The 49467-nt window shown below is 66.9% G+C and carries 35 protein-coding genes and 3 pseudogenes; 23 read left to right on the plus strand and 15 right to left on the minus strand.

The genetic code is table 11. The features are described from left to right. The 14 genes and pseudogenes from G3N98_RS16525 to G3N98_RS16590 form a co-directional block, all read left to right on the plus strand. On the plus strand, nucleotides 1-756 hold a 756-nt coding region (locus G3N98_RS16525; protein WP_206148685.1), incomplete at its 5' end, for a MotA/TolQ/ExbB proton channel family protein. Nucleotides 757-776: 20 nt separating this feature from the next. Then, nucleotides 777-1199: a biopolymer transporter ExbD gene (locus G3N98_RS16530; protein ID WP_089472862.1), complete on the plus strand. Its 423-nt coding sequence runs from the start codon at nucleotides 777-779 to the stop codon at nucleotides 1197-1199. 321 nt (nucleotides 1200-1520) lie between these two features. Beyond that, nucleotides 1521-1952, plus strand: a complete 432-nt coding sequence (locus tag G3N98_RS16535) for a biopolymer transporter ExbD (RefSeq protein WP_011352157.1) — start codon at nucleotides 1521-1523, stop codon at nucleotides 1950-1952. Between the two features lie 16 nt (nucleotides 1953-1968). Next, complete coding sequence (locus G3N98_RS16540; RefSeq protein ID WP_206148686.1) at nucleotides 1969-3159, plus strand: tetratricopeptide repeat protein; 1191 nt, start codon at nucleotides 1969-1971, stop codon at nucleotides 3157-3159. A gap of 294 nt (nucleotides 3160-3453) precedes the next feature. Next, nucleotides 3454-4029: a cupin domain-containing protein gene (locus tag G3N98_RS16545; protein ID WP_011352155.1), complete on the plus strand. Its 576-nt coding sequence runs from the start codon at nucleotides 3454-3456 to the stop codon at nucleotides 4027-4029. 336 nt (nucleotides 4030-4365) lie between these two features. Continuing rightward, nucleotides 4366-7158, plus strand: coding sequence for a TonB-dependent receptor (locus G3N98_RS16550; protein ID WP_206148687.1), 2793 nt, complete (start codon nucleotides 4366-4368; stop codon nucleotides 7156-7158). Between the two features lie 237 nt (nucleotides 7159-7395). Beyond that, entirely contained in the window at nucleotides 7396-9318 is a 1923-nt protein-coding gene (locus G3N98_RS16555; protein ID WP_206148688.1) for an extracellular solute-binding protein, read from the plus strand. A gap of 13 nt (nucleotides 9319-9331) precedes the next feature. Next, nucleotides 9332-10384, plus strand: coding sequence for an ABC transporter permease subunit (locus G3N98_RS16560; protein ID WP_089472858.1), 1053 nt, complete (start codon nucleotides 9332-9334; stop codon nucleotides 10382-10384). Next, a complete protein-coding gene (locus G3N98_RS16565) occupies nucleotides 10338-11450 on the plus strand; it encodes an ABC transporter permease (protein WP_206148689.1) in 1113 nt (370 codons plus the stop codon). The genes G3N98_RS16560 and G3N98_RS16565 overlap by 47 nt, the downstream gene beginning before the upstream one ends. Continuing rightward, complete coding sequence (locus G3N98_RS16570; RefSeq protein WP_206148690.1) at nucleotides 11450-13093, plus strand: dipeptide ABC transporter ATP-binding protein; 1644 nt, start codon at nucleotides 11450-11452, stop codon at nucleotides 13091-13093. The genes G3N98_RS16565 and G3N98_RS16570 overlap by 1 nt, the downstream gene beginning before the upstream one ends. Further along, the gene (locus tag G3N98_RS16575) at nucleotides 13086-14537 is read left to right on the plus strand and encodes a TldD/PmbA family protein (RefSeq protein WP_206148691.1); all 1452 of its coding nucleotides are present in this window, start codon (nucleotides 13086-13088) and stop codon (nucleotides 14535-14537) included. The genes G3N98_RS16570 and G3N98_RS16575 overlap by 8 nt, the downstream gene beginning before the upstream one ends. Next, nucleotides 14537-15898, plus strand: coding sequence for a metallopeptidase TldD-related protein (locus G3N98_RS16580; RefSeq protein WP_206148692.1), 1362 nt, complete (start codon nucleotides 14537-14539; stop codon nucleotides 15896-15898). The genes G3N98_RS16575 and G3N98_RS16580 overlap by 1 nt, the downstream gene beginning before the upstream one ends. A 21-nt stretch (nucleotides 15899-15919) precedes the next feature. After that, complete coding sequence (locus tag G3N98_RS16585; RefSeq protein WP_241025944.1) at nucleotides 15920-19108, plus strand: multidrug efflux RND transporter permease subunit; 3189 nt, start codon at nucleotides 15920-15922, stop codon at nucleotides 19106-19108. A gap of 621 nt (nucleotides 19109-19729) precedes the next feature. Next, nucleotides 19730-19894: pseudogene (locus G3N98_RS16590) on the plus strand (helix-turn-helix domain-containing protein); the annotation flags it as partial. Nucleotides 19895-20044: 150 nt separating this feature from the next. Here G3N98_RS16590 and G3N98_RS16595 read toward each other — a convergent pair. The 9 genes from G3N98_RS16595 to G3N98_RS16630 form a co-directional block, all read right to left on the minus strand. Next, nucleotides 20045-20761 carry a LuxR family transcriptional regulator gene (locus tag G3N98_RS16595; protein ID WP_206148693.1) on the minus strand — a complete coding sequence of 239 codons (717 nt, stop codon included), beginning with the start codon at nucleotides 20759-20761 and terminating at the stop codon, nucleotides 20045-20047. A 166-nt stretch (nucleotides 20762-20927) separates the two neighbouring features. After that, nucleotides 20928-21437, minus strand: a complete 510-nt coding sequence (locus tag G3N98_RS16600; RefSeq protein WP_089425478.1) for a helix-turn-helix domain-containing protein — start codon at nucleotides 21435-21437, stop codon at nucleotides 20928-20930. A gap of 106 nt (nucleotides 21438-21543) precedes the next feature. Beyond that, nucleotides 21544-22827, minus strand: a complete 1284-nt coding sequence (fabF, locus tag G3N98_RS16605) for a beta-ketoacyl-ACP synthase II (RefSeq protein ID WP_206148705.1) — start codon at nucleotides 22825-22827, stop codon at nucleotides 21544-21546. Nucleotides 22828-22903: 76 nt separating this feature from the next. Beyond that, nucleotides 22904-24142 (minus strand): MFS transporter, encoded by a 1239-nt coding sequence (locus G3N98_RS16610; protein ID WP_175240873.1) that lies wholly within the window; start codon nucleotides 24140-24142, stop codon nucleotides 22904-22906. A gap of 52 nt (nucleotides 24143-24194) precedes the next feature. Continuing rightward, the gene (locus tag G3N98_RS16615) at nucleotides 24195-33917 is read right to left on the minus strand and encodes a non-ribosomal peptide synthetase/type I polyketide synthase (protein ID WP_206148694.1); all 9723 of its coding nucleotides are present in this window, start codon (nucleotides 33915-33917) and stop codon (nucleotides 24195-24197) included. Further along, nucleotides 33904-35433 (minus strand): FAD-dependent oxidoreductase, encoded by a 1530-nt coding sequence (locus G3N98_RS16620; protein WP_241025945.1) that lies wholly within the window; start codon nucleotides 35431-35433, stop codon nucleotides 33904-33906. Before G3N98_RS16620 ends, G3N98_RS16615 begins: the two co-directional genes overlap by 14 nt. Before the next feature lie 65 nt (nucleotides 35434-35498). Then, nucleotides 35499-37328 (minus strand): amino acid adenylation domain-containing protein, encoded by a 1830-nt coding sequence (locus tag G3N98_RS16625; RefSeq protein ID WP_241025947.1) that lies wholly within the window; start codon nucleotides 37326-37328, stop codon nucleotides 35499-35501. After that, nucleotides 37321-38517, minus strand: a complete 1197-nt coding sequence (locus G3N98_RS39815; protein WP_241025946.1) for a thioesterase domain-containing protein — start codon at nucleotides 38515-38517, stop codon at nucleotides 37321-37323. The genes G3N98_RS16625 and G3N98_RS39815 overlap by 8 nt, the downstream gene beginning before the upstream one ends. 458 nt (nucleotides 38518-38975) lie before the next feature. After that, nucleotides 38976-39218: a hypothetical protein gene (locus tag G3N98_RS16630; protein ID WP_206148697.1), complete on the minus strand. Its 243-nt coding sequence runs from the start codon at nucleotides 39216-39218 to the stop codon at nucleotides 38976-38978. A gap of 36 nt (nucleotides 39219-39254) precedes the next feature. Between G3N98_RS16630 and G3N98_RS16635 the strand changes: the two genes are divergently transcribed. From G3N98_RS16635 to G3N98_RS16645, 3 genes are all read left to right on the plus strand, one after another. Continuing rightward, a complete protein-coding gene (locus G3N98_RS16635; protein WP_175240868.1) occupies nucleotides 39255-40445 on the plus strand; it encodes a hypothetical protein in 1191 nt (396 codons plus the stop codon). Next, nucleotides 40442-41167 (plus strand): SDR family oxidoreductase, encoded by a 726-nt coding sequence (locus tag G3N98_RS16640; protein ID WP_206148698.1) that lies wholly within the window; start codon nucleotides 40442-40444, stop codon nucleotides 41165-41167. The genes G3N98_RS16635 and G3N98_RS16640 overlap by 4 nt, the downstream gene beginning before the upstream one ends. A gap of 791 nt (nucleotides 41168-41958) precedes the next feature. Next, nucleotides 41959-42666: an SDR family oxidoreductase gene (locus G3N98_RS16645; protein ID WP_089425469.1), complete on the plus strand. Its 708-nt coding sequence runs from the start codon at nucleotides 41959-41961 to the stop codon at nucleotides 42664-42666. Between the two features lie 31 nt (nucleotides 42667-42697). Here the strand turns inward: G3N98_RS16645 and G3N98_RS16650 are convergent, their stop codons facing one another. Continuing rightward, nucleotides 42698-43663, minus strand: a complete 966-nt coding sequence (locus G3N98_RS16650) for a LysR family transcriptional regulator (protein WP_206148699.1) — start codon at nucleotides 43661-43663, stop codon at nucleotides 42698-42700. Between the two features lie 213 nt (nucleotides 43664-43876). On the opposite strand from G3N98_RS16650, the gene G3N98_RS16655 reads away from it, so the two are divergent. From G3N98_RS16655 to G3N98_RS16675, 5 genes are all read left to right on the plus strand, one after another. Further along, a complete protein-coding gene (locus tag G3N98_RS16655; RefSeq protein WP_206148700.1) occupies nucleotides 43877-44341 on the plus strand; it encodes a RidA family protein in 465 nt (154 codons plus the stop codon). Between the two features lie 264 nt (nucleotides 44342-44605). Then, nucleotides 44606-45025 (plus strand): organic hydroperoxide resistance protein, encoded by a 420-nt coding sequence (locus G3N98_RS16660; RefSeq protein ID WP_011352035.1) that lies wholly within the window; start codon nucleotides 44606-44608, stop codon nucleotides 45023-45025. 71 nt (nucleotides 45026-45096) lie between these two features. Next, complete coding sequence (locus tag G3N98_RS16665; RefSeq protein WP_206148701.1) at nucleotides 45097-45423, plus strand: DUF4148 domain-containing protein; 327 nt, start codon at nucleotides 45097-45099, stop codon at nucleotides 45421-45423. A 61-nt stretch (nucleotides 45424-45484) separates the two neighbouring features. Then, entirely contained in the window at nucleotides 45485-45814 is a 330-nt protein-coding gene (locus G3N98_RS16670) for a DUF4148 domain-containing protein (protein ID WP_206148702.1), read from the plus strand. Between the two features lie 73 nt (nucleotides 45815-45887). Continuing rightward, nucleotides 45888-46217, plus strand: a complete 330-nt coding sequence (locus G3N98_RS16675; protein WP_206148703.1) for a DUF4148 domain-containing protein — start codon at nucleotides 45888-45890, stop codon at nucleotides 46215-46217. A gap of 254 nt (nucleotides 46218-46471) precedes the next feature. On the opposite strand, the pseudogene G3N98_RS16680 reads toward G3N98_RS16675, so the two are convergent. Beyond that, nucleotides 46472-47020 (minus strand): annotated as a pseudogene (locus G3N98_RS16680) (phospholipid methyltransferase); the annotation flags it as partial. A 224-nt stretch (nucleotides 47021-47244) separates the two neighbouring features. On the opposite strand from G3N98_RS16680, the gene G3N98_RS16685 reads away from it, so the two are divergent. After that, on the plus strand, nucleotides 47245-47961 hold the full coding sequence (locus G3N98_RS16685) for a GNAT family N-acetyltransferase (RefSeq protein ID WP_206148704.1): 717 nt from the start codon (nucleotides 47245-47247) through the stop codon (nucleotides 47959-47961). Between the two features lie 48 nt (nucleotides 47962-48009). On the opposite strand, the gene G3N98_RS16690 is transcribed toward G3N98_RS16685, so the two are convergent. From G3N98_RS16690 to G3N98_RS16700, 4 genes and pseudogenes are all read right to left on the minus strand, one after another. Further along, nucleotides 48010-48465: a MarR family transcriptional regulator gene (locus G3N98_RS16690; RefSeq protein ID WP_089472822.1), complete on the minus strand. Its 456-nt coding sequence runs from the start codon at nucleotides 48463-48465 to the stop codon at nucleotides 48010-48012. A gap of 102 nt (nucleotides 48466-48567) precedes the next feature. Continuing rightward, complete coding sequence (locus tag G3N98_RS40195) at nucleotides 48568-48696, minus strand: hypothetical protein (protein WP_277396904.1); 129 nt, start codon at nucleotides 48694-48696, stop codon at nucleotides 48568-48570. Further along, a complete protein-coding gene (locus G3N98_RS16695; protein WP_089425458.1) occupies nucleotides 48693-49064 on the minus strand; it encodes a GFA family protein in 372 nt (123 codons plus the stop codon). Before G3N98_RS16695 ends, G3N98_RS40195 begins: the two co-directional genes overlap by 4 nt. Before the next feature lie 195 nt (nucleotides 49065-49259). Further along, nucleotides 49260-49467, minus strand: a pseudogene (locus tag G3N98_RS16700) (nitronate monooxygenase); the annotation flags it as partial.

Below are 49467 nucleotides of genomic sequence, written 5' to 3' on the forward strand. Positions count from 1 at the left end.
CCTGCCGCCGAGCCGGCTCCGCCGCCCGCGCCGGCCACGACGGAAGCGGTCGAGAATCCGTACGGGCTCGGTGCGCTATGGAAGAACGGCGATTTCGTCGCCCGTTTCGTGCTGATCCTGCTGGTGATCATGTCGATGGGCAGCTGGTACATCATGATCACGAAGTTCCTGGAGCAGTTGCGCGCGAATCGCCGCGCGAAGCTGGCGGATGCGCAGCTCTGGACCGCGCCGTCGCTCGCCGAGGGCGCCAAGCTGCTCGACGAGGCGTCGCCGTTCCGGTTCATCGCCGAAACGGCGATCGAGGCCGGCGAGCATCATGAAGACGCGCTGCTGGAAGCGGTGGACCGCAACACGTGGATCGACGTGTCGGTCGAGCGCTCGATCACGAACGTGTCGAACCGGATGCAGGACGGGCTCGCGTTCCTGGCCACGGTGGGCTCCACCGCGCCGTTCGTCGGGCTGTTCGGCACCGTCTGGGGGATCTATCACGCGCTGACGGCCATCGGCATCGCCGGGCAGGCGTCGATCGACAAGGTCGCGGGCCCGGTGGGCGAGGCGCTCATCATGACCGCGATCGGCCTCGCCGTCGCCGTGCCGGCGGTGCTCGGCTACAACTTCCTGGTCCGCCGAAACAAGTCGGTGATGGAGCGGGTGCGCAACTTCGGCGCGCAGCTGCATACCGTGCTGCTGGCCGGCAATCGGCGCCCGGTACGCGCGTCGTCGTCGTCGCCGGCCGCGGCGTCGCTCGCGAACTGATCGGCTGACGGAGACGCGCGATGGCCATGAACGTCGGGCAGGACGATAGCGACGAGGTGATCGCCAACATCAACACGACGCCGCTCGTCGACGTGATGCTGGTGTTGCTGATCATCTTCCTGATCACGATTCCGGTCGTGACGCACACGATCCAGCTTCAGTTGCCGAAGGAGACGGTGCAGCCGCTGCAGACGACGCCGAAGAGCATCGAGATCGCGGTGAACCGCGATGGCGATTTCTTCTGGGGCGAGCAGCTGGTGGATGCCACGACCCTGCTCGCGAAGCTGAAGAGCGTGTCGCAGCAGCAGCCGCAGCCGAGCGTCCACGTGCGGGGCGATCAGAACACGCGTTATGAGTTCATCGGCCGGGTGGTCACGATGTGCGAGCGCGCGGGGATTGCGAAGCTGTCGTTCATTACGGAGCCGCCGGCGCGCGGGGGATAGTCGCGCAGCGGAATCGGGGGAACGGGGGGCCGGCGGCAAGTGGTGGAGCGCTGACGCTGGTCGACCGGGAAGCTTGGGATCCAAGTAAGCGCTGAAGCGCTAACGTGGGTCGATCGCGAAGCATGGGATCCACGTAAGCGCTGAAGCGCTAACGTGGATCGACCGCGAAGCATGGGACCCACGTAAGCGCTAAAGCGCTAACGTGGGTCGACCGCAAAGCATGGGATCCACGTAAGCGCTAAAGCGCTAACGTGGATCGACCGCAAAGCATGGGATCCACGTAAGCGCTAAAGCGCTAACGTGGATCGACAGGAGTCGACGATGGGAATGAATGTGCCTTCGGGCGGAAGCAATGCCGAACCGGAAGTGATGGTCGATATCAACACCACGCCGCTGATCGACGTGATGCTGGTGTTGCTGATCATGCTGATCATCACGATCCCGATTCAGATGCATTCGGTAAAGATGGACCTGCCGGTGGGTAATCCGCCGCCGCCGGCCACGCCGCCGGAAATCGTGCAGATCGACATCGACTTCGACGGCACGACGACATGGAACGGCGCGCCGGTGCCGGACCGCGCGGCGCTCGAGTCGAAACTTACCCAGGTGGCGGCGGAACCCGTGCAGGCGGAGATTCATCTGCGTCCCAACAAGCTGGTGCCGTACAAGGACGTGGCCGCGGTGCTCGCCTCCGCGCAACGCGTGGGCGCGACCAAGATCGGCCTGATCGGTAACGAGCAGTTCATGCAATGACGACACGGACGAGCCGATGAACCAGCGACGATGGAAACGGATGATGGCGGTGACGGCGCTCGGCGCGGCGGCCCTGCTCGGACGCCCGGCGCTACCGGCGGACGCGCTGCGGCCGGACGTGGCGAAACCGCTGGCGGCCGCACAGGAGCTGTACCGCGCGCACAAGTATCGCGACGCGCTGGGCAAGATCGCGCAGGCGGCCGCCGTGCCGAACCGGACGCCGTACGAAACCACCGTCGTGGAGGAAATGCGCGGCGCGGCAGCGATGGCGGCCGGCGATTCGGGGACGGCCGCGCAGGCGTACGAGAGCGTGCTGAACTCCGGGCGGCTCTCGGGCGACGACGAGCAGCGGACCACGGCGGCGCTCGCCGGCATCTACTTCCAGCAGAAGAACTACCCGCTGGCGATCCGCGTCGCGCAGCGCTACCTGAAGGCGGGTGGCTCGGATCCGGAAATGCGCACGCTGCTCACGCAGTCTTACTACCTGTCGAACGATTGCGCACCGCTCGTGAACCAGTTGAAAGCGAGCACCGACGCGCAGGCGAATGGCGGACACGTACCGGATGAAGGGCAGTTGCAGATGCTGGCGACCTGCGCGCAGAAAGTGAAGGACGGCAACGCGTATCGCGGTGCGCTCGGGCTGCTGGTGGCTTATCACCCGAGCCCCGCGTACTGGGACGAAATGGTCACGGCCATTCGCGGCAACCCCGGGTATCTGCCGTCGCTCGACCTCGACATCTACCGGTTGCGGCGGGCGACGGGCTCGCTCACGACCGCCAACGCATACATGGAAATGACGCAGCTCGCGCTGGTGGCGGGCTCGCCCGCCGAGGGCAAGCAGGTGATCGACCAGGGGTTCGCATCCGGCGTACTCGGCAAGGACGCGCAGGCGGATCGCGAGAAGCGGCTGCAGACGCTCGCGGCGAAGCGCGCGCAATCGGGCGGAGACGCGACGACGCCGGCAGCGCCGATCGACGCAGGCATGAACCTCGTCTTCGAGGGCCATGCACAACAGGGGCTGCCGATGATGGAGCAGGCGATCGCGAAGGGCGGGCTCGAGCATCCCGACGCGGCGCGGCTGCGGCTCGGCGAGGCGTATTACGTGGCCGGCCAGAAAGCGCGTGCGCTCCAGGTGCTGCGCACGGTCAAGGGTACCGACGGTTCCGGTGATCTGGCACGGCTCTGGGCGGTGGTGGCCTCCCGGTAACGCAACGGACGTGCACGGCCGCGCGCAACGCTGGCGGTCGGCAAGCGGTGTGCCGCCGCGATCGCACGGATGCACGACGGGCAGGTCGACCGATGAAAAGAGGCAACCTTGTTAATTAGTAAACCGAATGAAATGGGCGAGGGCTGCGCGGCCGCACGACGCGAGTGCGCCGCCCGCGTGGCTTGCACGTCGCGACAGCGTGCGGCGGGGGATCGCGCCGGGCCGGCTGTGTCACGGCATCGGTCGAGGCTTGACGACATCAAACCGATTTCGACTGCGAGGGACCGTCTTTCCATGGTTTTGCCCCCTGATGAGTCGGTGCTCGTCGCCATGTCGCTTGGCAACAAGATCCGGGCGCTGCGCCAGCGCCTGAAACTCACGCTCGACGAAACGTCGACGATCGCCGGCATTTCGAAGCCGTTCCTGTCGCAGGTCGAGCGCGGGCGGGCGACGCCGTCGATCACGTCGCTGGTGCGGATCGCGAAGGCGCTGGGCGTGACGATGCAGTACTTCATCGACACGCCGACCGAAGCGCGCTCGGTATGCCGCGGCAACGCGCTGCAGTATTTCCAGTTCACGAACTCGGCCAGCCGGTTCGCCAGGCTGACGAACCTGGTGGACGGCCGCAAGCTCGACGCGATTCTCGTCCGGATGCCGGCGGGGCAGCTGTCGTCCGAGATGACGACACACGCGGGCGAGGAGTTCGTCTACGTGCTGCGCGGGCAGGTGGCGCTGACGCTCGAGGATTGCACGTTCACGCTGAACGAGGGCGACACCGCGCATTACGAATCGACGATGCCGCATGCGTGGCGCAATACGGCCGACGAAGAGGCGGTGATCGTCTGGGTCGGCACGCCGAGGCTGTTCTAGCGAAGGCGGCCGGGAGGAAGGAGAAGTACCTGGTCGACGGCAGAGGGTGCGCAGTGTGGCGCGCATACAGGTTCGCGTTTTATGGAACCAACCGCCCGTCGAGCCGGGAAGAAGCAGGCAATGCGCTCAATGTAGGTGTTTAGTATGACGAATCAAAACAGAAAAAGACGGTGATGCTGAATGGCGCTGGTGCTACGAGGCCGATCCGTTCGAGTCGTGGCAGTCGAAAGCGTGGCAATCGCGGGTTCCGGTACACGGGCACCCAGGACGCGCAAGGAATTCACAAGGTTCCGGCGCACAGCAGGTGGGGTCTTACTACGAGCGAGAGGGAACAAGATGAAGCAGAGAGTTTTGGCGTTGGCCATCAAGAGGATAGTCTGGGCGGAACTCGCGTTGACGGCCGTACTCGCGCCGCCGGCGTTCGCCCAGAGCCAGCCGGCGCCGGGCGCCGTCGCGATCGCGGATGCGGTCGCGAGCGGCGCGCCCGTGACCGTTGCACAGGCGGGCGGCACAACGGGCAGCGCCGCTGCACCGGACGCTGCGGCGCCCGATGCAGCACCCGGTGCAGCAGCCGACGCGACGCCTGCCGCACCCGCCGCGAACGGGCAGGGCAAGGTCGCGCAGATCAAGCGGTTCGAAGTGACGGGCTCGCTGATCCGGCAGGCCGACAAGACGGGTTTCCAGCAGGTGCAGACGATCACGCCGAAGGAAATCCAGGCCAGCGGCGCGGTGACCGTCGCCGACTTCCTGCGCGATGCGGCAGCCAACTCGGCGAACAGCTGGGGCGAAGGGCAATCGGGCAACTTCGCGGCCGGCGCGGCCGGCATTGCACTGCGCGGCCTCTCGGAGAAGTACACGCTCGTGTTGGTCGACGGCCAGCGCGTCGCGCCGTATGCATTCTTCTCGAACAGCGTCGATTCGTTCTTCGACCTCAACACGATCCCGCTCAACGACATCGAGCGGATCGAAATCGTGAAGACGGGCGCGGTGTCGCAGTACGGTTCGGACGCGATCGGCGGTGTCGTCAACATCATCACGAAACACAATTTCCGCGGCCTGCAGCTCGACGGCAGCCTCGGCAGCGCGATCAACGCCGGCAACGGTGACGGCACGATGAAATTCGGCGTGCTCGGCGGCTTCGGCGACCTGAACGCCGACCGCTTCAACGTGACGGCCGCGCTCAGCTACTACAAGTCGAACGGCTTCACGCTGGCCGACCGTGATTCCACGCGCAACCAGGACTTCACGGGCAAGCCGGGCGGCTTCTCGCTGCTCGCGCCGTCGTACTGGAACATGCCCGACGGCAGTGCGCAGGCGCTGACCGGCGGCTGCCCGTTCGGCGGCTCGGTTCATCAGGCCGCGACGAATTCGCTGTCGGCCGGGTTGCCGGGCACCATCTGCGGGTACAACACGGCGGAAAGCACGTCGATCCTGCCGATGACCGAGCGCCTGAACGCGAAGCTCCACGGTGACTTCAAGATCGACGACAAGACGACCGCGTTCGCCGACTTTATGGAGAGCTACAACACGACCACGACCAACGACGGCCTGTGGAACAACGTGATCGGCAACTCGCAGAACCCGGCGCTCGTCTGGAATCCGCAGACGAAGCTGCTGTCGCCGTTCAACTACACGGTGCCGGCCAGCAACCCGTACAACACGACGGGCGCGGCCACGCCGCTCACCTATGCGTTTCCGAACACGGTCGCGCAAAAGACCTGGGCCAACTACTGGCGGGCGGCCGCCGGCATCAAGGGGTCGTTTACGCTGCCGTACGGCGACTGGGACTGGGCGACGTCGGTCAGCCATTCGCAGAGCACGGTGTCGAACGTGTTCACGAACCAGTTGAACGTGAACGCGCTGAACAACATCTACCAGAACGGCACGCTGAATTTCGCGAACCCGGCCGCGACGCCAAACGCGTTCAACGGGCTGTTCCAGGATGCGAACAACCTCGGCATCTCGAAGCTCGACACGATCGATGCGACGCTGTCGACGCCGAACCTGTTCCATCTGCCGGCCGGCGATGTCGGCATCGGCTTCGGCGCGCAGTTCACGCACCAGAGCGAAACGCTGACGCCGGGTTCCGAGTACCTGAGCGGGGCCGTCATCACGCCGGACCTCGAGACGGTGGATGGCCAGCGCAACGTCGCGGCCATCTATTACCAGATCAACATACCGATCATCGAGAACCTGACGTTCAGCCAGGCAGGCCGCTACGATCACTACACCGACGTGGGCGGCGCCTTCTCGCCGCGCTTCGCGCTGCGGTACCAGCCGATCAAGGCGCTCACGTTGTATACGTCGTACAACCGCGGCTTCCGCGCGCCGACCTTCGTCGAGGACAGCAAGTCGCAGACGCTCGGCATCCAGGTCGATCCGGCCACCGGCCAGAACTATACGTCGATCACCGTCGGCAACCCGAACCTCGCGCCGGAACGCACGCGCAACCTCAATATCGGCTTCCAGGTCTCGCCGAGCCGTTACACCGACCTCGGCTTCGACTGGTACAAGATCCGCATCGACAACGTGATCGGCCAGGGCAAGCCATCGCAGGTCGTGACCGACCCGACGACCGGCCAGCTGCTGTACAAGGTGATTCCGTACCAGAACCTCGGCTACCTCGACACGAACGGCTTCGAAGGCACGTTCCGCCAGGGCCTGCCGCTGAAGGGCTGGGGCACGATTACGCTGTCGGGCGACTGGGCTTACGTCAACAGCTACAAGATCGGCTTCCCGGGCGCCGCGCCGGTCAACGGCGCGGGCAACAACTTCACGATCACGCAGCCGTTCGGCGGCAGCTTCCCGCGCTGGCGCGGCAACACGACGCTGGACTGGAACTACCGGAAGTTCGATGCGGCGCTGACGTGGCAGTTCACGGGCCCGTACGCGCAGAACCTGATGCCCGAGCCGAGCAAGGTCGGTTCGTACAGCCAGTTCAACCTGATGGTGACGTACACGGGCTTCAAGAACTGGACGATCTACGGCGGCATCGACAACCTCTTCAACCGCACGCCGCCGTACGACCCGATCTTCGCGAACGGCACGCTGAGCCAAAGCGGGTACGACACGTCGGTGTACTCGTACATCGGCCGGTTCGCGCAGGTCGGCGCGACGTACAAGTTCTGACGGCGATCGCGATGCACTGACAGGCTTTGGACAGGCCGCTCCACGTCCACTACCCCCATTTCGGGGCGGCCTTTTTTCGCCTGGCGCCACCACGGCCCGCAACCGGGACGCGCGGCGGTGCAGTTCATCCGATCGTGACAGCACGAACCATCCGCGGGACGCGGCCGTATGCGGCGTCCGGCACGGGCATCGATTGCGTGCAGGCTTCACACCCGCACGCTTCCGGACAGAACGACCATGAGACTGTTGAATGGGCGACGGGCACGCGTGCCGCGCCACTCGCACCTGACGCGCACGCACGGGCGGATGCGCACCGCCACGCGCGCCGCGCTGCTCGCGTGCGCCGTGTGGCTCGTGTCGGGCAGCGTCATGCCGCAGGCCGCGCTCGCGGTGCCGGCGATCTCGCAATACGACCATCCGAAGTATCCGCCGGGCTTCACGCATTTCGACTACGCGAATGCGGATGCGCCGGACAGCGGCACGCTCCAGTTCGAAAACTACGACGAGGCGCAGAGCTACGATTCGCTGAACCCGTTCCTCGTGCGCGGCGCGCCCGCACCGGACATCAAGAACCTGATGTTCGACACGCTGATGCAGCGCAGCTGGGACGAGCTCGCATCCGAATACGCGCTGATCGCCGACGACGTCGACATCGCGCCCGACGGGCTGTCGGCGACGTTTCACATCAATCCGGCCGCACGCTTCTCGAACGGTGACCCGATCACCGCGGCCGACGTCAAATATTCGTTCGACACGCTGACGAGCCCGCAGGCGTCGCCGCTGTACAACGCACAGTTTTCGATCATCAAGCGCGCGGTGGTGGTCGACGGCCACACGGTGCGCTTCGAGTTCAAGCACGCGGAGCGCGACGCCGCGCTGATCGCGGGCGACCTGCCGGTGTTCTCGCCGAAATGGGGGCAGCGCGCGGACGGCACGCGGCCGCCGTTCGACCAGATCGCGAACGTGCCGCCGATCGCGAGCGGCCCGTACCTGATCGACCAGCGCAAGAACGACAAGCAGATCAGCTACGTGCGCGACCCGCACTACTGGGCAGCGAACCTGCCGTCGCGACGCGGCATGTTCCGCTTCGCGCACGTGTCGTTCAAGCTGTACCTGGACCAGTACACGGCGCTCGAAGCGTTCAAGGCCGGCGACATCGACGCGCGCATGGAATACAGCGCGACGCAGTGGGCGCGCAAGTACGTCGGCAAGAATTTTCGCAACGGTATGCTGACGCGCGGCGAGTTTCCCGACGGCCCCGCGCAGATGCAGGGTTTCCTGATGAACATGCGCAAGCCGATGTTCCAGGACGTGCGGGTGCGGCATGCGCTCGCGCTCGCGTTCGATTTCGACTGGATGAGCCGGATGATGTTCTACGGGCAGTATCGCCGCACCAACAGCTTCTGGGAGGCGAGCCCGTTCGCGGCATCCGGCATGCCGAGCGCGAAGGAGCTTGCGCTGCTCGAACCGTTCCGTTCGACGCTGCCGCCCGAGGTGTTCGGCCCGATGGTCCGGCAGCCGTCGACGCTGCCGCCGAACTCGCTGCGCGCGAACCTGAAGGAGGCGCGCGATCTGCTCGCGCAGGCCGGCTGGCATTACCGCGACGGCGCGCTGCGCGACGCGAACGGCACGCCGATGACGATCGAGATCATCGACGACCAGCCCGGCATGGACCGTCTGATCCTGCCGTACACGCAGGCGCTCGCGATGCTCGGCATCCACGCGTATCTCCACGAGATCGACAGCGCGGTCTACCTGAAGCGCCTCGACAATTTCGAGTACGACATGACGACGTACATTTACCTGCCGGTGACGATTCCGGGTGCGGAGCTGACGCGCCGCTTCGGCAGTGCGGCCGCGTCGCAGCCGGGCTCCGAGAACTATCCGGGTGTGAAGTCGAAGGCCGTCGATGCGCTGATCCGCGCGGCGCTCGCAGCCGACACGCTCGACGATCTCGAGACGGCCACGCACGCGCTCGACCGCGTGCTGATCAACCTGTACGCGCTGATCCCGCAGTACTACCTGCCGAATGCGCGGATCGCCTACAAGGCGACGCTCGGCCACCCGGCGATCGTGCCGGACTCCTATCAATACGAGGACTGGATCATCGACTACTGGTACGTGAAGCAACCGGCGGCGAAACCTGTGCCGGCCACCTGACGGAGGAACGACGATGCTGGCATACATACTCAGGCGCTTGCTGCTGATGATCCCGACACTGATCGGGGTGGTGACGATCACGTTCGCGGTCACGCAGTTCGTGCCGGGCGGCCCGGTTGAACAGGTGCTCGCGCAGTTGCGCCACGGCAGTGCGCGCGGCGGGGAGGCGGGCGGAGGGGGCGGCGGCTACCACGGCAGCCAGGGCGTCGACCCGCAGCAGATCGAGCAGATCCGCAAGCAGTTCGGCTTCGACAGGCCGCCGCTCGAACGCTACGTGCTGATGCTGAAAAGCTATGCGACGTTCGACCTCGGCCAGTCCTATTTCGCGCATCGCAGCGTGTGGGCGGTGATCCGCTCGAAGCTGCCGGTGTCGATCACGCTGGGGATGTGGACGGTGATCCTCACGTACCTGGTGTCGGTGCCGCTCGGTATCGCGAAGGCGGTGCGCAACGGGTCGCGGTTCGACACCGTGACGAGCGTGCTGGTGCTGGCCGGCTACGCGGTGCCGGGCTTCGTGCTCGGCGTGCTGCTGCTGATGCTGTTCGGCGGCGGCACGTTCTGGCAGGTGTTCCCGATGCGCGGGCTCACGTCCGATAACTTCGACGACCTGACGCTGATCGGCAAGGCGCTCGACTATCTGTGGCACGTCGTGATGCCGGTGACGGCGTCGGTCGTCGGCAACTTCGCGATCGTCACGATCCTGACCAAGAACACGTTCCTCGAGGAAATCGGCCGGCAGTACGTGCTGACCGCACGCGCGAAGGGCGCGCCGGAGCGCGACGTGCTGTGGAAGCACGTGCTGCGCAACGCGGCGATCCCGTTGCTCACGGGGCTGCCGGCCGCGTTCGTCGGCGCCTTCCTGAACGGCAACCTGCTGATCGAGACGCTGTTCTCGCTCGACGGCATGGGGCAACTGTCGTACGACTCGGTGATCCGCCGCGACTATCCGGTCGTGCTCGGCTCGCTGTTCCTGTTCACGCTGATCGGCCTGCTGACCAAACTCATCGCGGATATCTGCTATGTCCTCGTCGACCCCCGTATCCAGTTCAACCGCCTGGACCACTGACCCGGCCTGCGCCGCGTGCGCGGCCTCGCCGTCGCCGTGGCGGCGCACGTGGCTGCGCTTTCGCGCGCAGCCGCTTGGCTACTGGAGCCTCGTGATTTTCGCGGTGCTGTTCGCGCTCAGCCTCGGTGCGGACCTGCTGTCGAACGACCGGCCGCTGATCGTGCGCTACGACGGGCACTATTACTTCCCGATCGTGAAGGACTATCCGGAGACGGCGTTCGGCGGCGACTTTCCCGCGATGACGAATTATCTCGATCCGTATATCCGCACGAAGATCGAGTCGCACGGCAATTTCGCGATCTATCCGCCGAACCGTTACCGCTACGACACGATCGACTATTTCGCGTCGCGGCCGTATCCGGCGCCGCCGTCGTCGAGCAACTGGCTCGGCACCGACCAGTTCGGCCGCGACGTGCTCGCGCGGCTGCTGTACGGGTTCCGGCTGTCGGTGCTGATGGCGTTCGCGCTGACCATATCGGGCGTGCTGGTCGGCGTGCTGACGGGCGCGCTGCAAGGTTTCTACGGCGGCCGCACCGACCTGGTCGGGCAGCGCCTGATCGAGATCTGGAGTGCGCTGCCGGACCTGTACCTGCTGATCATCTTCGCGTCGATCTTCACGCCGTCGCTGTGGCTGCTGTTCATCCTGCTGTCGATGTTCGGCTGGCTCGTGCTGTCCGACTACGTACGCGCCGAATTCCTGCGCAATCGCGCGCTCGACTATGTGAAAGCGGCGCGCACGATGGGGTTGACCAACGCACAGATCATGTGGCGCCACGTGCTGCCGAACAGCCTCACGCCGGTGATCACGTTCCTGCCGTTCCGGATGAGCGCGGCGATCCTGTCGCTGACGAGTCTCGATTTCCTCGGCCTCGGCGTGCCGCCGCCGACGCCGAGCCTCGGCGAACTGCTGCAGGAAGGCAAGAACAACCTGGATGCGTGGTGGATCTCGATCGCGGCGTTCGCAGCACTGGTGGTGACGCTGCTGCTGCTTACCTTCATGGGCGATGCGCTGCGCAATGCGCTCGACACGCGCACGCGCGGTTCGGCATTCGGCGGAGGGCGGTGATGACGAAACCGTTGCTGCAGATCGACGGGTTTTCCGCGCATTTCGGCGCGAGCGCGGCCGTACAGGACCTGAGCCTGTCGATCGGCCGCGGCGAGCGCGTGGCGCTCGTCGGCGAGTCGGGGTCGGGCAAGAGCGTGACCGCCTTGTCGATCCTGCGGCTTGCGCAGCAGGCGACGCTGTCGGGGCGGATGCTGTTCGACGGCGAGGATCTGCTCGCGAAGACCGAGCAGCAGATGCGCGGGATTCGGGGCGCCGATATCGCGATGGTGTTCCAGGAGCCGATGACGGCGCTCAATCCGCTGTATACGATCGGCAAGCAGATCGCCGAGAGCCTGCGGCTGCACGAGGGGCTGCGCCCGGGCGACGCGCGCGAGCGCGGGATCGCGCTGCTGCGGCGCACCGGGATTCCGGAGCCGGAGCGGCGCATCGACAGCTTCCCGCACCAGCTGTCGGGCGGGCAGCGGCAACGCGCGATGATCGCGATGGCGCTGGCGTGCCGACCGCGCCTGCTGCTCGCGGACGAGCCGACCACCGCGCTCGACGTGACGGTGCGCCAGCAGATCGTCGACCTGCTGATCGAGCTGCAGGAGCAGGAGGCCGCTTCGCGCGGGATGGCCGTGCTGCTGATCACGCACGACCTGAACCTCGTGCGGCGCTTCGCGCAGCGTGTGGCCGTGATGGAGAAGGGCGTACTGGTGGAGAGCAACACGACGGCCGACCTGTTCGCGGCGCCGCAGCATCCGTATACGCGCCGGTTGCTCGACAGCGCGCCGCAACGGACGGTCGAGCCGGTGGCCGCCGGCGCGCAGACGATTCTCGACGTGCAGCACCTCGCCGTCGACTACCGCATCGCGACAAAGGGCTGGCGCTCGGTGCTCGGCAAGACGACGTTCCGCGCCGTGCACGACGTGCAACTGAGCCTGAAGCGCGGTGAAACGCTCGGGATCGTCGGCGAGTCGGGCTCGGGGAAATCGACGCTCGCGTCGGCCGTGCTCGGGCTGCAGCGGCCGGCGTCGGGCGGGATCGAGATCGATGGCATGCCGCTGGCGTCGCTGCGCACGACGCAGGGCCGGCGCACGCTGTACGGGCGCATGCAGGTGGTGTTCCAGGATCCATTCGGTTCGCTGTCGCCGCGCATGACGGTCGAGCAGATCGTCGGCGAGGGGTTGGGCGTGCACCGGCCGCAGGTGGCCGGCGACGCGCGGCGGGCGCGAATCGCCGCGCTGTTGCAGGAGGTGGGCCTGCCGCCGGAAGCGATGCTGCGCTATCCGCACGAGTTTTCCGGCGGGCAGCGGCAGCGGATCGCGATCGCGCGGGCGCTGGCGGTGGAGCCGGAACTGCTGGTGCTCGACGAGCCGACGAGCGCGCTCGATGTGTCGATCCAGAAGCAGGTGCTGAATCTGCTGACGAATCTCCAAAAGAAGTACAAACTCAGCTACCTGTTCATCACGCACGATCTGGCGGTGATGCGCGCGATGGCCCACCGGGTCATCGTGATGAAGGCGGGACGCGTGGTCGAGGCGGGCGAGACGCTCGACGTACTGCACGCGCCATCCCATCCGTATACGCGGGCGCTGCTCGCGTCGTCCATGCTGGCGCCCGAGCGCGGCCCGCAGGAGCAGCAAGAGGGAACCGATGATTGACGAGAACCGGGCGCCGGGCGCCCGAGCCGTGCAGGCAGCGCAGGGGTTGCGCAGCGACGCCGATTTCTGGTCGCTGCGCATCGTCGACGAGACGATCGACGAACACGCGGTGCGCAACGACGTCGCGCAGCCGTTTTCGCGCACGCGCGAGCGCGGTGCGATGCTGACGGCCTGGGCCGGCACGGGCGCCGGCTATGCGGCGACGCCCGACCTGTCCCCGGCCGGGCTGCAGGCGGCGCTCGACATCGCGACCGCGCGGGCCCGGGCCAGCGCGCCGTGGGCGCTGGTCGATCATCGGCAGGCCGCGCGTCCGCAGGCGAGCGGCACCTATGCGTCGCCCGATGTCGATGCGGCGCTGCCGTCGCGCGCGGAATGGATCGAGCGTCTCGCGCACGAATGCGCGGCGGCAAACCTCGGCGCGCGCATCGTCGAGCGTTCGGCGAGCGTGATGATCGTGCACACCGAGCAGTATTACGTGACGAGCGACGGTGTACGGATCGACCAGCGCTTCCGCTTCCTGATGCCCGAGCTGCAGGCCGTCGCCCATGGCGACGGCGACACGCAGACGCGCTCGCTCGGCCAATCGGGCACGCTGGCGCAGGGCGGCATCGACGTGCTGGCGCGATACGGCTTCGATGGCGCCGGCGCGCGTGTTGCCGACGAGGCGCTGCAGTTGCTCGCCGCGCCGAACTGCCCGACCGGCAGGCGCGACCTGCTGCTGATGCCGGACCAGATGATGCTGCAGATCCACGAGTCGATCGGCCATCCGCTCGAACTCGACCGGATTCTCGGTGACGAGCGCAACTTCGCCGGATCGAGCTTCGTCAGGCCGGAGATGGTCGGCCACTATCAATATGGCTCGCCGCTGCTGAACGTCACGTTCGATCCGGAGCCGACGGCCGAAGCCGCGTCCTACGCATTCGACGACGACGGCACGCCGGCGCGCAAGCAGTACCTGATCCGCAACGGCGTGCTCGAACGGCTGCTCGGCGGGGCGCTGTCGCAGCAGCGCGCGGGCTTGCCGGGCGTCGCCAACTCGCGCGCGTCGAGCTGGAACCGCGCGCCGATCGACCGGATGGCGAACCTGAACGTCGAACCCGGCGACCAGTCGCTCGATGCGCTGATCGCGGGCACCGAGCACGGGATCCTGATGCGCACCAACACGTCCTGGTCGATCGACGACCACCGCAACAAATTCCAGTTCGGCTGCGAATTCGGGCAACTGATCGAGAACGGCCGGCTCACGCAGGTCGTCAAGCGTCCGAACTACCGCGGCATCTCCGCCCAGTTCTGGCGCAGCCTGCGCGCGGTCGGCGATGCGAGCACGTTCGGCATCTACGGCACGCCGTACTGCGGGAAGGGCGAGCCTGCGCAGATCATCCGTGTCGGCCACGCCGCGCCGGCCTGCGTGTTCGCCGGCGTCGACGTCTTCGGAGGCGCGTGATGACGGGATTCGATCCGATGGCACGCCGCGCCGGAATCGACTGGCACGCGTATTTCGCCCGGCTCGCCGACGACGCGCAACGGCTGACCGCGCCAACCGAAACCGTCCTGCTCGGCTTCTCCGGCGAAACGTCCGACTTCATCCGTTTCAACGGCGGCAGGATTCGCCAGACCGGGTGCGTCACGCAGGGGCGGCTGTCCGTGCGGCTCATCGACGGCGCGCGGCAGGCGCACTCGGCGCTGACCGTCTGCGGCGATCCGACAGCCGACCTGCGCGAACTGGCGGACGCGCTCGCCGTGCTGCGCGATGGCCTGCGCGATGCGCAGGACGACCCGCACCTGCTGTTCGATACCGCGTCGTGGGTGCATGAAACGCGCCGCACCGGGCGCTTGCCGAATGCGGACGGGCTTGCGCGAATCGTGGCCGAATGCGCGCGCGGGCTCGACTTCGTCGGCTTTTACGCGGGCGGCACGCTGGCGCGCGGCTTCGCGTCGTCGACCGGCAGCCGCGGGTGGTACGAGGTCGAGAATTTCAATTTCAGCTGGTCGCTGTACGACCCGAGCGGTCGCGCGATCAAGACCGTCTATGCGGGCGACGACTGGCGCGATGCGGTATTCGCGGCGAAGGTCGACGCGGCCGCCGCGCGGCTGCCCGTGCTCGGCCGCTCGCCGAAGGCGCTTGCGCCCGGGCGCTACCGCGCGTATTTCGCGCCGGACGCCATTCACGAGATGACGAGCCTGCTCGGCTGGAGCGGCTTTTCGGCGCGCGCGGTGGCGAGCGCCCGCAGCCCGCTGCATCGCCTGTACGCCGGCGAGGTCGCGCTCGATCCGCGCGTGTCGATCACCGAGGATTTCTCGCTGGGCATCGCGCCGGCGTTCAACGCGGACGGCTACCGGCGCGACAGCGTGCCGCTCGTCGTCGAAGGGCGGGGCGCCGGGCAGCTCGTGTGTGCACGCACCGCGCGCGAGCACGGGCGCACACCGAACGGCGCGGACAACGCCGAAGCGCCGCAGTCGCTGTCGATCGCGGGCGGCACGCTCGCCGATGCCGACGTGCTGGCCGCGCTCGACACGGGACTCTACGTCGGCAACCTCTGGTACCTGAACTTCTCGGACCCGATCGCGTGCCGGATGACGGGGATGACGCGGTTCGCGACGTTCTGGGTCGAAGGCGGGCGCATCGTCGCGCCGGTCGATGCGATGCGGTTCGACGACAGCTTCTACCGGCTGTTCGGGTCGGAGCTCGAGCAACTCGGCGCGGTGCCGGCGCTGCTCGCGAGCGACGACACGTACGGCGAGCGCGCCACCGGAGGCGCGCAGTTGCCGGGGCTGCTCGCGCGTTCATTCGAGCTCACGCTGTAGCGCGTTCGCCGACACTCGCCGATGCCGTCATTCTTCATCGACCGTCCCGTCTTTGCGTGGATCGTCGCGCTCGCGATCGTCGTCGCGGGCGTGCTGGCCATTCCGCAACTGCCGATCGCGCAGTATCCGCGCCTGGCGCCGCCACGGGTCGTGATCACCGCGTCCTATCCGGGCGCGTCGACCGAGACGGTCGATGCCGACGTCGGCAGCGTCATCGAGGAAAGCCTCGACGGCGCCGACGGGCTGCTGTACTACGAGACCAGCAGCGACGGCCACGGCAACCTCGAGATCGACGTGACGTTCGCGCCCAGCACCGATCCGGACATCGCGCTCGTCGACGTCAACAACCGGTTGAAGCAGGTCGAGCCGCGGCTGCCGCAGCAGGTCGTCCAGCAGGGGATCGGCGTGTTCAAGGCGGCGAACACGTTCCTGATGCTCGTCACGCTGACGTCGACCGACGGCACGCGCGATTCCGCGCAGCTCGGCGATTACCTGAACCGCTACGTGCTGCGCGAGCTGAAGCGCGCGCCGGGGGTGGGCGCGGCCGAGCTGTGGGATGCCGACGAGGCGCTGCGGGTCTGGCTCGATCCGGTCAAGTTGCGCGAATACGATCTCGGCGCCGACGACGTGATCACGGCGATCGGCGCGCAGAACGCGACGGTCACGGCCGGCGCGATCGGCGACGCGCCGTTCGTGCGCGGCCAGCAGCTCACCGCGACGGTCGTGGTCAAGGGCCAGCTCACGTCGCCCGAGGAGTTCGGCCGGATCGTGCTGAAGTCGAAACAGGACGGCTCGGTGGTGCGCGTGGCCGATGTCGCGCGCGTCGAGATCGGCCGCGACGACTATTCGTTCTATTCGCGGCTGAACGGCCGGCCGGCCGCGACGGTCGGCATCCAGTTGGGCCCGCGCGGCAACGCGCTCGAAACGTCGAATGCGATTCGCGCGCGGCTCGCGGAACTCTCGCGTACGCTGCCGCCGGGCGTCGCGGTCGAGATTCCGTTCGACGGCGCGCATTTCGTCAAGATCGCGATCCACGAAGTCGTGCTGACGCTCGTCGAGGCCGTCGTGCTGGTGTTCTGCGTGATGTGGCTGTTCCTGCGCGACCTGCGCTACACGCTGGTGCCGACCGTCGTGATTCCCGTCACGCTGATGGGTGCGTTCGTCGCGATGTGGGCGCTCGGGCTGTCGATCAACGTGTTCACGATGTTCGGCCTCGTGCTGGCGATCGGCATCCTGGTCGACGATGCGATCGTCGTCGTCGAGAGCGTGCACCGCGTGATGGAGGAGGGCGTGTCGCCGCGCGACGCCACGCGCCGGGCCATGAAGCGGATCGGCGGGGCGATCGTCGGCGTGACCGCGGTGCTGACCGCCGTATTCGTGCCGATGGCGTTTTTCCCGGGCAGCGTCGGCGGCATCTACCGGCAGTTCGCGGTGGCGATGATCGCGTCGATGCTGGTGTCGTCGTTCATGGCGCTGTCGCTCACGCCCGCGCTGTGCGCGAACCTGCTGAAGCCGGTCGCGCGGCACGATCGCGGCGCCGGCCGTGCGCGGCAACGCGGCATCGGCGCGCGTCTGGCCGACCGGTTCGGTACGGCTTTCGCGCGCGCCGAAACCGGTTATCGCCGCGTCGCCGTGTTTGCGGTGCGCCGCACCGGCATGGTCGTGGCCGTCTATGTGGTGCTCGTGATCGGGTGCGGGCTGCTGTACTGGATGATGCCGGGCGGTTTCCTGCCGACCGAGGACCAGGGGCAACTGCAGGTGATGATCCAGTTGCCGGCGGGCGCCACGCAGGCGCGCACGCTCGCGGTCGTCGAGCGGGTGGAGGCTATCCTGCACGGGGAGCCGGCGATTGCGAACGTGACGAGCGTGATCGGCTGGAGTTTCGTCGGCAGCGGGCAGAACGTCGGGATGGCGTTCGTGGAACTGAAGGACTGGGCGAAGCGCGACGTCGATGCGATCGCGTTGCGCGACCGGCTCAACGGGCGGTTCAGTGCGATCCTCGACGGCGACGTCGAGGCGGCGCTGCCGCCGTCGGTGCGCGGCATCGGGCATTCGGACGGCTTCACGTTCCGGCTCGAGGATCGTGGTGGAGTCGGGCTCGACGCGTTGAAGGCGGCCCGCGAGCAGCTTGCCGAGCGTGCGAAGGCGAGCCCATTGCTCTCGGCCGTGCATTTCGAAGACCTGCCGGATGCACCGCGTATCGAGCTCGATGTCGACCGCGCGAAGGCGTATGCGCTCGGCGTGCCGTTCGAGCGGATCGCGGGGCTCTTGGGCGGCACGTTCGGCTCGAACTACATCAACGACTTTCCGGCGTCGGGCCGGATGCGGCGGGTGATCATCGAGGCCGATCCGGTTGCACGCGCAACCGATACGCAGCTAATGGCGCTGACGGTGCCGAACCGCACCGGCGACATGGTGCCGCTGTCGGCCATTGCCGCGCCGCACTGGACGATCGGGCCGGTGATGCTGAACCGGTACAACGGCTATCCGTCGCTCGACATCAGCGGCCGGGCGGCGACCGGCACGAGTTCGGGCGCGGCGATGGCGGAGATGGAGCGGCTTGCCGCTGCGCTGCCGGCCGGGATCGGCTTCGACTGGGTCGATGCGGCGCGCGAGGAGCAGGTTGCCGCGCGGCAGACGCCGCTGCTCGTCGGGTTGTCGGTGCTCGCGGTTTTCATGGCGCTGGCCGCGCTGTACGAAAGCTGGACGATTCCGCTGTCCGTGCTGACGATCGTGCCGCTCGGCATGATGGGTGCGATCGCGGCGGCGCTCGCGCGCGGGATGCCGAACGACGTGTATTTCAAGGTCGGGATGATCACCGTGGTCGGGCTGGCGGCAAAGAACGCGATCCTGATCGTGCAATACGCGCGTGATCTGGTCGTGCATGGCGTGTCGTTGCGGCAGGCGGTGGTCGATGCGGCCGCCGCGCGATTCCGGCCGATCGTGATGACGTCGATGGCGTTCTTGCTGGGCGTCGTGCCGCTCGTGCTGGCAACGGGCGCGGGGGCGGAAAGCCGACGGTCGATCGGCACGGGCGCGTTCGGCGGTGTGCTGGCAGCGACGGTGTTCGGGCTCGTGTTCGCGCCGGTGGCGTTTCGGGTCGTGGCGTCGGTCGGGCGACGCGGCGGGCGTAGGGCGGTGACGAGATGGACCAAGACAGTACAAGACGATCTGCCTGCTGATCCGAGCCGAACGCATCGCTCGCCATGAAGCTGCAACCCGGCATCACGCCGCCAGTCTAGTCGGACACGGCGACAAGAAAAACCTGCCGAATCGGGACGCGAGGCAGGTCAAAATTCACGGGCCGATTGCTATGTCACTCGGCAAGCGAGCAATCGGAACAGCCCGAATTAGGAGATTTTGATGTCGTGCGAAAAGTGTAGAAACTTTGGCGGAACAAGCTCTAACTATGAATCCCTGGGTATAAATATTTCCAGGCATGCGGAGCTGTACCGGTGCAAGAATTGTGGTCAACTTCTCGAGATCGTTGCGGAAGCTCGAGTTCCGTACTTTCTTACGCTTGAGCAGGCTGAAGAGCACTTTCCGGATGCTCGCAAAGAGCTCCAGAAGATTGCGTCGGGGAAGTGAGAGGTCGAAGCCGCGGGAGCCGTGCTCGGGTCAGTTGCCTGGTGCGGGTGATGTATCTCGCGGTTTATCTACGCTGGCCACACGACGTCTGCAGGCGAAATATCGTATTTGACATAATCAACATTATCGACGGATTTGGTTGTAATGGCTAGATTGAAATGTCCGCTTTTGGCTACATAGAAATGTCCGCTTTCGGGCCGCGTAAGCTGACCGGCCGCCGGGTGTCCGGCGCCGGAGGCTGCAATGGCTGCAACGGAGCGGATCACGATGACGATGCGGGAGCTAGACAGGTTCAAGGTCATTCAGGACGTAGCGGACGGCAAGCTCAAGCCATGGCGTGCAGCGGAACGGCTGGAGTTGACGACACGCCAGGTTCGCCGACTGGTCGCCCGGCCACGTGAGCACGGCAAGCCGGACGCGATCGAAGTCGAGACACCGGGCGAAGGACGCTAACCGCTGTCAGGACCCGAGTGCCGCCGATTGATGACTGTTCCGTTCCCCTCCGCCAGCTTGACGGAACAATCAGACCCAAGCCGCAAGACAACCGATGCCTGCTTGTCAGACGCACAGCAGCCCGAGCGAGATGGCCTTCGTCACCGCATGACGACGGCCCTTGGCATTGAGTTTCCGAACGACATTGCCGATATGAAAATTCACGGTTCGCTCGGTGATGCCGAGAATCTCGCCGATCTCCCAGCTCGTCTTGCCGGCGGAACACCATTGCAGGCATTGCCGTTCGCGCGAACTCATGCCCGACATCCGCGTGGTGCCCTGCCCTTTGGTTTCCCGCGCGATCATGGTGACCTTTTCCTCGATGTACGCGCAAAGCAGACTGAGTTTCGCGGTCTGGCCGAGGTCGTGCGCCGGGATGCCTTCAGAGCCGTCGGAGGCAACGCTCAGCACGCCGATGTCGCCGCGATGGCCGCGCACCGGCAAGCTCAGGCCGTGAACGAGACCGAAGCGACGCGCGTCCGCTTCGAGGCACCGCTGCTCGCCGGAGCTGTACATCGCGCGCTCCCATCGCAGCGGCAGCGAGGACGTGCGTGCGTGGGCGAGTATCGGGTCGATGTTCGCGTAGCGGCGCTCGGTGTAGACATCCTGCCAGGCCGGGCAGTTCGAGATGATGTGACTGAAGGCCGTCTCGCCGGCGGACCCGGACGAGACAACCGAATACATATAAGTTTGGTATCCGGCCTCGCGGCAGAAACTTCCCACGTGGGCCCCGAGCTCCTCCATCGTCTGCGATTGAAGGATAGGCATGAATTCGTCTACCAATTCAAACTCCGTATTGACTCTTCACTGATCTCGAACGTAAGCACGCATCAACACCATCGGAAACGCCGCGCTCGCCCGCCGACAAGCGGCGCCCGCGCGGGTCGATCCGGTATTTCATGGCCGGTACTCGGGGCGAGTCCGGCTGGTGCCAACAGTACGGGAGCGGTTAGCTGCCCGACGCACTTTCGCGCAGCTCGCGCACCTGCTCGACACGTTCATGCACGGCGGCCGACGCGACCGGCCCTGCCTTGAGCAGGACGCGATCCACGGTAATCGGCTGCAGGTCATTCCTGTCGACGACCACGGACTCCAGCACCCGACCGCTCTCCCGATCGATCTGCTGAACCGCGACACCGTCGTTGACGAGGTACTTGCTCCCCCAATCGAACAGCACGACCAGCAGCGGGAACAGGTCGATGCCCATCTGCGTCAGCACGTACTCGTAACGCGTGGGTCGCGTCATGTAGCGCCGGCGTTCCAGCAGGCCCTGATCGACCAGGCGTTTCAATCTGCGCGTCAGCGTATTGGTTGCAATCCCGACACTGCGCTGGAATTCGTCGAAGCGTGTGCACCCCTGCAACGCATCCCGCAGGATCAGGAGCGTCCACGATTCGCCGATGCAGTCGAGTGCGCGCGCGGTCGGGCACTCCATCGATTTAAAGCTGGTCGTTCTCATGGCGTGAAGGCTAACATCGTGACTTCTAATATGCAAGTGACTATCCGGACGAATGCCCTGTGGCGTCAAGGGCATGCCGGACGGGCGTGTCCGGCACGCCCCTGGATCAGGCGTCTGCCGGCGGAGGGCCGAATATCAGCGCGGCGTTCGTTCCGCCGAAGCCGAAGGAATTCGACAGCGTGTAACGCACCGGCCGCGACTTGCTGCGGTTCGGCACCAGATCGAGGCCGTCGCATTCGGGGGCCGGGCGATCGAGGTTGATCGTCGGCGGTGCGACCTGGTCGCGGAGCGCCAGCAGCGCAAACACCGCTTCGACGCTGCCGGCGGCGCCGAGCAGGTGCCCGGTCGACGCCTTCGTGGCGGACACCGACGCACCACCGAACAGATGCTCGCCAAACACGCGTTTCAGCGCGGCGATCTCGGCCAGATCGCCGGCGGGCGTCGACGTCGAATGCGCATTGATGTAGTCGATGGCGTCCGGCTCGATGCGCGCACGCTTGAGGGCGGCCAGCATCGCGCGGGCCGCGCCGTCGCCATCATCCGGCGGAGCGACGATGTGATAAGCGTCGCCCGACATGCCGTAACCGATCACTTCCGCGTAGATCCGGGCGCCGCGCGCCAGCGCATGCCCGTATTCCTCGAGGACGACCATGCCGCTGCCCTCACCCATCACGAAGCCGTCGCGGTCGGCATCCCACGGCCGCGACGCACGCTCCGGCGTGTCGTTGAAGCCCGTGGACAGCGCTTTCGCCGCGGCAAAGCCGGCGATCCCGACCTCGCACACGGCGGCCTCCGCGCCCCCCGCGATCATCACGTCCGCGTCGTCGAGCGCGATCAGGCGCGCCGCATCGCCGATCGCATGGGCGCCGGATGCGCATGCCGTGACCGTTGCGTGCGTCGGGCCGCGAAAGCCGTACTTGATCGAAATCTGGCCGGCGGCCAGGTTGATCAGGTTCGACGGAATGAAGAACGGCGACAGCCGCTTGCCGGGCGCGCGCTCGATTTGTCGCGACCCAGCCTCGATGCCCGGCAGGCCGCCGATACCCGCACCGACCATGACGCCGGTGCGATTCTGCAGCGCCCGGTCGTCCGGATGCCATTGTGCGTCGTCGAGCGCTTCCGTGGCGGCCGCGATCGCATAGACGATGAACGGATCCATTTTCTTGACTTCCTTCGCCTCGACCCATTCGGTCGCATCGAAGCCGCCGTCGCGCGCATTGCCGGCGGGAATCAGCCCGGCGATCTTGCAAGGCAGATTCGACGTGTCGAAGCGATCGATGGTCGTGATACCGCTTCGACCGGCAAGCAGGTTCCGCCACGAGTGTTCGACACCGACGCCGAGCGGAGTCACGAGGCCGAGCCCCGTCACGACGACACGCCGCAATCCCAGCGGATGAGGCAGTTGGGGAGTGTTGGGATTCATTGAATTCTCCAGTTGGTTCGCGGTGAATGACCTTGACGCGGGCTCATCGGCTGACCTCGAGTTCGACCGCCTGGTTGCAGAAGCGGCCGCCCAGCACACACGCCGACACGAGCACCAGCGCGGACGTCGCGACCGGAAGGACGATCGAGTGCGGCTGCAGCAACGAGGTCACGATCGGGGCGACGCCCCAGGCAAGCGCATTGATCGACGAGACGACGCCCAGCACCTGCCCCTGATCGTCGGCAGTCGCGCGGTTCGACGCGATGCTGAGCAGCGTGACATAGCAGTTGGAGACGGCGAGCGCGAGCAGCGGCACGGCCGCCCAGAGGCTGACGGGGGCGTCGACCAGCATCACCAGTGCGATCAGGACCGGTTGCGCGATCAGGCTGCCCATGAGGTTCTGTCGCGGTGAAAACGCCTTCGCCAGTGCGGGAATGATGAACAGCAGCGACACGGCGAAGCACGCCGAGTAGAACGACAGCAGCATCGCCTCCCAGAACGCGTCGAATCCATACCGCAACAGGGAAAAGGCCGACATGTAGTTGAAGAAGATGTAGTAGCCGGTCAGGAACACCGCGAGGATGACGAGCGGCGTGCGGAGTACCGGCGATGCCGCATTCGCGACGATGCGCCGCCATGCGCCGGTGCGTCGCGCAGGCGTGGTGCCGTCGTGTGCGCGACGATCGGAGAAGAACGCGATCACGAACGCGAGCGTGAGCGCCGCCAGGGCGGCACCGATGACGAACGGCAGCGCGACGCCGAACGCACCGCCGCCCGTGCCGGAAAACACCCCACCGATGACCGGCCCGATCGCGAATCCCACGCCGTTCGCCGCCGTGATCATGCTGAGGTTGCCGGCTTTCGTGTCGGGCGTGCTGATGTCGATGACGGCCGCCTGCGCAACCGGCAGGCTCGCGGCGGTCAGGCCGCAGATCGCGCGGCCGACGAGCACCCCCCACAGACTGCCGGCGTACACGCCGGCAGCGGTGCCGAGCATGCCGAGCGCGTTGCCGCCCAGGCACAGCAGCAACACCCGTTTGCGGCCGTACCGATCGGACATGTCGCCGAGCAGCGGCGACGCGGCGAACATGGCCAGCGGATAAAGCGCCAGCACGATGCCGTAGATCTGATAGCGCGTGGCCTCGCTCACCGACGCGGCAAACAGGCCGGTTTCGTTGTTGAGCAGCATCGGCGTCAGCGCGGGAAACACGATGCCGATGCCGGCGGCATCGACGAAGATGGTCAGGAACAGCGAGGCAATGGCAAGTTTGGATGTCTTCATGGTCAGCGTGCGGACGGACGGGCAACCGTCCGTCCGGGTTCAGGAAAAGGGATCAAAGCGCCGCGAGCCGGTCCAGGCAAGCTGCGGTCGTGTCGAGCAGCCAGTTGCCCGAGTCGTCGGCGGCCGGCATTTCCAGCCGGCCGAGTTCGTCGAGATACGCGGCATGTTCGACGGGCCGCCCGCACCCCGCGCCGTCGCCGAGCGCGCTGTACAGCGGCAACATCCTGAAGAACGGATCGGATTCGGGCGTCTCGTCGCGGGCGCGGGCCACCCATTCGGCGGCCGGTATCCCGCGCAGCGTCGACCCGTCGCGCAGCCGCGCCACGATCGCGCGAAAATCCAGATCGTCGATATGGACGTTGCGCACGGCCGACATCATGGTGACCTTGCTGCGACGGACGATGTAGCGGGCCACGTGTTCCGTCGGCATGACCGGCACCGCAACGGGAAGATCCGGGTAAGCGCCCATCGCCACGCACTTATTGCTGAACGCGACGAAATGGTTCTGCCGTTGCAGGTTCGGATCGCGGTCGTCGATCAGCAGCGGCAGCCGATAGATCGACGTGGGATAGCCGTGCAGTACCGATTGCGCGAAGCAGGCTTCCGCCACGAACTTCGAGCGTTCGTAACCCGACGACAACGCGCGGATCGCCGCGTGGTCGAGCCATTGTTCCGGCAGCGATCCGAGCTCCGTGTACTGCGTCGAAATGTAGTGCACATGGGCGACTTTCGCGGCCGACGCAAACGCCAGGACGTGCCGGCTCGCGCCGACGTTGCCCTCGCGCATGAACGCGTAGTCGGCCGCGTGATTGACGTGCGCCGCGCAATGCACGACCTGCGTGACATGGGTCAGCAACTGCGCATGGCTGTCGTCGTCCATGCCGAACCGCGGCAAGGTTGCGTCGCCGCGGCAGATCCGGACACGCGCGACGGGCAGCGCGCCGCCGAACATGGCACGGTAGCGGGCGTCGAGACGCGCGCGCGCGTCGGCGTCGTCGTTGCCGCGCACCAGCACGTAGACGTCCGCGTGCGTTTCCTCGAGCAGCATCCGCAGCAGCCACGCGCCGAGGTGCCCGGTCGCGCCGGTCAGCAGATAGGCGTCCGCTGCCTTCGCCGCCGTCCCCGTGAATGCCGGCAGCGTCGCGGCGGCCGCCAGATCCGCCGCATACGGCGCATCCTCCTGACGGCTGACGGCGTCGTTCGTCGTCGTCGCCCCGTCGGGCCGGTGCGCACATGCGGCGAGGAAACCGTCGATCGTCGGGTTGGTCAGGAAGCGGCTGAAGTCGACCTTCAGCGCGAGCTCGCGTTCGGCGGCGAGGACCATGCGCGTCAACGACAGCGAATCGCCGCCGAGCTGGAAGAAGTTCTCGCGGGTCCCGATCGAGGCCAGGTCGAGCTGCGTCTTCCATAGCGCGCACAAGGCCGCCTGTTCCGGCGACAACGCCTCCGCCGCGTCGGCGGGACGCCGTGCATCGGCGTCCTGCTCGATCCGGGCCAGCACGCGTTCCGTGAGCGCCTTCCGGTCGACCTTGCCGCTGCTGTTCGACGGAAATGCGTCGAACTGCATCAGGCGCCACGGCACCATGTAATCCGGCAACCGCCCTTTCGCGCCGGCCAACACGGCAGGCTCGTCGAACCCGTCCGCAATGACGCAGCCGACGATCTGCCGTCCGACTGACGAGGCGGCGCCGACATCGACCACGAGTGCGCTCGCGTGACGGACGCCCGGCTGCGACATCAGCACGTGTTCGATCTCGCCCAGCTCGACCAGCAGCCCGCGCAGCTTCACGCGGAAATCGTTGCGACCGATGTAGTCGAGTTCGCCGTCGCGCCGCCATTTGACGATGTCGCCGGTGCGGTACATGCGCGTCGCACCGTCCTGATACGGATTGGCGGAGAACGCGTCGGGCGCCTTGAGCGTGCCGATGTAGCCGCGCGCCACGCCGCTGCCGCCGAGGTACAGCTCGCCGGGCACGCCAGGCGGCACCGGGCGGCCGCGTGCGTCCAGCACCCAGCAGCGCACGCCGTCGCAGGCGACGCCGATCGATGCGCCCGGCCCGTCGGGTACCCGGGTGCACGCATGATGCGTCGCATAGATCGTCACTTCCGTCGGCCCGTACAGGTTGTTGAGCGTCGTGGTCGTGCCCGATGCGAGCCACGCGCGCACCACGGGCTGCATCAAGGCCTCGCCGACCGAAATCACATGGCGCAGCGTCGGGCAGCGGGTGAGCGGCTCGAGCAGCAGGTTCAGCAGCGACGGCACGGTGCTCATCATGGTCACGTCGTGGCGTACGCACACGGCGGCGTGGCCGGCCGGCCCGTCCGTTTCGTCCATCAGCACGACGACCCCGCCCGTCATCAGCGGCAGGCAGAATTCGGGCACCGAGATATCGAACGTCAGAACCGTCCCTTGCAGGAACCGGTCGCTCGCCGAGAAGCCGAAATGGCGCTCCATCCAGCGCAGGCGCTGGGTCAGGCCCAGATGCTCGACCAGCACGCCCTTCGGATTGCCGGTGCTGCCGGAAGTGAACAGCACGTAAGCGAGCTTGCCGCCGCGCTCGGCGTAGTCGCCGTTCGGTTCCAGCCGAGCATGATGCTGCACGCGGCCGGCTTGCACGACGTCGCAGTCGATTGCGGTGTGGTCCGCGCGAAGCACGACGTTGCACAGCCCCAGCGCGTCGCGCTCGGCGAGCGCCTGCCGCACGTCGTCGGACAGCCGGTGCCGTTGCGTCAACACCATCGCGCAGCGGGCCGTGTCGATCATGTAGCCCGTGCGCGCCGCCGGATGCTTCAGGTCGAGTGCGACGTACGCGGCAGCGCATTTCCAGATCGCGAGGATCGCGATGATGGATTCCGGGCACCCGAAACGCGGCATCAGGATGCCGACGGTCGTCTCGCTGCCGACGCCCTGGCGGTGCAGCGTATCGGCCACCGTATCGGCCAGCGCGTTCAATTCACGATAGGTCAGCCGTCGTTCGCCCCATTCGATGGCGACCGCATCCGGTGTCTCGTGCGCGCGCCGGGCGAACTGCTCGTGCACGCATGCCGTATCGCCCGGATCGACATCCCGCGTGTCGCGCGGCACCGGGCCGCGCCCGGATGCCAGCAACTGCAGCTGGTCGGCCGGCAGCATCGTGATCGAGCCCACTTCGCGTTCGGCATGAGCGGGGTCGGACAACGCAACCAGCAGCGTCGCGTAATGCTCCGCGATCTGTTCGACCGTCGCACGGTCGAACACGGCATCGGCGTACTTGAGGTCGATCGCCCAATCGTGCTGACGTTGCGTCACCCACGCACTCAGGTCGAATTGCGCTTCCTGCTGCGTGATGTCGAGCGGTGTCGCGTCGCACCGGGCACCGACGTCGACCACCATCTCGGAGGCATCGAAGTAGTTGAAATACGTCTGGAACAGCCCTGCCGAACGGCTGGCGGAGCGCAGGCGTTCGTCACGCATCAACAGCGCGAGCGGGACGTCCTGGTAATCGACCAACTCGAACAGTGCACGCCGGACCTGGTCGATCGCCGCCGTGACGGTCTGGTTTTCGTCGACTTCGCTGACGAGCGGCAGCACGTTGACGAAATGGCCAACCGTGTTGCGCCAGCGTTGTGCCGAACGACCGTTGAACGCGACGCCCGTGATCACGCGATTCTGGTTCGAGTATCGCGCGAGCAGCAACAGCCACGTGGCAAGATGCGCGGCCGCGCGTCGTCCGCCCGGCATCGCGTTGAGCTGGTCGGCCAGGCGCCGCGACACCGGTACGCGCACCGTGCCGCCGGTCTTCGCGCCCTGCTCCGTGCGCACCCGATCCACCGGCAGGTCGACGCTGACGGGGACGCCGTCGCCGTCGATGATCCGCTCGACGAAGAATGCGCGTGCGGCCGTCAGGGTCGTCGCATCGAGTGCCCGTTGCGTGGCCACGAAGTCGCGATAGGGTGCATCGGAGTCGACCAGCGGTGCCGTGGTGCCGCACATCGCCTGAAGAAGCTGGACGCCCACGATGAAAATGGTCGCGGCATCCATCACGAGGTGATTCGACGTCACGACCAGATACCATTCGCGCGGCGACACGCGCAGCACGTTCACGCGGGTCGCGAAGTCGGTCGCGAGGTCGGGCGACGCGGCCAGCAACGCCTGGATCCGGGCGTCGACGTCGGCACCCGATGCGGCGTCCTCGGTGGCGATCGCGCAACGCGAGCGCGTTTCGTCAAGCGAATGAATGACGTATCCCGGCTCGTGCTCGACTTCGTCGAAGGTCGCGCGCAGCAATTCGTGTTCGCCGAGCAGCGCGCGCCATCGCGCCGCCAGCCGATCCAGGTCGAGCCCCTCGCCGGCCACGCGCCAGCCGACTGCGCAGTTGTAGGCGCGGCTGTCGCGGTGGCGGATCTGCTCGTACCAGATCGCGAACTGATTGTACGAAAGCGGTACGCGGGCCGGTGCACCGCCCTCCTTCACGGGCGCGGCCTCGGCGGGAGCCGTCGCCGTCGCCTGGCTCATCGACTCCACCAGCCGGTCATGGATATCGGCGACCGTCGCGCTGTCGAAGAACAGGCTCGCGGGCAGGCTCAGCCCGAGCCGCCCCTGCAGTTCGCTGCGAATCCGGATCGTGCCGACCGAATCGAGCCCGAGTTCGTCCAGCGTCGACGTCCTGGCAATCTGGTGCGGCGCATGGCCCGTTTCCGCGGCGATCAGCCCGGTCAGCAGCGCGAACGCGCCATCGGCTGTCGTCGTGGCCGATGCCGGCCCGATCGCGGCCGCGTCGCGTGTCGCGACCGTGTCGCCCGATCGTGCGGGCGCTTCCGGGACGACGCGATAAATCGCCAGATGCGCGCCGTGCCCGATGCGCGCCATCGCGGCGGTCAATGCCGCGCAGGCGGCTTGCGGGGCGAGCGGTTGCAGCCGTCGCAGCGAGCGCGACGGCGCGCGCCCCCCCACCCGCTTCAACATGCCGGTGTCCGCCCACGGTCCCCAGTCGACCACGATGGCCGGCAGGCCGAGCGAAGCACCGTGCGCGGCCAGCCGTTGCAGCCCCGCGTTCGCGATCGCATACGAAATCTGGCCCGGCGATTCGACCAGCGACGCCAGCGACGAGAAATACACGATGAACCCGATCGAAGGCTGCCCGCACGCGTAGTCGTGGAGCACCGACGCCCCGCGCAACTTGGCGCCGAGAACGGTGTCGAGTTGCGCCGCGTCGGTGTCCAGGATGTTCCGGTCGGCGGTCGCGCCGGCCAGGTGAAAAATGCCGTCCAGCGCGCCCGCATGGGCAGTCAGCCACGCACCGTCGACCTCGGCGGCGGCGAGATCCGCGACGAGCAGTTGAATCGTCGCGCCGGACCGCTCGCGCAGGCCCGCCACCCATCGGTGATCCTCGTCGTCCGGCGTCAACGCGCGTCGGCGCATCAGCACGAGGTTTCGGCATCCGCAATCGTCGACAAGATGTTCGACGAGATGTTTGCCCGCCCCGCCGAACGCACCGGTCACGAGGTAGCGGCCGTCGCTGCGCGGCTGCAGCGCGTTGTCGCCGTCGACTTCCGGCAGGCCGGCCACGGTTTCGCGGCGCGCCAGCCCCGCGTCGTCGATACGCCAGAGCGGTGTCGCGATGCGCCGCGACGTGATGCCCGGCTTGACGTCCCGTACCGCCAGGATCGCGTCGACGACGCGATCGCCCGCGTCGACGACCTCGAGCTGTGCCGCGTCCAGCGCGGGCAGTTCGGCCTGCAAGTGAACCGCGAGCGCCTGCATCGTCGCCGCGCCCAGCACGTCCGGCGCCGCATGACCCGTCTCCGTCACGAGGCAGACCTGTAGCGGCTGTCCCGGTTGCCGATCCGACACCGTCTCGATGCTGCGCCGCACGTCTCGAACGAAAGCGGCGACCGCGCCGTAGGACGCTGCGCCGGACAGCCACGCGTAAGGCGCCCAGACGACGACCGTGCGTACTCGCGCGTCGTCCGCGTGCGGTTCGTCGATCGGCTTGCCGTCGCGCTGCGACGCTCCCGGCAACGCGAGCAAGCGGCTTGCCGCGCCGCGCGCGGTGAGGCTCTCGTGCCAGCGATCGGGCGCCGGTGCATCCGCCGGTGCGAGCAACAGCCACGTTTCGCCGGCCAGCGACGCGCCGGCCGACAATGCCGGGGCACCGTCGCGCACCCATTCGACCCGGAAGTGCACGTCATGGCGCTCGGCGGCGCTCGCCGACAGGCGCACGCAGGTCACGCCATGCAGTGTGGCAACGTCCCGGCCGGATTCGTCCTGGACGAGCACGTCGCCGACCAGCATCGTGTCGCTCGACTCCCGAAGCACGGCCCGGCAAGTCAGCGCCGACGACCAGCGCGCGTCCGGATCGATCCGGATCGACTCGAGTGCGACGGGGGCATAGGCGCTCTCCGGACGGCCTCGGCATACACCGAGCGACTGGAAGCACGTGTCGATGAACGCACTGTGACTGAGCGGCAGCGCCGGCTGCGCGTCCGGCGGTGCGATGCGGCAGCGTACCTCGGTGTCGCTGACGCGCTGGTAGGCGGCGATCCGCTGGAACAGCGGGCCGTACTGGACGCCCCGGCGCTCATATTCGTCAAAGAACGCGTCCGGGCGCACCCATTCGCCTGGCTGCTCGTCGAACCGGCCGCTCGACGGCGGCAGCGGCGCGTGTTCCGCTGCGACGTGCACGCGCGCCAGTTCGGCATCGCCATCGTCCGGCAGCCGATAGACGATCGTGTAGCGGCCATCGTGCGCGGGACCGGTCACCTGGCAGGCCACCTCGTGCGTCGCCGCCGGATCGTCGAAGGCGAGCGGCCGGCTGACCGTCAGATCGTCGAGCTGAATCATCGCGCCGGCAGGACCCTGTCGGGGCGCGCGCGCGATAGCCTGCATCGCGAGCGCGACACCTGTCGACAGGTAGAACGCGCCGGGCACGATCGCGCGGCCGTGAATCCGGTGCTGATTGATCCAGTCCAGCGCGGGCGTGCCGAGGTCGACCTGCAAGGTCGCGCGAAAGTCGATGCCCGACCAGGCCGGCGCATCGCGCAGCGGCTGTGGCGGCGCGGCGTGGGTGCTCGCGCGGGAGACCGTGTGCGGCCACGAAGCCGGTTGCAGCAGCGTGTGGTCGAAACGATATGTCGGCAGTTCGACGAACGGCCCGGCGGCCCGCGCATCGCCGAATGCCTGCATGGCCTTCCGGATGTCCAGTGCGCCGCCTTCCGCGAGGCGTCCTGCGGCACGCAGGAACGTTTCGTCGTCGGCTCCGCGCCGGTCGATGCTGGGCAGGCACGCCAACCCGCGCCGTGCCGCCCGCGCGGTGGCCGCGACGAGGCCGCAGAGTACCGGACGCGGCCCGATTTCGAGCACCGCGTCGACGTCGTCGCCGACGAGCCCGGCGGCGGCCGCCGCGAAATCGACGGGGCGCACGATCTGTTCGGCCCAGTAGGCCGGCGAACCCGGTGCCGCGTCCATTTGCACGGACCCGACCCACCCTTCGACGGAACTCACGAAGCGGACGGACGGTCGCGTCGCCGCGACGCCGCCGGCCAGGAGACGCGCCGCATGCGCAGCGAATTCGTCTGCCGCGGATTGCATCAGCGGCGTATGAAACGCGCCCTGCGTGTCGAACGGCAGGGTCGTCAGGCCTTGCCGCCGGGCATGCTCCGCGGCGGCCAGCACGGCCGCCTCGGACCCGGCGACCACGGTCGATTCCGGTGCGTTCAGCGCCGACAGCCACAGCGCGGCCGACGGCAGGCCGTGATTGACCTCGTCGATCAGCGCCTCGACGATCTGCCGCGGCGCAGCGATCGACAGCATCTTTCCGGGGCTGACCGTACACGCCCGCTCCATGGCATCGGCGCGCGCCAGCACCAGGCGGGCCGCCGTGTCGAAGTCGAATGCGCCGGCGAACCACGCCGCCGCATATTCACCGACACTGTGCCCGAGCACGGCGTAGGGCCGGCACCCGAGTTCCTGCCAGAACCGCGCGAGTGCGCATTGCAGGACGAGCAGCGAGAGCTGGGACGTCCGCTGTTCGCGCACGAGCGGCAGCGTCGCGCCCGCAGCCTGCCCGGTGGCCAGCATGCGCGGCAGCAACGGCGTGCTCCAGCCGACGATGCGGTCGACGTGATCCGCGAATTCCGTGAGTAACGCGCGGAATCGCCGGTTGGCGTCGAACAGGCTGCGAGACATGCCGGCGTACTGGCTGCCCTGCCCGGTGAAGACCATCGCGACGCGCTGCAGCCGCGTCGTCGGGACCGGTGCGGCGCAACGCTCGCGCAACCGTTCGACCAGTTCGGCCGGGCTACCGGCCGCGACCGCGATCGACGCATGCGGCCACACCTGGCGGTTCGCCAGCGCCGCGTCGCACAGCGCGTGCAGGTCGATATCGGGCGATGCCTCGATCGCATCCGCATAGGCGTCAGCCAGCGCCTGAACCGACGCCGGCGTGCGGGCCGACAGGAACAGCAGGCTCGCGCCGCTGCGGCGCTCCGCCGCCGGCGTGGCCGCACGATGGGCGCGCGACTCGCCCAGCACGACGTGCGCGTTGGTGCCGCTCATGCCGAACGAGCTGACACCCGCGATCAGCCGCCCGTCCGGATCGCCCGGCTGCCAGCACGTGGCAGTCGCAGGGATCACGCCCTGGAAGCGGGCAAGCGGCAGATCCTCGCTGATATCGTTCGCCATGCAATGCGGCGCGAGTTGTCTCGCGGACACGCACAGAGCCGCCTTGATCAGGCTCGCGATCCCGGCGCTTCCCTCGCAATGGCCGATATTGGCCTTGACCGCCCCGAGATACAGCGGATGCATGCGCTTGCCGAACACGTCGGCGAGCGCCGACAGCTCGATTCGATCGCCGAGGTCGGTGCCGGTCCCGTGTGTTTCGACATAGGAGACGTCGGCCGGCGTCAGCGCGGCGCTCGACAGCGCGTCTTCGATCACGCGCCGCTGGGCGGCCTGCGAAGGCGCGGTGATGCCGTTGCTGCGGCCGTCGCTGTTTACGGCGCTGCCGAGCAGGTTCGCGTAGATCCGCTTGCCGGTGCGCGCGGCGTCCGATTGGCGCATCAACACGACGGCGCCGATGCCTTCGCCGCGCGCGAAGCCGTCGGCGTGTCGCGTGAAGGTCTTGCAGCGACCGTCGGCGGCCAGCATGCCGGCCTGCGCCAGATCCACGCTGTAATCGTGCGTCAGCATGAGCGACGCGCCGGCCACGATCGCCGCGTCGCATTCGCCCGCGGCCAGCGCGCCGAGCGCCTGGTGCACCGCCACCAGCGACGACGAGCATGCGGTATCGACGACGAATGCAGGGCCTTCGAGGCCGAGGTGATAGGCGATCCGCCCCGCGGCCATGCTGCCCAGCGCACCGCGGCTCAGGAAGCCGTTGTAGTCGTCGCTGCTCGCCATCCGGCGTGCATAGTCGAGCGTGCTCAGGCCGACGAACACGCCCCAGCGCTGCTTCCTCAGCGACGACGGGTCGATGCCCGCGTCCTCGACGGCGTGATAGCTCGTTTCCAGCAGCAATCGATGCTGCGGATCCATGTAGATGGCCTCTTTCGGCGCGATCGAGAACACCGCCGGATCGAATGCCCACGGCGAGCGGGCAAGGAAGCCTCCATGCAGCGCTTGCGGCGGCGTCGCGGCGCCGTCCGCGCCGAAACGGCCGGCCGGCATCGGCCCGGTGGCTTCCCGCCCGTCCAGCACCACCGCACGGAAAGCATCGAGCGAATGGGCGGTTCCGGGCAACTCGCACGCCATGCCGACAATGGAGATTTCCTCCGGTACCCGTTCACGCTGCTTCATTGCTCGACTCCGTCGTTGCGTTGTGTTTTTCCGTTCCGTTCTGCGCGTCGATCTGTTGCAGCATGCATTGCACCGAACGGCAGGCGCCTTCGAAAAAGCCCTGCAGGTCCGAATAGGCCTCGCCGCAGATATGCACGCGCCGGTTGGCCGGATCGGCGCCGATGCCGAACGCGGCCAGTTGCCGAATCACGTCCGCCGAGCGGTAGCCGGGACGCCAGAAATGCACGCCGGCGCCGAACGGCGCCATGCTCCAGTCGCGAATGCCCCATTCGAGGATGCGCGGCGTGTCGTCGCGCGAGAACGTCTGCTGCAGCGTCCGGACGAGCGCCGCCTTCAGGCGCTCGCCCCGGTTGCGATACGGGGCCGACTGCCAGCCGCGGCGGCCTTCTTCCGTGTCGATCAGGTTGGCCCAGTACTGATGCCACGGTTCATCGCTGTAGAACATCGCCATGCCGTACCGCTCAGGCTGGCTGGGATGGACCTCGAAATGAGCGGCCCGAACCATCGCGCCTTCGCCGCTGCCTGGCGGCGTGTCGGCGTTCCACCACGGGTCCTCGACCACGCAGCATGCCCACGTGATCGGGAACGGGACGACGGCATCGAGGCTGGCGGTCACGGCCGGCGGCAGGCAGCGGGCAAGCGCCCGGAGCGGGCGCTGCGGCAGCGCGAGCACGACGCGCCCGCACCGGACGACGACGCGGCGCCGCTCCGCAGTCGACACCTCTTCGATCGTCGCGGCGATGGCGCCATCGGGCTGCTCCGACAAGTCGACGAGCGCGTGATCCACGACCACGTCGACGCCCAGTGCGCGCACCGCGCGCCCTGCGTAGTCGATCAGCGTCTGCATGCCGCCGACCGGCAGGTAGGACGGACGCTCGAGCAGGCGCAGGTCGAGCAGCGTCGCGATCCATTCCGCGGCATTCGGGTTCGCGTTCTTGAAGTTGTAGAACGCCCCCTTCTCGCGCGTGAACTCGACCGCTTCATGGCTCAGTACGTTCGACAGCACGTTCCAGATACCCTGCTGGTAAAGCGGCATGCCCCCGAACTGGGCGTCCGTGCGGAATCTCGCCAGTGCCTCGGCCCGGCCGGGCCGGTCGAAGCGGTCGCCGTCGAGGTCCCACTGGTCCGCGACGATCACGCGCACCGCATGCATCAGCAGCGCCCAGGGCGGATCGTGCGCGCGCGGATCCGCCAGCAGCGCGCGCTCGTCCTCGGTCAGCTTCGCCGCACACGGACGGATCGACGAACCTGCCTCGTGCGACGAAATGGGTTGCACGGGTACGCCGAGCGCCTGCACGAAGGTGTCGACGAGCGGCTGAAGATCGGGCTCGATTCGCACGGCGCCGTATTCCGCACGGAATGCGCCGGCGAGCATCTCGTCGGTCTGCACCCGGCCGCCGATGCGAGACAGCATCTCGACCAGGCGAACCCGCAGTCCGGGGTGACGCTTCTTCAGTTCATAGGCGGCATACAGGCCAGCCAGACCGCCACCGGCGATCAGTACATCGGTATCCAAATGAATTCTCCGTCTGGAAGGCCCGGTGCCGCGTGCGCCATTGCGCGCGGCGACCGGTGCCGTTCTCATGCCGTTGCAAGCCGCGAGTGGATTTCCCGCGAAAGAAGGTCGATCGTGTAGTACTCGAACATGTCTTCGGCACGGAGGGACACCCCGAAGGCGGCGCTGAGCCGCAGCGACAGCGCCTGTACGCCCAGCGAATCGAGCCCGATATCCGCGAACGGTTCGTCCCGGTCGATCAACGCATCACTGCCCAGGCCGATCAACTGGGCCAGCGCGCGGCCGATTTCGGACTCGACGTCGTTGGCCGGCACGTCATCCGCTCGGGCGCGCTCGCTGGCCTGGCGGCAGAGGTCGACGAGCGCGCGCCGGTCCGCCTTGCCGCTCGTCGCCTGGCGCGGGATCTCCGCGACCGCGACCCAGTCCTTCGGCAGCCAGGCGGCCGGCAGCGCGTGGGCCGCGGTTTCGCTCAGTGTTCGCATCCACGCGGTGTCGTGGCCGTCGGCCAGAACGACAATGGCGGTCAGCCGGTCGCCGACGACGAGCGCGGTGGCATCGCGAACCATCGGCGAGCGCAGCACCGCGGATTCGATCTCCGCCAGTTCGACGCGCTGGCCGTTGATCTTCACCTGGTCGTCCACGCGCCCCACGCAGTGGACGAGGCCGTCTGCATCGACCCGGCAGATGTCGCCCGTCAGGTAGATGCGCGAGTACACCGGCAGGTCACCGGTCTCGAACAGCGGATTCGCGATGAAGCGCCGCGCCGTTTCCGCGGCGTCGTTCACGTAGCCGTTGGCCAGCGCCGCGCCGCTGATGCAGAGCTCGCCCTCCTCCCCCGGCGTCGTGGGCACGATCGCGTCGGTCACGCCGTCCGCCGCGGTTCGACGCAGGTAGAAGCGCGTGTGCGAAACCGGTGCGCCGATCGGCAGCGAATCCCGCGGCGCGTCGTCAAACGGCCATGCGCTCGCCATGATCGTCGCCTCCGTCGGCCCGTACACGTTGTGGACGACCGTGTTGGGCAACAGGCGCCGGGCGCGTTCCGCGAGCGATGGACGGAAGACCTCGCCGCCGACGCAGATCGCCTTCAGGCTCGTGCATTGATCGAAGCCCGGCGTTTGCGTGATGAGATTGAACATCGTCGGCACGGTGGTGATGTGCGTGGCCGCATGCCGCCGGATCGCGGCCACGATCTCGACGCTGTCGATCCGGTGCGTGCCGCCGAGAAAGCACACCGTCGCGCCGATTGTCAGCGGCGCGAGCAGCTCGTGCATGGAGGGGTCGAAACACGGGTTGATGCTTTGCAGCCAGCGATCGTCCTCGCGGAAACCGAGGTAGTCGATGATCCAGCTGAAGTGATTCCACGCCGCGGCATGCGAGACGGCAACGCCCTTCGGCAGCCCGGTGGAACCAGACGTGAAGATGATGTAGAGCGGATCGTGCAGCTCGGCATCCAGCCCGAGATTGTCGGACGACAACTGGCTCGCCCGATTCAACGCCGCATAGACGTCGCTTTGCGGCACGTCGCCGAGCTGCGTCATCGCGCGACCTTCCAGGGCCGTCAGCACGAACGCGATGCGCGCGCGCTGGACCATGTGGCGCATCCGGTCCTCGGGGCACGCGGCGTCGACCGGCACGTAGACGGCCCCGCACTTCAGGATGGCCAGCAACGCGACGAGCCTGACAGGATCGTGATCCGTGCACACGCCGACGGCCTCGCCGGCGCGGATGCCGACTTCATCGCGCAGGAAACGCGCCAGCCGGTTCGCGCGCGCGTTCATCTCACCGTAGGTCACGCTTTCGCGCTCCGAGAGGGCCGCGATTCGATCGGGTGCCGCTGCGGCGCGCTGCTCGAAGGCCAGATGCGGGATGTGGGGTGAATAGATGGGTTCAGTCATCGCAGGATTCAGGACGAAGGGATTGAACGATCGAAGCGACACAGGCGACGTGCGGCTCCGAGAGCATTGAAAAGTGATTACCGGGTACTTCGATGCCCTGCACGCGATGCTGCAGCGCGTGCGCATGCCAGTCGGGCAGCAGCGGCTCGCGCGCGTGCAGGCATGCCACGCGCGCGGCCGGGGCCGCGGCGGTGCGGTGGGACTTCAGCAATGCCAGGCACGTGCGGCGCATGTCGAGCACCTCGCGCAGGCGGGCGGCGGGCATGCGCCGACGCAGGCAGGCGTCGATTTCGCTGTCGCTGGGCGATTCGGCGAGGACGCGATCGGCTTCCGCCGGCGGAAACATCGCCTTGAGCAGCGTGACGCGCTCCGTGCGGTCGTCGCTCACACGCTCGCGGGCCGCCAGGGCCAGCGACGGATCGAGACTGACCACGACGCCCAGGCGCTTGCCGCGCTGCTCCAGCAGGGCGGCCATTTCGCGCGCCACCACCGCACCGAACGAGTGACCGCCGATCCAGTGGAACGGCCGGTCGTCGATCTCGCACAGTGCATCGACATAGCGGTGCGCGAGGTCCTTCAGGTCGGCGGCCTGCGCGAGTTGCGCCGGCACCCCGCGAAACGCCCTGACGATGAACGGCAGCCGCGCGGCCAGCGGCGCGAACGGCACGACGCTGCCGTCGGCGCCGTGAATCAGGGTCAGCACGGCATCGCTTGCGTCGCGCGCCGGGCGTCCGGCGAGCACGCGGGTGACGTCGACGATCGGATCGACGGCCAGCTGATCGGCGAGCTCGGCTGCGGTGTGACGCCACCTGTCGCCGATGGCGGCCGCGAGCGCCGGCGCGCCGGCAACGCTCACCTGCCATGCGTTCGCGTGCGTCGGGTCGTGCGGCCGCAGCACGATGGGGCCGTGCGCGCCGCCGCGGACCTCGAGCTCCCATTGATCGATGGCGGCGCCGGCGTCCGCGCCCCCCGCCGCGTCGAGACGATCGGCGACCCGTCGAACCAGCATGCGGAAAGCCCCGGCGATCTCGGGCGATCCGATCGTGATCGCCGGGGGCGCAGCGCCGACGGCCGAGCGTCTGCGGATCGTGATGGTCGCGGCGTTGCCGCCATCGATGCCCCGCACCCCGGCGCGGCACAACGCCGCGAGAAAACCGTAATGGAGCGGCGCTCCGAGAACCTGGGCCATGCTGGCCCGCAGGCGCGGGGCGATATCGTCCGTCCGCATCATTCTGTATTTACCCGATTTGCAAACCGCACGTTTCTTTGAACATGCTAAAAATATATTAAATATCAAATCACTGTTGCGGAATGTGATTAGACAATCAAAATCCGTTGTCGTGAACCTGCAATATCTGACAGATATCCCTGACACAAACATCAGGTGTCATCGGCGTGAATAAAGCTGTCTGTTCTGACAGCGATCATTTCGAGAAAATAGTCGATACAATCCTCCCCCGCTCCACCCTGATACGTCTTGAAAATCAATTAAATCAACATCGGACCATCGAGAGGTTTTAAATGGAAGTGAAAGCACCTGAGAGCGAATCGGCCCGGTCGATTCGGCAAGAAATCGCGTCGTTCCTTCGCAGCAAAAGCAATCTCCCCGTCACCGCGGAACACGCGACGGAGAAGCTTCTCGCCAAATCACTGGACCTCGACGAAATCTCGCGGCGGCGCGAGGCGTTCTCGACGCATGCGGAGATCGACAGCACCGCGGTGCTTGCGAACTACGAACTTCTGCATGGCGTGAAATACCTGGATCGACTCATAAACTGCGAAAAGCAGCAAATCGATGCAAAATGTATTGTCGCCATCTTCAGAGGGACGGAAATCTGCCTGAATAACATTTCCGTCCTCGCCGACCGGATCATCGACGACATCAGTCATTCCCGCTTCGGCGACGTGTCGGTCAAGATTTCGTGGATGAATCATTTCAACGATTCCCTGTACCGCTTTTCGCAGTTGCTGGTGCAAACGGATCTCGGGCGCAATGGCGGGGACTTTCTGTCGATCGAGGATTCGTCCACCTATCAGGCTGCCGCGAAAAAAACCGAAGCGATGTACGAAGCGCTGAAAGCGGCGCCGGAAGCGGTCGGCGACGTTTCGGAGAAGGACCTCGACGATCCGCAGCGCTTCACGTTCTTTCACACCTTCGTCAATACCAATTACGAAACGATCTGGCTGGCCGTGCTGCGCCACGTTCGCGTGCCGGGCGTGTTTCGTCTCGAGGGCGAGAGCGCCGAGCAGTTCTATCAGCGGGTCGTGCAGAACGACGAGGTGCGCGATGCGGTCACCTGCGTCGACCTCAAGGATCCGACGTACCTGATGCAGTTCCGTGCGTACCACCAGATCAGCGAAGTCCTCGTGGGCCTCGTCAACGACGTGATCGCGGATTCGATCCTGGCGCTCGTGAACGAAGCGAACGAGTCGTTCGAGCATGAGGCGACGTCGCTGGCGCTGTGCAACAAGTTGCTGCAGATCGTCACCGACAACATCAAGCCGATCGTGCGGACGCTGAGTCCGAAGGCTTACTTCGCGATCCGGCCGGCGCTTGGCATCACGAGCGGGTCTCACTCGCACAATCTGCGCAAGGGGCTGTTCCTGACGATCTACCCGCTGCTGGTCCGTTCGCTCCGCCTGCGGCTGATGGCATTCAACGACACTGCCGCGCGCGACGACGACGCCGTGCTCGAGCAGGCGCAACAGGTGCTGCGCCTGAACACGCAACCGGCGCTCGCCGCGATGATTCGTCAGACGGTCTACGTGTACCAGTACGTGCGGACATGGCGTGACGAGCACATCCAGTTCGTCAAGACGCAGATCGGCGTGAGTCCGGAAGACAACACGCCGACGGCCTCGATTTCGGGTGCCGAAAACGCGGCCCAGACCGCGCACAACTTCCGCAACTCGCACATGAACGATCCGATCGGCCCGCTTTACGAGGCGACGCTCGGCAAACGACCGCCCGCCCCGTTCTCGATCGTCCATCCGGGACGTTTTGACGAGCACATGGCGTTCTTCACGGCGAATGCGGTCAAGGCGATGTATGCCGACGTGCAGCAACGCGCGCAGCGCAAGCGCGACCGCGGGGTCCGCACGGGAGGCGCGTCGTGACGACTTTGCCGCTGGTGATGGTGACGGGCGCGAGTTCCGGCATTGGCGCGGCGGTCGCGCGTGCGTTTGCCACGCTCGGGCATCCGCTGCTGCTGGTGTCGCGGCGGTTGGCCGAGCTGCAGGCGCTCGATTTGCCCAACGCCGCATGCGTCGCGGCGGACGTGACCGACGAGCGTGCGGTGCGGGCCGCGGTGCAGGCCGCGCAGGCGCAGTTCGGCGGTGTCGACTGCCTCGTGAACAGCGCGGGAACGATGCTGCTCGGCGAGCCGCTCGAACAATCGGCCGACGAACTGCGAACCATGCTGGACGTGAACGTCGTCGGGACGATGAACGCGATTCAGAGCGTGCTGCCCGGCATGATCGAGCGGCGGCGCGGCAGCATTTTCAACGTCAGCTCGATCACCGGCCGCCAGGCCTTTCCATTTCATTCGGCGTATTGCGCATCGAAATTCGCGGTGCACGGCATGTCGGCCGCGCTGGGCGCCGATCTCGGCCAGCACAATATCCGCGTGTCGACCATCGCGCCGGGCGTGGTTGACACGCCCCTGCTCGACGCCACCACGTCGGAGTCCGCCAAGACGATGTTTCGCGAGTGGATGAGTACGCTGGCTTCGGTGCTGCATCCCGACGACGTCGCACGCGCGGTGTGCTTCGCCTATGCGCAACCGCAGCACGTCTGCATGAGGGAGATCTTCCTGACGTCCACCGCGCAAACGTCCTGAAGCCAACCCGCTCGCGATTCGTCGTGAGGCGTCGGGCAGGCGGATCGGGTGTCGGCTTCCGCAATCGTGAGGGAACTGCCGGCGGAGGTTGCCGGCTGGTCCGATCCTGCCAGTCGAAAACCATCGAAACGCGACTCGATGAACTGCGCCCCAAAGGCCGGAAAGCGATCCGGCTTTTGGGGCGATTTTCGTGGAGTGCTGTCCGCCGGTCGCGGACAGGTGCCCCGCCCCCCACCTTCCTGCCGCCTCGCAAAGACTGTCCATCCGTATCCGGCGGGCGATGCTGACCGCGGCATGCTCGGCTACCAAGACTGACGCGTTTGCCGACTGGTCGGTTTTGAAATGAAATCACGCTATTGTGATAAGAAAAGTTATCCGGACATCAGCGACGCGTTATCCAACTGCGTTCTCCGCAGCAGACGAATCGGTTCGTCAAACCGTCCGATAATCGGTCGCCTTCGGTGAGGTCGCGCTACGCTTGAACATTCGCGCAGCGCATCGAGGCATCGATGCGCTTGAGCGCGACGTCGAGCGCCGATTGGGCGGGCCGCCGGGCGACGCGGCCGCGATCCCCGGCCTTTGACCGCCGGCTCCACGCCTCCACGTCCCGACGTGGCCGCCCTGACCGCAGTCCCTCACCCGACCCCGCCCCGCATTTGTTCCCCCGACGCAAGACTGTTGCTCCACGGTGGGTGTTCGAGATCGCAACCGGCGCGCCTACAGTTCGCCCATCGGATTCACGGATCCGGTCGGCACCGAAGCCGGGAACCCTTCACCTATCGAGGCAAATCATGAGCGCATCCAGAGTCATCATCGTCACAGGCGCATCGCAAGGCATCGGCGCGGCAACGGTCGACGCATTCCGGGCCCGCGGCCATCGCGTCGTCGCAACGTCACGTTCGATCGGGCCGTCGAACGATCCGGACCTCGTCACCGTCGCGGGCGACATCGGCGACGCGGCCGTCGCACGGCGCGTGGTCGACGCCGCGATCGAACGCTTCGGCCGCGTCGACACGCTCGTCAACAACGCGGGCATCTTCATCGCGAAGCCGTTCACGCAGTACACCGCGGACGACTACGCGCAGATCACGAACGTCAACCTGAGCGGCTTCTTCCACGTCACGCAGCATGCGATCGCCGCGATGCAGAAACACGGTGGCGGCCACGTGGTCAGCATCACGACGAGCCTGGTCGATCACGCGAACAGCAACGTGCCGTCGGTGCTTGCGTCGCTGACGAAAGGCGGATTGAATGCGGCGACGAAGTCGCTCGCGATCGAGTATGCGAAGGCCGGCATTCGCGTGAATGCGGTGTCGCCCGGGATCATCAAGTCGCCGATGCACGCGCCCGAAACGCACGCGACGCTCGCGTCGCTGCATCCGGTCGGCCGCATGGGCGAAATGAGCGACATCGTCGACGCGATCCTGTACCTGGATTCGGCGCCGTTCGTCACGGGCGAGATCCTGCATGTCGACGGCGGCCAGAGCGCCGGGCATTGAGACGCGGCGTCGACACCGCGAGCCGGTGCGCCTAGCGCGATGCGCCGGCTCGTTTGGCGCGTTTTTCGGCCGGCTGCCCGGCCGGCGCGCGCGCCAGATGCTCGACGAGAAAGTCGACGAACACGCGTACGCGCGACGACAAAAAGCGCGCATGCGGATACAGCAGCATGAACGGCCGCGACCGGCCGCCGAGGCCGGACAGCACTTCCACGAGCGTGCCGGCCCGCAGATCCTGCTCGACGATGAAGCGATAGGTCTGGAACAGGCCCGCACCGCTGCGCGCGAGCGTCACACCGGCAAGGTAGTCGCCCGACGTACCGTAGCTGCCGGTCGTCGCGACGTCGATTCCGTCCGATCCGTCGTTGAACAGCCACGGAATCGTCCGCCCGCTGCTCGGCAGCTCGAACTGGATGCATTCGTGCGCATGCAGGTCGTCGACGGCGGTCGGCATGCCTGCGCGCTTCAGGTAGCCGGGCGTCGCGACGATCACGAGTTCGGCATCCTCCAGCTTGCGTGCGATCAGGTTCGAATCGGCCGGCGCGCTGCCGCGGATCGCGAGGTCGTAGCCTTCCTCGGCGAAGTCGATGTTGCGGTTGCTCAGGTGGGTGTCGACGCGCACGTCCGGATACCGCTCGCGAAACGCCGGCAGCAGCGGCAGCACGCGATAGTGCCCGTACGGTGTCGGCATGCTGATCCGCAGCACGCCGGCGGGCGTTGCCTGCTGGCCGGTCGCCTCGCGCTCCGCGTCGACCAGTTGCGACAGCGCGTCGCGACATTGCTCGAAATAGCGGCGGCCGGAATCGGTCAGGCGGATCTGGCGTGTCGTGCGCACGAACAGCCGCACGCCGAGACGCGCCTCGAGCCGCGCGACCGAGCGGCTGACCGCGGCCGGCGTGACGCTCGCCGCGTTCGCCGCCAGCGTGAAGCTGCCGAGTTCGGCGGCGAGGCAGAACAGCTCGATGCTGCCCAGCAGCAGATCGTCGAATTGTCGTTGCATGAGGCGATTCCTGCCGTCTGCGGCGCGTGGCGCGCGATGACGCCGAGTGTGCATGAATCTCGTGGCGGAAACCAGCGGACGCGCACGGCGCGATTCGTTACACCGCGTCGTGAATCAATTGCGCGGCTGACATTTACCGGCTTCGGACGCATGGCTACAGTGACTCACAGGCCGTACCGATCGCCCGAACCCTTTTCCCGCAAGGAGCACGACATGACCGTCGAACAGAAACTGGCCGACCTCGGCCTCGCGTTACCCGAGCCGCCGAACCCGCTCGGCAGCTATACGGCCGCCAGCGAAGCCGGCAACCTGCTGTTCGTTTCAGGACAACTGCCGCTGGTCGACGGCAAGATTGCCTATACCGGCCGTGTCGGCGAGCAGTTGAACGTCGACGAAGGCAAGCATGCCGCCCGGCTCGCGGCGCTGAACGTGCTCGCGCAGATTCGCCGGCATCTGGGCGGCTTCGAGCGCCTGCGCAAGATCGTGCGCGTCGAGGGGCACGTGAGTTCGGCCGACGGCTTTGTCGGGCAGCCGGCTGTGATCGACGGCGCGTCGGACCTGTTCGCCGCCGTGCTGGGCGAAAAGTCGGGCCACGCGCGCTCGGCGTTCTCCCAGCGCCAGTTGCCGGCCGATGCGGCCGTGATTCTCGTCGTGATCGCCGAGATCGACCCGGCCTGACCGATCGGCCGCCCTGCGCGGCGGCCAGCCGTTCCCGGGGCGTTTTCACCTGCCCTGCCCGGATGCGTCGCGCGTCGATTATCGGGGAGTGATCGCCGGAATGCCTTCTCCCGTGAGGCTGTACACGTTCCAGATACATTGAAATACAAAATATCGTATGCGATTTAATCGAATGCGCTTGACGGGGGTGGTCGTCTCGACGAAACTCCATCGCATGCGATCGAATCGCATCTGAAACAAACCACCCAACTGACGGAGCAAATGATGAGCAAGATCGAAAAAGTGCTGTACACGGGCAAGACGCATACGACTTCGGGCGGCCGCGACGGCGCGGCGCGCAGTTCCGATGGCCGCCTCGACATCCAGTTGTCGTCGCCGGGCAGCGCCGGCACCGGCACCAATCCGGAGCAGCTGTTCGCGGCCGGCTGGTCGGCCTGCTTCATCGGCGCGATGCAGCTTGCGGCGCGTGCCGCGAAGGTGACGCTGCCGGCCGATCTCGCGGTCGACGCCGAAGTGGATCTCGGCACCGCCGGCAATGCGTACTTCCTGCAGGCCCGGCTGAACGTGAGCGTGCCGGGGCTCGATCGCGACGTCGCGCAGCGCATCGTCGATGCGGCACACCAGACCTGCCCGTATTCGAAGGCGACGCGCGGCAACATCGACGTCGACATCCGTATCGCTTGAACGATGCATCAGGCGGCCTGACGCCGCCTTGCCGAATGCCCGATTTTCTTTCTTTCCTTTTGAGGTGAATGATGAATACCCGACTGATCGCCGCCCTTCTCGTCGCTGTTTCGGCCACGGTTGCCGCACCGGCGTTCTCCAGCGAATCCACCGTGACGCGTGCGCAGGTGCGCGCCGAGCTCGCGCAGTTGCAACAGGCCGGCTACCCGCTGAATCGCGCGACCGACGCCACCTATCCGAATGATCTCCAGGCTGCCATCACGCAGATCCATGTCGCCGATGCGGTCGCCAGCAACGAGCAGGTGTCCGGCTACGGCAGCAACGGCGAGGCGGTAACGCAATCGGGCCGCCGGCATGCGGTCAGCGTGGCCGATCGCTCGGTGTATTTCGGTCATTGAGCGCGACGCATCGTCGATACGCGGACCCTGCCTTCCTTCTATTTCTCTTCTGTCGAGGTAAATGATGAAAACCCAACTGATCGCCGCCCTTCTCGTGGCCGTTTCCGCCTCCGCTGCCGCACCGGCGTTCGCCGATGCAGCCGCCGTGTCCCGCGCGCAAGTGCGTGCCGAGCTCGTCCAGCTTGAACAGGCCGGTTATCGGCCGGGCCGCGCGAACGATCCGCACTATCCGGACGATCTGCAGGCCGCACTGACGCGCATTCATGCGAACGACACCGCGGTGGCCGACGCAGCGACGTCCGGTTACGGCAGCGATGCCGCTGCTGCGACGCAGTCGGGCAGCCGGCCCGCGACGCGAATCGCCGAACGCTCGATCTACTTCGGTCATTGAACGACACCGCGAACGGCGCCGGTGGTCGGCGAACGACGCGTAACCCCTGAACTCCATTTTCTTGTCGAGGTAAATGATGAAGACCCAACTGATCGCTGCCCTTCTCGTTGCCGTGTCGGCTGCCGTTGCCGCACCGGCGTTTGCGGGTGACAGCACCGTGACGCGCTCGCAAGTGCGTGCGGAACTGGCCGCGCTGCAGAAGGCCGGCTACCTGCCGAACCGGCCCAACGACCCGAACTATCCGGATAATCTCCAGGCTGCGCTGCGCCGGATTCACGACACCACTGCAGTCGCGGCCGAGTCGCAGGCGTCCGGTTACGGCAGCGACGCCGACAGTGCGACGCAGTCGGGCAGCCGCAGCGCGGTTCGCACGGCCGAGCGGTCGATCTACTTCGGCCATTGAGCATGGCGCGTCGGAATCGTCGCGCAAGGCTGGACAACGCATGGGAAGCGGGGGCGTGCGAGTACGGCGCGTCCCTCGTCGGCCTGCGGTGGGACGTGGCGTTGCAAAGTGACATGCGCGACGCGCTTGCGTCCACCCGGGATTCGATAGTGCGCGACGCCAACGCCGATATCGGTTTTCGCGACCAGTGATCCGGGAAGAAAGAAGCGGCAGCTGCCGCAGCCGGCCAAACAACACCCCATACCCGAACGCGTTCACGATGCTAGACGTCCATCCGCCGATGGCTCGATGCCTCTCGAGTCGAGTGATGGCGTGCTATCGAAGCCGCGCAAAATAGTTGCAACCGCAACCGCAACCGCAACCGCAACGCTCAACGGCCGCGCACCGGGCCACTGATGGCCGGCCGCATCGATCCGGCGTTCGAAGCGATACACGATGGCGGGCGGGAAGTTCATTCACGCGACGCCGATCCTGACGGCACGAATACGTATGGCCTCTAGATGGCGGGCCGGAACCGGACAGCGCCTCACATACGTGAACGGGTAGAACGCGCCATCGGCAGCCAGAAGACGCGCGAACGCGCAATGAACGATCGCGACGGCCTGTTCGACCGGCATCGCGACGAGCGGCAGCCCGCTCACGATCGCATCCGCGCGCGCCCCGCCGAAGAAATCCCCTGTCATGCCGAGCTGCGCCGCATCCATCCGCATGATCCGCAACGCGGGAAACCGATGTCGCAACGCGTCCGCGAAAGCGGGATCGGCTTCCACCAGCACGAGCTGGTCGCTCGCGACGCCGCGCGCGGACGTCATCGACCAGTGCCGTCCATTCGTGCGGGCCGCAGCCGGCCCAGCGGCGGTCGGCACGCTGGCTTCCGGCCACCGGTTGCCGAGCACGTCATGCAACAGGCCCACCGCGACGCTGCCGAACGCCGTGACGACGCTGGCTTCCGGCCGTGTCCGTGCGCCTTGCCCGCCCGATCCCGGTCTATGCTGTGCGATCGAAACCTTCAAACGAGGAGCAGCCGATGTCCGATGCAACGACCGGAACCGCGCGAGGCAGTGCGCACCCGCTCGACCGTGTGGTGTGGAATGCGCTGACGGGCCGGCAGCGCCGCTTTGCGGTCGGCCACGACGGTGCATGGCGGTTTCCGGCGGCGGTCGCGCCGTTTGCCGCGATCGAGGACACGAGCGCGGCATCCTTCGACGCGTTGGGCACCCTGATCGCCGCACACGGGCCGGCGGCACTGGTCACGCCGGACGCGATCGAGCCGCCGGCGGGATTGTCGGTGATCCGGCGCGCGAACCTGTTGCAGATGGTCTGGCAGCGGACGCTCGACCCGGCGCCTGAATCGGGTTACGTCACGCTCGCCGAATCCGATGTGCCGGACATGCTCGCGCTGACCACGGCCGCGCAGCCCGGCCCGTTCGGCCCGCGCACGTTCGAGCTCGGCCATTACATCGGCATTCGTAGCGACGGCCGACTGGCCGCGATGGCCGGCGAGCGGATGCAGGTCGACGGGTATACGGAAATCAGCGCCGTCTGCGTGGATGCCGCGTTCCGGCGGCAAGGGCTGGCAGCGCGGCTGATGCGGGCGTTGATTGCGGAGATCGATGCACGCGCGGATACGCCTTTCCTGCACGTCCTCACGTCGAACCAGGTGGCGATCGAGCGCTATCTCGCACTCGGTTTCGTCGTCCGCCGCGAGATGAACCTGCTGGTGCTGGGCGGCGAGCACGCATGACGACGCGGCCGGCACGCGGGTCGTGCCGGCCGCAGTGTGACCGGGTGTTTATTCGTCGGTCGACCGGATCAGGTTGCCGCGCAGCGTGACGATCGCCTTCTGCATCTTCGCGAATTCGTCCGGCTTCAACCCGGTGGCTTCGATGAGGTTCATGTCGAGCCCCTTCTCGCGCACGCGGCGGCCGCTTTTCGTCAGGCTGACGAGCACCTGGCGTTCGTCCGACGGATCGCGGTGCCGCTCCAGGTAGCCCATCGCCTCGAGCTTCTTCAGGATCGGCGTCAGCGTATTGGATTCGAGGAACAGCTTCTCGCCGAGCTGGCCGACCGTCTGGTTGTCCTGCTCCCACAGCGCAATGATCGTGATGTATTGCGTATACGTGAGGCCGAGCGATTCAAGGATCGGCTTGTACGCCTTGCCGAACGCGAGGTTCGTCGAGTAGATCGCAAAGCACAGGAACTCGGACAGCTTCGGTGCAGTGTCGGATGGGGCTTCGGTCGGTTTCATGAACGTCCTCCAGCGACGCGAACGGCCGCAGATGGACGCATTATATATCGCGTGCGATCTTATCGGAAGCATGATAATCGGTCTCGATGAACCGGCGCGCCGTCAGTTCGCCCTGCGGCGCTTGCCGGTCGGTGGACGGCTGACCGACAGCAGCGTGCATTGCACCGGATGCGCGATTTCGGTCGCGAGCCCGCCCGCGGCAAACAGCAGGACCATCAGCCAGCGTTTCATGCGTCCTCCACGACCGAGAGGCTCGCGCCGTCGGCGACCGTCGCGTCGAGCGCATACGGGTCGACGCCATCGAGGCAGCCGAGATTGACGCGCCAGCAGGCGGGATCCTTGCGCGTCTGATGGAACGGATAGATGCCGCAATGGCTGCAGAAATAGTGACGGGCCGTGCGCGTGTTGAACTGGTAGCACGTCAGCGCGCCCTCGCCTTCGACGATCTTCAGTTCGCTGGCGGCGAACATCGGGCTCATCAATGCGCCGCGCCGGCGGCACAGGCTGCAGTTGCAGCGCGTCGCCGGCGTAATGGCGGTTCGGACTTCGAATTTGACGGCCCCGCAATGGCAGGACCCTTTGAACCAGGTTGCAGACATGGTGCACTCCCGAAGAGGTCATGCCTGCTTTATAGCGGACGCCCGAACTTGCGTTGTATCGCGATGTATCCGCGGTTCGTGCAGATACAGAACATTGCAAATTGACGGTGGGCGGCGACGTATCGGCGCGGCGATCGGGGTGCGCTCACCGATCGCCGGCATGGGGCCGCGGCCCGTTGACCGCGATTCGTGCGATCAATCCAGCACGTGCTGCATCCGCTCGATCGTCGCCCGCGTTTCGCGTTCGAGCGCGGCGAACAGCTCGGCCGCCGGCAGCGGCCGCACGAGCGGCGCCGCCTGCCCGGCCCACTGCGCGCCGTAGCCGAATTCCCCCTTTGCCTTCGCGGCCGCGTGCAGCGCCTTGCCGGCGTCGTACGCGATCGGGTACGCGGGCGTGGCCGGC

This window comes from Burkholderia sp. Tr-20390, assembly GCF_017104595.1.
GTDB lineage: Bacteria > Pseudomonadota > Gammaproteobacteria > Burkholderiales > Burkholderiaceae > Burkholderia.

Bases quoted from the DNA above. Each gene is read 5' to 3' on its own strand.
- G3N98_RS16625 (WP_241025947.1), bottom strand. From the start codon at position 37,328: ATGACTGAACCCATCTATTCACCCCACATCCCGCATCTGGCCTTCGAG.
- G3N98_RS16660 (WP_011352035.1), top strand. From the start codon at position 44,606: ATGAGCAAGATCGAAAAAGTGCTGTACACGGGCAAGACGCATACGACT.
- G3N98_RS16695 (WP_089425458.1), bottom strand. From the start codon at position 49,064: ATGTCTGCAACCTGGTTCAAAGGGTCCTGCCATTGCGGGGCCGTCAAA.
- G3N98_RS16665 (WP_206148701.1), top strand. From the start codon at position 45,097: ATGAATACCCGACTGATCGCCGCCCTTCTCGTCGCTGTTTCGGCCACG.
- G3N98_RS16645 (WP_089425469.1), top strand. From the start codon at position 41,959: ATGAGCGCATCCAGAGTCATCATCGTCACAGGCGCATCGCAAGGCATC.
- G3N98_RS16610 (WP_175240873.1), bottom strand. From the start codon at position 24,142: ATGAAGACATCCAAACTTGCCATTGCCTCGCTGTTCCTGACCATCTTC.
- G3N98_RS16690 (WP_089472822.1), bottom strand. From the start codon at position 48,465: ATGAAACCGACCGAAGCCCCATCCGACACTGCACCGAAGCTGTCCGAG.
- G3N98_RS16535 (WP_011352157.1), top strand. From the start codon at position 1,521: ATGGGAATGAATGTGCCTTCGGGCGGAAGCAATGCCGAACCGGAAGTG.
- G3N98_RS40195 (WP_277396904.1), bottom strand. From the start codon at position 48,696: ATGAAACGCTGGCTGATGGTCCTGCTGTTTGCCGCGGGCGGGCTCGCG.
- G3N98_RS16580 (WP_206148692.1), top strand. From the start codon at position 14,537: ATGACGGGATTCGATCCGATGGCACGCCGCGCCGGAATCGACTGGCAC.
- G3N98_RS16555 (WP_206148688.1), top strand. From the start codon at position 7,396: ATGAGACTGTTGAATGGGCGACGGGCACGCGTGCCGCGCCACTCGCAC.
- G3N98_RS16585 (WP_241025944.1), top strand. From the start codon at position 15,920: ATGCCGTCATTCTTCATCGACCGTCCCGTCTTTGCGTGGATCGTCGCG.
- G3N98_RS16575 (WP_206148691.1), top strand. From the start codon at position 13,086: ATGATTGACGAGAACCGGGCGCCGGGCGCCCGAGCCGTGCAGGCAGCG.
- G3N98_RS16545 (WP_011352155.1), top strand. From the start codon at position 3,454: ATGGTTTTGCCCCCTGATGAGTCGGTGCTCGTCGCCATGTCGCTTGGC.
- G3N98_RS16655 (WP_206148700.1), top strand. From the start codon at position 43,877: ATGACCGTCGAACAGAAACTGGCCGACCTCGGCCTCGCGTTACCCGAG.
- G3N98_RS39815 (WP_241025946.1), bottom strand. From the start codon at position 38,517: ATGGCCCAGGTTCTCGGAGCGCCGCTCCATTACGGTTTTCTCGCGGCG.
- G3N98_RS16560 (WP_089472858.1), top strand. From the start codon at position 9,332: ATGCTGGCATACATACTCAGGCGCTTGCTGCTGATGATCCCGACACTG.
- G3N98_RS16570 (WP_206148690.1), top strand. From the start codon at position 11,450: ATGACGAAACCGTTGCTGCAGATCGACGGGTTTTCCGCGCATTTCGGC.
- G3N98_RS16630 (WP_206148697.1), bottom strand. From the start codon at position 39,218: ATGACTGATGTCGTCGATGATCCGGTCGGCGAGGACGGAAATGTTATT.
- G3N98_RS16600 (WP_089425478.1), bottom strand. From the start codon at position 21,437: ATGAGAACGACCAGCTTTAAATCGATGGAGTGCCCGACCGCGCGCGCA.
- G3N98_RS16540 (WP_206148686.1), top strand. From the start codon at position 1,969: ATGAACCAGCGACGATGGAAACGGATGATGGCGGTGACGGCGCTCGGC.
- G3N98_RS16685 (WP_206148704.1), top strand. From the start codon at position 47,245: ATGTCCGATGCAACGACCGGAACCGCGCGAGGCAGTGCGCACCCGCTC.
- G3N98_RS16615 (WP_206148694.1), bottom strand. From the start codon at position 33,917: ATGAAGCAGCGTGAACGGGTACCGGAGGAAATCTCCATTGTCGGCATG.
- G3N98_RS16530 (WP_089472862.1), top strand. From the start codon at position 777: ATGGCCATGAACGTCGGGCAGGACGATAGCGACGAGGTGATCGCCAAC.
- G3N98_RS16565 (WP_206148689.1), top strand. From the start codon at position 10,338: ATGTCCTCGTCGACCCCCGTATCCAGTTCAACCGCCTGGACCACTGAC.
- G3N98_RS16550 (WP_206148687.1), top strand. From the start codon at position 4,366: ATGAAGCAGAGAGTTTTGGCGTTGGCCATCAAGAGGATAGTCTGGGCG.
- G3N98_RS16635 (WP_175240868.1), top strand. From the start codon at position 39,255: ATGAATCATTTCAACGATTCCCTGTACCGCTTTTCGCAGTTGCTGGTG.
- G3N98_RS16650 (WP_206148699.1), bottom strand. From the start codon at position 43,663: ATGCAACGACAATTCGACGATCTGCTGCTGGGCAGCATCGAGCTGTTC.
- G3N98_RS16670 (WP_206148702.1), top strand. From the start codon at position 45,485: ATGATGAAAACCCAACTGATCGCCGCCCTTCTCGTGGCCGTTTCCGCC.
- G3N98_RS16675 (WP_206148703.1), top strand. From the start codon at position 45,888: ATGATGAAGACCCAACTGATCGCTGCCCTTCTCGTTGCCGTGTCGGCT.